Genomic DNA, 55399 nt, shown 5'->3' on the forward strand with positions numbered 1-55399 from the left:
GTTGCACACCTCCAGTGCGTATTGCAGCTCGGTGCCGGTGTACGACTCGGGGGAGTACTGGAAACGCCAATGCGTATCGGGGTATTTGGCCGCTTCCTCAACGCACTTGCGGGCGCCATCGGTGGCGATCTTCTTGATCGTGTCCTTCTCGCCCCGGAACACCACGCGCCGCTGCAGGATCGACGTCGAGTTGTAGAAGTGCACGATCACCTTCGACGCGCCCTCGCAGGCCAGGAACGTCCGCTCAATCAGTTCCGGGCGACACTGTGTCAGCACCTGAACGGTCACATCCTCGGGGATGGCGTTCTCGCTGATCAGCTCGCGGATGAAATCGAAATCGGTCTGGCTCGCCGAGGGAAACCCGACCTCGATCTCCTTGAACCCCATCCGGATCTGCATATCGAACATCCGGCGCTTGCGAGCCGGGCTCATCGGATCAATCAAGGCCTGGTTGCCGTCGCGCAGGTCGACCGCTGCCCACTGCGGTGCGCGGGTGATCACCTTGTCCGGCCAGGTGCGGTTGAAGGGCGCAGTCGGTTCGCCCCCTGCAACTTCCGAGGCGAACGGACGGTATCGATGTACCGGCATCGAGCTGTTCTTCTGGGTGTTCCACGCCGGCTGGTCGGCCGGAATGGGTCCGTTCGGGGTGACGATGCTGCGGGGGGTGTAGTTGAACTCGTCTGAGGAAAAGCTAGTCATGGGAAGGCTCCGGGAGTTTGAGGGGTATCTCGACCGGCACGCCAACAACCCGCGACAGGAAGCCGGTCTGGATCAGACCCTGTCGCGGCGTCGGAGGAGGAGCGCCCGCTGCATAGACGGGACTCTACCAGCCGCGCGAACCCCGATCATCTGGCACGATCGCAGAGCATGTGGCTACGGAGGGGGGCGGCGGCGCTGGCGATTCTGCTGGTGGCCACCGGCTGCACGCGCACCGTTACCGGGCAGGCGCGAGGAGGCGAACCCGCGCCCGGGGCCGACTCATTCTTTCGGGGCGATCAGCCGGACTATGGCCAGAAGCTCACCGCGGGGGAGAAGGCCACGCTTACCTACGCGCGAGCGCTACGGCGCGTGGATCCCTGCGGCTTCGCGGCCAACCTGAAGGATTACGGAGACCCGGGACAGGTCGTCGGCGACTTTCAGATCTGTTATGCCAGCGTGAAGGTCACGGGTGATCCCAGCCTCACCGAGGTGTCCTATGAATACTCCATGCAGGACAAGCGCGATACCTCCGTGGCGTTCCAGGTGGGTTCTGTCCCGGTCTACGACACCGGGTCCGAGTGCGAGTATGAGGTCCCCCTCGGCCTGGAACGGCTCCCGGGAGCGCCCGCGAGTCCCACGCTGCAGGCCGTGTTGACGGTCAGCGCCTACCTCTACGGCTCGGACGAATACTCGGACCCGGACTGTCGAATTGCCAGGCAATTGGTGACAGCGATCGCCAAGGATCTCCCCACGGGGTTGCAGCCGCGTTCTGCGCTCAGTGCATATCCGATCAAACTCGCCGAACGTGATCCCTGCGAGATCCTGGGGGAGTATCCGGGAAAGGCCCGCGAGGTGTCCGTCGACCTGTTGGGGGATCCTTTCGGCTGCGACTTCGCGCTCTCGGATTCCGATATCGACTACTCGGTGGAGCTCACCAGCAGTGTCGACGACTTTCCCGATGAATACGTCGAATCTCATCGTGACGGTGTGACGTACTTCCACAACGAGGACACGAGCACTCCGACGGGATGTCACGCGCTGGCACTGGTTGGAGATCTGTTGTATCCCAAGGACGCCGGTGGCGGTGCGAGAAACACCGACGATTCCGAGGCGTACACCCCGGCGGTCGTCGCGAGTGGCTTCACCCGCAATGGGCGAACGAATTGCGGGCAGATGCGGGAGATCCTGGATAAGGCGGTGCGGCTATTCGCAAACTCCGCCCGGTAGCAGTGCTTCTCGTCACCATGCTGGCGATCGCGGGGTGTACGAATGTTGTGTCCGGTACCGCGACCGGAAGGCTACCGGCGCTCACTGGTCAGACCTTGTTCGCCGGTGATGTGCCGACATACGGCCAAACCTTCACGCAGAATCAGACCACTCTGCTGGCCTACCTACGGGCGCTGCGACGGGTAGATCCATGTGGTCTTTTGTTGATGCTCAAGGATATTGGCGCTCCCGAATATGTTTCGGGAGACATAGATGGCTGCTTCGGTTCGATCAAGGTGACGGGTACGGCGAACCCATCGAGCGTCGGCCTGTCACTGATGTTGGGCGACTATTCCCGTGAGAAGCCCGAATTCACGATCGGTGGAACGCCGGTGTTTCATACCGCGGGCACATGCCTATACGAATTTCCGATCGCATTGGACAAGCTCTCGGACGCTCCGAAGTTGAAGGGGGCCAAGGTGCCGGCGCTGCGCGCCGTGGTCGTCGATGGAATGCGGAGCGCACTGGCGTCGAATTGCAAAATGGCACGACCGGTCATCGGCGTACTGACTAAGCTGAACCCGGCCGACATGCCCGTACGCGATGCGCTGAGTGCGTACCCGATCAAGATCGCCGAACGTGATCCGTGTGAAATTCTCGGTGAGTATCCGGGCAAGGCGGACGACCTGAGGCCATCACTTTTCGGCGATCCGTTCTCTTGCCGATTCTCGTTGCAAGACAGCGACACTCAATTTGAGTTGTCCATCAGGACTGGTATCGATGCGCCGTCGAGGCTGCGGGAAGAAGTCCGCGACGGTATCGAGTACTTTCACGGCCAGGACGGCAGTATGTGCACCAGCATGGTACGTCTGGGCAAGCCGCTCTATGCCCGTGAGGTTCCGGGCGGTGCCATGCAGGAGAACAGCACCCCGGAGCGCATCTTCATCGAGGTGCTCAGCTTCTCGCTGAAGAACGCTGACTGTGCATCTACCCGCGCGATGATCGACAAGGCGGTAAGGATCTTCCGCGGTTCGTTCGACTGACGCGCGAGTCGGGACACAATGGCGATATGGACGGCGATATGGACACCGACGAGATCTGGCAGTTGATCGACACCGAGCGCGGGACGCTTGCCGATCAGTTGGCCCAGATCCCGGCCCAGGATTGGGACCGGCCGTCGTTGTGTGGACAGTGGCGCGTCCGGGACGTGGTCGGCCACATTCTCTTCGCGAGTGAGTACTCGCTGTCGCGCACCCTTGTGGATGTCATCCGGGCGCGCGGCGATCTGAATCGATTCATCGCCGCGACCGGAGTGCGGGAGGGGTCGGTGCCGCCCGCCGACCTGCTGGCGTCGGTGCGCGCCAGCGTGGGGTCCCGGCGAAAGCCGCCGGGCGTGCCGCCGATCGATCGGCTGATGGACCATCTGGTGCACGGTCAGGACATCGCGATACCGCTCGGATGGCAGCGGGGTATGCCTGTGCGGGCCGCCCGATTGGCGGCGGCGCGGGTGTGGGAACGCGACCACTTGTTCGCAGCCCGCAAGCGGTTTGCGGAGCACCGCCTGGTCGCGACCGATACTGACTGGTCGGTGGGGACCGGCGCCGCGGTCATCGAGGGGCCGGTGTCGGCTCTGCTACTCCTGATGGCAGGCCGTGGAGATGCGGTCCGAGATCAACTGAGCGGCGCGGGCGTCTCCTCGCTGCCCCTGAACTAGCCGGCCAAGCCGTTACCCCAGCGCTCGGTGAAGGCGATATCGCTGAGCGTGGGCCGCTGACGGGGGGCGTGATCGCGTTCGACGGTCGATTCGTCGGCGTCGGCGTAATCCTCGAGAACAGGTCCGATCGCGAGGACGGCGATGGGCCGCACATTCTCGGGGATATTGAACACAGCAGACGATTCCTCCACCCGGAAACCCGCCATCGGATGGGTGTGCAGACCGTGGGAACGTGCCTCCACACCCAGCTGGGCGATCGCCAGCCCGGCATCAACTGCCGCATACACGGCGGTGTTGTCGTCATCACCCAGGTCGGTGCTCACCAGGACGAGTGCTGCCGCAACTTTTGCGTAAGAGTTTCCCCGATTGAGCAGCTCAGTCAGCGCTTCGTAGGTGGCATCACCGCGCAGACCCACGATGTATCTGACGGGGAAGCGCTTACCCCAACTGGCGGCCCAGCGACCCGCTTCGAGCAGGGCCGTCAGGGTCTCGGGATCCAGGTTTGCACCAGGATCGAAATGCCGCGGACTCCAGCGCGAGGCGATCAGCGGCTGGATCGGAACCGAGGTGATGGCGGTACGTTCGGTCGGGTTGCCCATACGGGCCAGGTTATCGAGTTGTCGTAACCCCTTATCCTGATGACTGGATCTCCCCCGACCCTGGCCGAACAGCAGGAAGGTATGACGTGGCGCTCGTCGTCCAAAAGTACGGCGGATCGTCGGTCGCAACGGCCGAACGCATCCGCAGGGTGGCCGAACGCATCGTCGAGACGAAAAAGAACGGCAATGACGTCGTCGTAGTCGTCTCGGCCATGGGTGACACCACCGACGAGCTGCTTGACCTGGCCCAACAGGTCTGCCCGTCGCCGCCGCCTCGTGAGCTGGACATGCTGCTCACCGCGGGTGAGCGGATGTCCAACGCCCTCGTCGCGATGGCGATCCATTCGCTTGGTGCCTCGGCACGCTCGTTCACTGGCTCGCAGGCCGGCGTCATCACCACCGGTAGGCACGGCAGCGCCAAGATCATCGATGTCACCCCGGGCCGGTTGCGCTCCGCCCTGGACGAGGGCCAGGTGGTGCTGGTCGCCGGATTCCAGGGTGTGAGTCAGGACAGCAAGGACGTCACCACGCTGGGACGGGGCGGCTCCGACACCACCGCCGTCGCGCTGGCCGCGGCGCTCAAGGCCGATGTGTGCGAGATCTATACCGATGTCGACGGTGTGTTCACCGCCGATCCGCGGATAGTGCCGAATGCGGCCCGGCTCGACAAGGTCAGTTTCGAGGAAATGCTGGAGATGGCGGCGGCCGGAGCCAAGGTGCTCATGCTGCGCTGTGTGGAATACGCCCGGCGATACAACGTTCCGGTTCACGTGCGCTCGTCGTACACCGACAAGCCGGGCACGATCGTCAGCGGATCAATGGAGGACATTCCTGTGGAAGAAGCGATTCTCACCGGTGTCGCACACGATCGTGGTGAGGCCAAGGTCACGGTCGTCGGGATCCCCGACGTTCCGGGATATGCCGCCAAGGTCTTTCGTGCCGTGGCCGATGCCGAGATCAACATCGACATGGTGCTGCAGAACATCTCCAAGGTCGAGGACGGCAAGACCGACATCACCTTCACCTGCCCCAAGGAGAACGGACCCACCGCGGTCGAGAAGCTGGACTCGCTGAAGAACGAGATCGGGTTCTCGCAGGTGCTCTACGACGATCACATTGGCAAGGTGTCGCTGGTTGGTGCGGGTATGCGCAGCCACCCGGGTGTCACGGCCAGCTTCTGCGAGGCGCTGGCCAAGGCCGGGGTCAACATCGAACTCATCTCCACATCGGAGATCCGGATCTCGGTGCTGGTCAAGGACACTGAACTCGATGCCGCCGTGCGGGCCATCCACGACGCCTTCGACCTCGGCGGCGAAGAGGAAGCCACCGTGTACGGAGGTACCGGACGATGAGGCGAGCGCAGCGACGGGAGATGTGGACATGACCGTCATCGGTGTTGTCGGCGCCACCGGCCAGGTCGGAGCCGTCATGCGAAAGCTACTGGAAGAGCGTGACTTCCCGGCTTCATCGGTGCGGTTCTTCGCATCGGCTCGCTCCGAGGGCAAGAAGCTGACCTTCCGCGGCCAGGAGATCGAGGTCGAGAACACCGAGACGGCCGATCCGTCCGGGTTGGACATCGCGCTCTTCTCCGCCGGCGCCACCATGTCGCGGGTGCAGGCGCCGCGGTTTGCCGAGGCGGGTGTCACCGTGATTGACAACTCCTCTGCCTGGCGCAAGGACCCGGATGTGCCGTTGGTGGTTTCGGAGGTCAACTTCGATCGCGATGTGCGCGGGGTGAAGCTGCCGAAGGGCATTATCGCTAACCCGAATTGCACCACCATGGCCGCGATGCCGGTGCTCAAGGTACTTCACGACGAGGCCGGCCTGCAGCGGCTGATTGTGTCGACCTACCAGGCAGTCTCGGGTAGCGGCCTGGCTGGTGTGGAGGAGTTGGCCACCCAGGTGCGCGCCGGTATCGACGCGAGTGAGCAGCTGGTGCATGACGGCTCCGCCGTCACCTTCCCGGACCCGGTGAAATACGTTGCGCCCATTGCCTTCAACGTGATCCCGCTGGCCGGCTCGCTGGTTGACGACGGCTCCGGCGAGACCGACGAGGATCAGAAGCTGCGCCACGAGAGCCGCAAGATCCTGGGCATCCCAGAGCTTTTGGTGAGCGGCACATGCGTACGGGTGCCGGTATTCACCGGACACTCGCTCTCGATCAACGCCGAATTTGAGCGTGAGCTGACTCCGGCACGTGCCACCGAGCTGCTCGGCGCGGCGGCGGGAGTCACCCTGGCCGATGTGCCCACACCGTTGGCTGCTGCCGGCGCCGACGACTCGCTGGTGGGCCGGATCCGTCAGGATCCGGGCGTGCCGGGTCATCGCGGTCTGGCGCTGTTCATTTCTGGAGACAACCTTCGCAAGGGTGCGGCGCTCAACACGATTCAGATCGCCGAATTGCTCGTCGCTAGCTAACGATGAGTGCTCGCGCGAAGAGCGTGGGCAATACACAGGAACTTCACGGGTTTTCCCTGGGCAACGGTCAGTCGGTTCGGCCATGCTCGGGGTATGACAACTCCAGACAATCCCGATACACCGACGAATCCGGTGTCTGTATCGCAGGCACCTACGCCCGCACCGCGTTCGGCGAGCAATACCCTGCTGGTGAAGATCGCCGCTGTCGTCGGCATCGTCGCAGGTGCCTTCGTGATCCTCGGTGTCACGTTCGGTCTCGGTGTGCTGGCCGGCTCGCAATGTGGGCATGGCGGACATGGTGGCCCGGGCGGGCCCGGCGAGCACGGTGGGCGGCACATGATGTTCGACCGCGGCGGGCAGCCGCCGATGTTTCCGCCCGGTGGGCCGGTCATCATCGAGCGCGGCCAGCCCTTCGGGCCGCCGGACGCCCCAGCGCGCCAGGATCGGCCCGGCCAGCCGCAACCGCCCGCACCATCCGCGACAACAGTGCCGCGGCCCTGATCTAAGTCCGTAGCGATCCAAGCCTCCGGCGCCACTGGCTACCCTGTGCAGGGATAGTCGGTGGCGCCGCGGCGTCGGATGGGAGAAGTGGCGTGCGGCGTGTCAGGGGCAGCACAGCCCGGCTGGCTGCGATTGCCCTGGTGATCCTCGAATTGGCTTGCCCCCCGGTCGCATTGGCCGATCCATCGCGACCTGCCCCGCCACCGCTGGATCCGGGCGAGGTGGTCCGGATTGGCCCCGTCGCGGGCACCGGCACTGCGACCTCTGACTACAACCTCGGTGCGACCGACCTGTGCGAGTTCATGGTCTTCACCGGCGGCATGCTGCAGATCTGCGGCGACAGCTTCGCGGGCCAGGGCGTGGGATACGGCGGCTGGTACTCGCCGGTGGCGCTGCGCGTCGACACGGAAACGGTGCCGAACGCATCGGGTGTGCGTCACTCCGGTGTCCTCGGCACCGACCGGCCGCTCCTGGAAGACCCGACACCGCCGGGCTTCTCTCAACTTCCCTCCGGCGTCATCGACATCAACGGGACCAACTGGCTGTTCATCGCCGTCACCAAGAACCTGATCCCGCAGTCGACACGGCTGGTGAAGCCCGATCCCTTCCGTGCCGGTTGGCCGACGGTGCCGGGATCGGTACGACCCGGTGATTACGCGGGCGGACAACAGACGCAGATCAGTGGCTACTACGACCCGCTGTGGACACCCGAGTCGCCGAAGGGCTGGGTGTACATCGTCAGCGATGCCTTCGATCGCTCGCGGCCCGCGGTCCTGTACCGGGCCAAGCCGGACACATTCACCGACCGTGCGACCTGGCAGGGCTGGGGTGCGGATGCGCGGGGGAAGTGGGCCTGGGGTACCGCCGTGACGCCGTTGTTCAACGATCACCTGGGCGAGCTCAGCATGAAGATGGTGGACGGGCAGGCGGTGCTGTCCTACTTCAACCAGACCACGGGCAACGTTGAGGTACGGGTTGCTGATAGCCCGACGCGACTCGGTGCGGTGCCCGCGACCACGGTGGTGAATGCCGGGGCCTGGCCGGCGATGGCGGACGAGCTTCCCGAGTCCTGGGACAACACCTTGGCGCAGCCGTATGGCGGATACATCGGGCCGGACTCCACGCTTGATCGCCTCAGCATCTACGTCAGCCAGTGGAATACCGACTCGCGCGATCACGCCCCCTATCGGGTGATCGAATTCGCGGTGAACCCGCTACTGGCCCCTGTGGGCTAACTAACACTCAGTTGTTACCAGAGTTGTCGACCGGTGCGAGATGGCTGGTTAGGATGGCCAACGATGATTGCTAGCGTGACCTGGATCGATATTGCGGCCGGTGAGTGGATAGCCGGTGGACAGGGTTCGCGTACCTTCGTTTCTGTGGACGCTGAGCAGCTGGCAACCCGCGCAAGCGAGGCTCTGGCGTCCGGAGACGATAGCGAGGCGCTGCGGCTCGCCAACGATGCGCTGGAACTGGAGCACAAGAATTCGTTGTCGTGGCGGATCCTGGCCTACTGCCTTGGCAGCATGGGACGGCATTTCGACGCGATCGATTGCGCGCTTTCCGCGGTGCGATACGGCAGCCATGACGCCATCAATCACTACACCCACGCATGGGCGCTGCATGGTGCCCGCAAACCTAACGAGGCACTCGCGGCGGTCGACGAGGCCCTCGAGATCGATTCCGGGTTCGCCGATGCGCTCGCGCTGCGCGCGGTGATCCGCAACGAGCTGGGCGACCGGACCGGGGCCATCGACGATATGCGCCGGGCGCGCTCCCTCTAGTCCTCCAGGGGATGACGCTTCAGGAACTCGTCGATGAGGGCGTTGACCTCCTCGGGACGTTCCAGGGCGGCCAGATGCCCGGTGTCCTCCATGATCACGAACTCGGCCCCGGGAATCGCCTCGGCCATGAGCTGTGTCTCCGCGACGGGAAAGGTCGGATCCTCCCGGCCCGCCACGACCAGGACGGGTGTGGTGATGCGTCCGAGTAGCTCGCGTTGGTCCGGTCGTGCCGGAACCACGCTGTTGACCGCCCAATAGACCGAGTCGACATTGAGCTCGCGCAATTCCGCTCGGATTGTCTGCTCTACCTGGGGGCGTTCCCGCATGATGGTGGGTCCGACGAAGGCCTTCACCGCGCGGGTGGTGAGAGGTTCGCGGAATCGGCCGAGAATCCGGACTATCTCGGTGAGCAGCCGGAACTCGATCGTCTGGCGTGCGTTGGCGCGCGAAGCGGTGGCGTTCATCAGCACGGACGCTCCCACCCGATGTGGATACAGCGCGGCGAAGGTTCCTCCGATCATTCCGCCCCAGGAGTTGCCGACGACGTGTGTGCGTTCGATGCCGAGAGCGTCGAGGATCTGTTCGACGGCATGCGCGCAGTCCTCGAAACGGAACATGCGGTGCAGGGCCTGGCTGTCACCGTGGCCGGGCGGGTCAACGACGATCACCGTGTACCGGTCGGCGAAGTATTCTGCCTGGTCGGCCCACATGGACCCCGTCATCAGCAGGCTGGGCCACAAGAGGATGGCGGGCCCTTGGCCGCCTACCCGCACGTGCAGTCCGCCGAGGCAGCTTTGGATGTACCGGTCTTGCAATGCGGCGCCGCCCATGCGCAGCAGGCTAGCGTCTGTGGACGGTTGACAGGGAAGATCTACAGAATGTGGACATGATTGCCGCTCGGTTTCTGCCGCCAGTGCTGCTCATCTGCTCGAACATCTTCATGACCTTCGCCTGGTATGGGCATCTCAAATTCAAGGATCACCCGTTGTGGGTGGTCGTACTGGTCAGCTGGTTCATCGCGTTTTTCGAGTATTGCCTGGCAGTTCCCGCGAATCGCCTTGGCAGCGAGGTGTATTCGGGTGCCGAACTCAAGGCGATGCAAGAGGTCATCACCTTGACGGTGTTCCTGGGTTTCGCCGTGTGGTATCTGGGCGAGAAGCTCACGCTGAATCACCTCGTGGGGTTCGTGTTGATCGCGGCCGGGGCCTACTTCGTGTTCAACGGGCCGTTCGGCTAAAAACCATTTCTTGACTCATTCCAGAAAAGGCGCATACTGGTGGGGTGACCGTAGTACAGCCCCCCGCCCCAGTCGCAGCATTGCGCCGGGCGGGACTGCGTGTCACGGCCCCACGCGTCGCGGTTCTGAACGCGGTTGCGGTGCACCCACATTCGACCGCAGACATCATCGCGATGGTGGTGCGGGCCGAGCTTGGGAAGGTGTCCACACAGGCCGTCTATGACGTGCTCAGGGCCTGTGTCAGTGCCGGGCTGGTGCGTCGTATCGAACCGGCCGGTTCCGCGGCGCTTTTTGAGACGCGTATCGGCGATAACCATCACCATCTGGTCTGCCGCCGTTGCGGTGCCGTCACCGATGTGGACTGCACCGTGGGGCATGCACCCTGCCTGGAGCCGTCACATACCGCGGGGTTCGTGGTCGACGAGGCCGAGATCGTCTTCTGGGGCCTTTGCCCGGAATGTCAGCCCAAATTAGTTCAGCCCAGTTAGTCAGGTATCGAGGAGGTTTTCATGTCCATCCGCACAACCACGAATACCGGAATCGCAGTGGAGAGCGACGACGAGTCGTTGACCGCGGGCATCCAGGGCCCGGTTCTGCTGCACGATCACTATCTGATTGAAAAGCTTGCGCAGTTCAACAGGGAACGCGTTCCCGAGCGCATCGTGCATGCCAAGGGTGCCGGCGCGTACGGAGAGCTCGTCGTCACCGCAGACGTCTCGAAGTACACCAAGGCCAAGCTGTTTCAACCGGGCGTGAAAACAGAGTCGCTGGTTCGGTTTTCGACGGTGGCGGGGGAACAGGGGAGCCCCGATACCTGGCGTGACCCGCGTGGATTTGCCATCAAGTTCTACACCGAGGACGGCAACTACGACCTCGTCGGCAACAACACCCCCGTCTTCTTCATTCGTGATGCCATCAAGTTCCCGGACTTCATCCGCTCGCAGAAGCGGTTGCCGGGATCAGGGTTGCGGGACCACAACATGCAGTGGGACTTCTGGACGCTGCGTCCGGAGACGGCGCACCAGGTCACCTGGTTGATGGGTGATCGCGGGATCCCGAAGAACTACCGGCACATGAATGGATACGGTTCGCACACCTATCAGTGGATCAATGCCGAGGGTGAGCGTTTCTGGGTGAAGTACCACTTCCGGACCGATCAGGGTCAGGATTTCCTGACCCAGCAGGAGGCGGATGCACTCGCCGGATCCGACGCCGATGCGCATCGTCGCGATCTGTGGGATGCGATCGAGGAGGGCAATTTTCCGAGCTGGACCCTCCACGTGCAGGTCATGCCGGTGGCCGAGGCGCAGGGATACCGATTCAACCCGTTCGATCTGACCAAGGTCTGGTCCAAGAAGGACTACCCGCTGATCGAGGTCGGTACGTGGACGCTCAATCGCAATCCGGGGAACTATTTCGTCGACATCGAGCAGGCGGCCTTCGAACCGTCGAATATCGTTCCGGGAATTGGCTTCTCGCCCGACAAGATGCTGCTTGGGCGGGTCTTTGCCTACGCCGACGCGCATCGCTACCGGATTGGCACCAACTACGCGCAATTGCCGCCGAACTCGCCGCGGGCCGCGGAAGTGAACTCCTACTCCAAGGAGGGGGCGATGCGGTATCACTTCAACGATCGCGAGGTTCCGGTATACGCCCCCAACTCCTTTGGCGGTCCGCATGCGGATCCGGAAGCCGCGGGTGATGGCGGCGCATGGGATTTCGATGGCACCGCGGTGCGTGCGGGGTACGTCCAGCATGCCGAGGACGACGACTTCGCTCAGGCCGGAACCTTGGTGCGCGAGGTGCTCAACGACGACCAGCGTGCGCGTCTGGCGAGCAACATCGTCGGTCATGTGCTGGCCGGCGTCAGCGAACCCGTGCTGTCCCGGGTGTTCGAGTACTGGAAGAACGTCGACTCCGAGCTGGGTAAGGCCGTCGAAGAGGGCGTTCGCGCCGGTCTCGACGCTCAGTAGGCAGTTCTTGGATGGCGCCGGTTCTCTCCAAGGGAACCGGCGCCTTCCGTATGCTCGTCATATGTCCAATGAGGCCGTCTACACAGCAGAAGCCACGTCGACCGGGGGAGGCCGTGACGGGCATGTTCGCTCGTCGGATGGCCGGATAGATCTAGACACTCGAATCCCAAAGTCGATGGGCGGCAACGGGGAAGGCACCAATCCCGAGCAGTTGTTCGCGGCCGGGTATTCGGCGTGTTTCTTGAGCGCGCTCAATCTGGTTGCCCGGATGGCGAAGGTCCAGCTCGATCCCGCGACATCGATCACGGCGAAGGTGGGAATCTTCAAGACCCCCGAGGGCGGTTTCGATCTGTCCGCCGAGCTGGACGGTTACCTGCCCGGACTGTCTCAGGAAGTCGCCGAGGATCTCTTGGAGCAAGCCCATGAGGTGTGCCCGTACTCGAATGCCACGCGCGGCAACATCGAGGTGACGGTCAAGGCGCGAGTCTGATGCGCGGGTGCGTCGTCGCGGGGGTATCGGCGCTGGCCCTGGTCGTCGCGCCGGCGGCCCAGGCGGCCGGCCCGGACGCGGTCCTGCTCAAGCCCAAGGTGGTGAATTCGATCGTCGGTACCGAACTTCCCGTGACCAGGACTCTCGAGTCTCCGACGGCCGGTTATCAGGTGAGCGGACCGAGTTGTCTCAGTTTCGTCGATGTGGGGCTGGACGAGGTGTTCAACGGAAATGGCGAGTTGGCCGAGTATCGCGCGCAGACGTCTCAGAAAACAGATTCGGACACAACGTATTCCGTGAAGCAGGCGGTGGGGGTCTTTCAGCGCCCGATTGCCGCGGTGGATCCGGTTGTCGCGCTGCTGTTCATGGACAACTGTTACGGCGTACCTCTGGACGTGACCGACGGCCAGGGTGCGCGGGAAACGTGGACCATCACCAAGGGCAAGTCGGTGGACACCACGGCCACCTGGTCGATGACCAGCGCCACCGGCACTAGCTGCTACGTGCAGATGCGCGCCAAGCGTGAGGTGTTATTGCAGGTGAAGGCGTGTGTGCCGAAGAATGGCGAGAAGATCGCCGCGGCCCTCGCCGATGCCATGGAGGGACGAGCATGACCATCAAGATCACCTCGGCCGTGACTACTGCGACGGTGGTCGCGCTCGCGCTGGCCCCCGTGGCTGGCGCTCGTCCGTCCGATCCGGGGGTCGTCAACTACGCGGTGCTCGCGCGCGGATCGGTGAGCAATGTCCTTGGCGCGCAACTAGGGTCGCATAGCGAGTTCACGCAGCCGTTCCAGGCGTTCTCGGTGGATGTTCCGGAATGCAACAACTGGTCGGATATCGGGCTTGACGAGGTGTACGCCGATCCGGATCTGGCCTCGTTCCGGGGCGCAACGACGCAAGACTCCGCAACGGATACAACGCATTTGGTGAAGCAGTCGATCGGTGTGTTCGCCAACAACGACGCGGCGGACCGGGCATTCCATCGGGTGGTGGACCGCACCCGGGGATGTTCCGGGCAGACGGCCACCCTGATCCTGAATGACGGTCGACGCGAGGTGTGGACATTCACCGGACCGGCGGCCAGCGCCGCCGATGCCGCGTGGATGAAGGAGGAGGCGGGCGTTGACCGTCGCTGCTTCAACCAGACCCGCAGGCGCGAGAATGTGCTGCTGCAGGCCAAGGTCTGCCAGCCGGGAAACGGCAGCCTTGCGGTGAACGTGCTGGCCAACACGATGCAAAACGGCCTGGGCCAGTAAAGGACTGACCCAGGCCGCTCTCTGCTACACCGACGCGGCGGCCTCGTTGAGCTCGTTGAGTGTGTTGGTGGCCTCCAGGTACTCCTGCACCCAGCGCTCGATGACCGCGGCCGACTTCTCCACCTTGGTGAACTGGCCGACAACCTGGCCGATCGGGTTGAAGGCGACATCGATGCTCTGATCCGGGTACTTGTTGGTCGCCGCGACGGCCATCCCGGAAACCATGTACTGCAACGGCATTCCGAGCGGTTCCGGGTTACCTTCGGTCTCCCACGCCACGGTCCAGTCGTTGCGCAGCATGCGCGCGGGCTTACCCGTGAACGAGCGGCTGCGCACGGTATCGCGGCTGCCCGCCTTTGCGTACGTCTCCTGCTGGACCGACGTAGTGTGTGCCTCCTCGACCATCAGCCACTGCGAACCGGTCCACGCTCCCTGCGCGCCCAACGCCAGCGCCGCCGCGACCTGGGCGCCACTGCCGATTCCGCCAGCGGCCAGCACGGGTACGGGGGCGACGGCCTTGACGACCTCCGGCCACAGCACGATAGAGCCCACATCACCGCAGTGGCCGCCGGCTTCGCCGCCCTGGGCGATGATGATGTCCACTCCGGCGTCGGCATGCTTGCGGGCTTGCTTGGCCGAGCCGCACAAGGCCGCGACCTTGCGACCGGCGTCGTGAATCTGCCGGATCATGTCGGGCGGAGGAGTGCCGAGTGCATTGGCGATGAGCGTCATCTTGGGGTGCTTGAGCGCGATCTCCACCTGCGGGGTAGCGGTGGCCTCGGTCCAGCCCAGCAGCTGCAGGGCGTTGTCATTGCCCTCCTCCATCGGCACGCCGTGGTCGGCGAGGAGCTTGCGGCCGAAGTCCAGGTGCTCCTGCGGCACCATCGACTGGAGCATCTTGGTGAGCTCCTCGGCCGGCATGTTCGCGTCCATGCCCTCGTATTTGTTGGGTATGACGATGTCGACGCCATACGAGTGGTCACCGATGTGCTCGTCGATCCACTTGAGCTCGATCTCGAGCTGCTCGGGGGTGAACCCGACGGCGCCCAGCACGCCGAAGCCACCGGCCTTGCTCACCGCGACGACGACGTCGCGACAGTGCGTGAAGGCGAAAATCGGGAACTCGATGCCGAGCTCGTCGCAGATGGGGGTATGCATGGCCATTCCTTGGGTGGGTGGTGGGAATCGATCGGTCGGGCAGGGATGAGAAGGAAATCGTACGTCAGAAAACTGGAACGTGTTCTAGTTTAGATCAGGTCGTGCGCGCACGGGCGGCGGCTTCCCTACACTCACGCTGACCTAATCGCACGATCCGGGAGTAGCCAGCACATGTTTCCGCATATGGGAGTGCCCGACGCGGCCAATACCGCCTGGGTGCTGACGAGTGCCGCACTGGTGCTCCTGATGACCCCGGCATTGGCCTTCTTCTACGGCGGCATGGTGCGCGCCAAGAGCGTCCTCAACATGATGATGATGTGCTTCTCGGCCGTCGCCGTGGTGTGGGTGCTCTGGGTGGCCTATGGGTACTCGATGGCGTTCGGCACCGACATGGGTGGCGGGTTGCTTGGCGATCCGTTCCAATTCGCCGGATTGCAGCACTTGTTCGAAGGCGATTACAAGGCGTCCTCGGTTCCGCTGTGGGGGCCGACCAAGATCCCGGCATTGGTGTTCGTCATGTTCCAGGCCGGGTTCGCCATGGTGACGGTGGCGCTGATCGCGGGTGCGGTCGCCGATCGCATGCGCTTCCTCCCCTGGATCGCTTTCACGGCGCTATGGGCAACCCTGGTCTACTTCCCGGTGGCGCACTGGGTGTTCGCGGTCAAGGGCACCACTGCCGAGAAGGGCGGATGGCTCGCGAACCTGGGCGTCATCGACTTCGCCGGCGGCACCGCGGTGGAGATCAACTCGGGCGCCGCCGGTCTGGCGCTGGCGATCATCCTCGGCAAGCGGCACGGCTGGCCGCGCGAGGCGATGCGTCCGCATAACCTGCCCGCGGTGATGCTCGGAGCGGGGCTGCTGTGGTTCGGTTGGTTCGGGTTCAACGCGGGGTCGGCATTGGCCGCCGACGGCACCGCGGCGCTTGTCATCGCCAACACCCTTGGCGCGGGGGCAATGTCGATGGCGGCCTGGTTGCTGGTCGAGAAGATCCGGCACGGCAAGCCGACCTCCTTCGGTGCCGCCTCGGGTGTGGTGGCGGGGCTCGTGGCTATCACGCCCTCCTGTTCGTCGGTCACCCCGATTGGCGCCCTGGTCATCGGCGCGGTAGCGGGCGCCTTCAGCTCGCTGGCCATCGAGCTGAAATACCGTTGGGGATATGACGACTCGCTCGACGTCGTGGGCGTGCACCTGGTCGGTGGCATCGTCGGCACGCTGATGATCGGTGTCGTCGGCAGTGCCGCGGCCCCCGCCGGTGTCAACGGGCTGCTGTACGGCGGTGGGTTGCATCAGTTCTGGTTGCAGCTCGTGGCGGTGGCCGCGGTGCTCACCTACTCGGTCGCGGTTACCGGGCTTATCGGGCTGGGCCTGCGGCATTCCATGGGTATTAGGTCGCATCCGCAGCACGAGTCCGATGGTCTCGACGATGCCGAGCATGCGGAGTCGGCCTACGAGCTGGCCACCACTCGCGGTGGCGGGCTCATTAACCCTGGGCGCTGAACCTGCCGATTCCTGGCAGGAATCGTCCGACCCGGGCTGCGTAGTCGCGGTAGGTCCTGCCGTGTGCCGCCAGGAGATAGGGCTCCTCAACCACGCGCACCTGCAGTTCGATGGACGTGACGAGTAGCACGAAACCACTGAGGGCCAACGGGTTCGGGGTCATGAGGGCGGACCCGGCGGCGAACGTCAGCATTGCCGTGAAGATCGGGTTGCGGACCCATCCGAAAACGCCGGTGCTCACCAACGTGGTGGTCTCCCGGGTGTCGACGCCTACCCGCCAGGATTCGCCCATGGTGTGTTGCGCCCAGACAGTCGCGGCGATTCCCGCCGTGGCCAGTGCGATTCCCGTGATCTGCAGAGGCCGGCTATCCAGCAGCGTAAGGGGAGTGATGAGCCCCCTGAGCTGCAGAATCGGTGCGAGCACGGCGATCGCTATCGCGGCGATGAAGCCCACCCCCGCGAGCCATTCGCGTGAGCCGGGGCGCCCATGGAATCCGTGGATCCCGGTGGAGCCGGTTGCGCGCCACTGTCGGTAGCTCTTCCAGCCGAGCCCAGCAGCGATGAAGATCAGATACAGGACGAGCGCCGCCGTGGCCATGGGCCTCCCTCTATTGATGCATACATTCGCATGTAACAATACTTGAGTGCGAGTGTCAACACCGTGAAGGGTCTCGAGGTGACTAGCCGGCTACCGTTGCCACAGCTGCCACGTGCTGGTCGCGGAGTCGTATCCGCGTGCTCGCTCTGCTGCTTCGGCCACGGTTCGGCCCACGGTCAGCTCGTAGAAGAACAGCACCGTGACAAGAAATGCGGCATGCCCGTCGGGTGCTTCTTGTGGCGCGAAGTAGCCGGCCGCGCCCGCGTCCAGGAATGCGTCCGCGAGTTCTGCGCTCCCCGTTTCGCACCCGATGGACACCACGAAACTTCCGGTAAGCCGCAGGTGCCGGCGCACCTCGTCGGCACCCATCAGCCCGGTAAACGGTTGTTCGGAAGCTATCGGCTCGCCGAGCTCGGGGAGCAAGATCCGGCCGTCGTCTCCGTGGCAGCCCAGGATCACAAAGGGCGCGACCGGCCGGTCACTGCCGAGCGCCGCGACAATATGGCGGGATTGTCCGATGGGGTGATAGTGCACTCTGATTCCGAACTCTTCCAACGCGTCTCGCAGCGGCCGCGCCGAGGAATCATCGATATCGATGAGGTCGACTTCCGTCCAAGCCAGCGCTCCGGCGACAACATCATCAATACGCGACTGTGGCACGCGTGGCAGCTTAGGCGCCGATCCCGGAGTCGGCCACCGAGATTTGTCCGCAATGTTGCTGAAAGGTACTGCAGTAATGCCTGTCTGGATTGTCCACTCGGCGGTGACACCTCTGCTCTAGGCTCCTGCAGATATGAGGACTGTTCTGGGGGTGGCGTCTTTCCTTTGTGTGCTGGCGACGGCAGTGGCGCCGGTCGGTACCGCCTCGGCGAATCCCGACGAGCTTCCCGTTCTGGTGGACGCGTTGCCCGGCCTGATGCTTGAGCCCGGGGACGTGGGTCCTGTGATGGGAGCCGGCATGCATGTGTCCGGAGATTGGGCTGGGCTGGTGTCGGATCGGACCGACAGACCCGAATGCGGCAGTGTGGTTTTCGCATCGACGGCAAGCTATGAATCGTCCAATTACTTGTCCGGGCGGTACCGCTCCTTGGTGGACAGTCCGAGTTGGACGCGCCTGGTGGACCAGAGCATGGTGATCTTTCCCGAGTGGTCGGATGCGACGGACTTCGCGCTTAGTGAGGCGGATCGCTGGCGCGCCTGTGAGAACCAGCGGGTCACTTCGCTTCTGGCGCAGCCGGACGGAAGCACGCGTCGTGAATGGGTGCAGCTTCGCAAGATCGTCCAGGTGCAGGAGGTTCTGGTGGTCGGCTACGCGTGGCCGACAGATTTCGGTGGAGTTATGTACTGCCAGCACGCGCTGGCGCCGCTGCGGAACGTGGCTATCGACGTGCGGGCGTGCGCGGAACGGGACGGTAGCCGAGCCCTCGACCTCATTCTGGGTCTTCTGCCTCGAGTGGCCCGGGCATAGGAGAAGTGAAAGGCGCTGCGAGAAAACTGGTCCCGGGTAGCCTCGGGAACGTGCCCGACAGAGATGGCCTCATCGTCTGCGGCGAGACACTGGTGGACGTGGTGCCCGCGTCCGATGGGCTGTGGCGATCGATACCCGGAGGGGGCCCGTACAACACCGCTGTCGCGGCTGCCAAGCTCGGCATGCGGACCGCGCTGCTCACGCACGTGTCCCGCGATGCGTTCGGGCGCCAGTGCATCGACAACCTGGCCGAGGCTGGTGTCGACGAGTCGTTGGTGATGCGGCACGAGGTCCCGACGACATTGGCCATTGCGGAATTCGACGAGCGCGGCGTCGCGCGGTATCGGTTCTATTGGCAGGGAACCACCAATGATGTTGATCCGCTGTTACTTCCAGATCCAGCGCCAGCCCCGGTGGCGATCTGGGCGGGTTCGATCGCCAGCGTCCTCTGGCCGGGCCGCGAGGCGCTACGGGCCTGGATTGTCGAGCATTATTCGGACACCCCGCTCACCTTCGATGTGAACGTGCGCCCGACGCTTCTCGGTGACAGAGAAACGTACGCCGCGCGCATCGCCCCGTGGTTGTCCATTGCGGAGGTGGCGCGGGCCAGCACCGAAGACCTCGAATTCCTGTACCCGGGTGCTTCGGTCGAGGACGTGGTTGGCCGCTGGTTCGACGAGCACTCGCGCATGGGAATCGCGTTGGTCACCTGCGGGCCGGCGGGATCGCTGGCCTTCCGGCGGGGCGAGTCACGGCCGCTGCCCATTCCGGCTCATGAGGTCATCGTCGTCGATACCGTCGGGGCCGGCGACACCTACACCGGCGCCTTCCTCGACGGGTTCTATCGGCGGCGGCTCGCGTTGCCCGAGGCATTGCGCCGCGCGGCAGTGGCGTCGGCGCTGACCTGCACCCGGCCCGGGGCGCAGCCACCGGATGCGGCCGAGCTGGCCAAGGAGCTGCGTCGCGTCGCGTCCTAGAGTTCAATACACAGCAATCGAGGGCTAGGGAGGGGGAAGCGCATGCGATCGGTGGTGGGTGCGCTGATGGTGGCGCTGGGCGCCGTCTACCCGGCCGTCGCACGCGCCGAACCTTCGCCACACGTGCCGCCCGCGGCGATCGACCGCCTCATGTTCACCCAGCGGGAGGCCGAACAGGTCATGGGCGTCGGTCTACCCAACATCCACCGGCAGAGTGCGACCTTCGCATCGGATACCGATCGGCCGGATTGTGGAAGCGTTGTGTTGGCTTCTGTGTCGAGCTACGACCGATCCTCCTACGTGGCGGCGCACTCCCAAGCACTATGGGATCACTCCGGCTGGTTCACCTTGGTCGATCAAAGTGTCGCGGTGTTCAGCACGGATGAGGAGGCCCGAGACTTCGCGCGGACCGAGGCCGATCGCTGGCGCAAGTGTGAACAGCAGACGATCAATGTCTCCGAGCAGTCGATCGACGGCACCACTCTGGCGGCGACCGTGGACATCCGCGGCGTCACGCAGGTCGACAACGTCTTGGCCGTCGGCTACGGAAGGAACGATGCCGCGTACGCGGCATGCCAGCACGTGCTTCTCGGAGAACGCAATGTCGCCATCGATATTCGTACCTGCTCAACGGTGTCGAAAAGTGGTGGTGAGCGCGCCTTCGAATTGATGAAGATCGTCGGCCCGCGGGTGTGGGAGGTCTGAGCCATGAGGACATCGGCAATGACGGTCGTGCTGATGGCGGCCGGGGTGTTTATGGCGCCACCCGCTCACACCGAACCGGGATCGATCGTGCCGCCCGCAGCGATCGATGATCTGATGGTGACGCCACAAGAGGCGTCTTCGGTTATGGGAGCGGCTTTTCCGATCGTCGATCGACTTAACGCCCTCTCCGATCTGACGACGGACAGACCGGACTGCGGCAGCGTGGTCCGCCCGTCGGTGGCCACCTACGACCGCGGCCCGTACATGGCCGCGCACGAGCAGTACTTGCAGGACAGCTCACCGTGGAACGTGCAGCTTGCACAAAGTATCGCTGTCTTCCCCACGGATGCTGAGGCACGGGACTTCGCCTTCAGCGAGATGAACATGTGGTTGAGGTGTGCGAAGCAAACCGTGCACGACTCCGCGCAGTGGAGGTACGTGATCGGCTCGTTGCACCGAGATGATGACGCGGTAGTTGGTTCCTACGTGATGATTACGAACGACGGAGCGCGCATGTCCTGCTCGCGTCTGCTGGCCAGGGTTCGCAACACCGCGACCGATCTACGCGGATGCTCGGCGGGCCCGGAAAGTTACCAACGGCTGCTGGGGATCGCGAAGATCATCGGACCCCGTTACGACGCCGCCTGAACACGCACCGCACGTAGGGGATTGACCGAGGTTTGTAGGGTGGCCACCGCGGGGTCGGCCTGGGTCACCGCGAACCGGTACAGGTCGGCCATGCTCGCGGTGCTCCCCGCGATCGTGCCATCGGGCAGCCGCGCCTCGCCGCAGGCCACGGTGACCGGCAATTGTCCCAATTGATAAGCACCGTCCGGCATTCCGGCCGCACACATCGCATCGGTGACAAGCGCGATCCGGTCGGGGCCCACCGTGGCCAGCACCATTCGGTAGATCGCGGGGTGGACGTGGACACCGTCGGCGATCAACTCGATGGTCACCTCGGGGCTTTCCAGGAGCGCCGGGATGGGGCCGGGCTCGCGGTGGTGGATCGGGCGCATCGCGTTGAAGAGATGGGTGGCAACCGTCGCGCCAGACGAAATGGCCTGCAATGTCTGTTCGTACGTGGCATCGGTATGTCCCACCGCGGCCACCACGCCCCGCGCGACGAGTAACTCGATGGCCGGGATCGCGCCCGGTAGCTCGGGCGCAATGGTGACCATCCGAATGTGCCCGGCCCCCGCGTCCAGCAGCAGCTCCAGCTCGGCGAGGTCCGGTGTGCGCAGCAGACGTGGATCGTGAGCACCGGCGTACCGCGGTGACAGCCAGGGGCCTTCGAGGTGTATCCCGGCGATGCCATCGCCGCCCGCCATCCCGGCAAGCACACGCACGGCGCCGAGCATCTCATCGGGCGCCAGGGTCACCAGGCTGGCCAGCATGCCGACGGTGCCATGTGACCGATGCCATTCTGCAGCAACACGATTGGCTTCAGGATTGTCTCCAAATGACGCACCGCCACCGCCGTGCACGTGCATATCGAAGAACCCGGGCATGGTCACTGTCGCTTCACAGCGTTTCGGTCACCTTGGATAAACCTCTTGGTACATCGGGGTTTTCGCCGCGCCCGATCGCCAACTGCATCGCGAGGAGCTGCAGCGGAAGAATGGCCAACATGGGCGAAAGCTCCTCGAGCGTCGGTTCCAGGGTCACACCCAAGCCGGTGGCCGCTACCGCATCGGCAGACCCCACGCAGCACACATCCGCGCCGCGTCCGGCCAGCCGATGCAGCACATCGTTCATGGCGCGGCCCCCAACTCCGTCGGGCACGATCGCGATCACCGGAACCTGGGGGTCGATCATGGCCAGTGGGCCGTGTAACAGATCGGCTCCTGAGAATGCCTGCGCAGAAAGATAACTCGTCTCCATCAGCTTGAGGGCCGCCTCGCGCGCCGTCGGGTATGAGTAACCGCGACCGGTGGTGACCAAGCGTGATGCGAAGCGGTAGCGGGTAGCCAGCTGCTGCACGACGGCGCTGTGCAGGATCTCCTCGCCGCGCTCCGGGAGCAGGTTGACCGCCGTATTGTCGCGGCCCCCCACATCGGTGAGCAATAGGTACAGCGCCAGCAGTTGCGCGGTGTACGACTTGGTGGCGGCGACGGCGAGTTCGGGCCCGGCCAACACGTCTACGTGGTATTCCGCGGCGGTCGCCAGCGCGGATTTCGGGGCGTTGGTCACCGCCACGGTCAGTGCGCCCTGCTCACGTGCCACCGACAGCGTCTGCACCAGGTCGGGGGAACCGCCCGATTGACTGACACCGATCACCAGCACACCCGAAAGGTCGGGTCGCGCACCGTAGGTCGTCATGGTCGACGGCGAGGCCAGCCCCGCGGGGATCTGCAGGATGATCTCGGTCAGGTACTTGCCGTACAGCGCGGCATGGTCACTGGTCCCGCGCGCGACAAAGAGCACGAAGCGGGGCCTGTATTCGACGATCTTCGCGGCCACCTCCGCAATAGCGCCCCGGCCGTCGGAAAGCAGCTGCCCCCATACGGTCGGCTGCTGGCGGATCTCGTCAGCCATATGCGTCCCCGCGGTCATGCCTTCTCCAATCCGTCGACGTCGGCCCCGGCTAGGGCCAATGCTCCAAACACCGGTTCCCGTTGCAGCACAGCAATATCCGAAACACCTGTGGTGCGTGTGCGTTCGATGATATCGGCCACCAAGCCCGGCTGGTTGACCAGCAGCCCTCCGCCGAGTACCACGGGCAGTCCAGGGCCCAATCGTATGCAGACACCCTCGATCAACGCGGCCAAGTCGATAGCTGTTTGTCTAGTGATCACCTCCGCGGCCTCGTCACCGGCCGCGGCGAGGTCGAAAACGAGCCCTGCCATCTTGGCCCAGTACCGCCGTTCGGGGTGGGCATAGAAATGGTCGAGCAGCTGGGCGGGTTCGCTCACACCGCACTCGGAGGTGAACTTCCGCGAGAGCGCATCAGGCGGGTCACCTCTGTCGGACAGAGAGAGCGCGTGCCGCACAGCAGCTCTCGACACTCCGTAGCCGCTGCCCTCGTCCCCGAGTAGGTATCCCCAACCGCCTACTCGCGCCGTGGCGCCGTCGGCGCGCTTTCCCCACGCCACCGATCCGGTACCGGATATCACCGCGATACCTGCCCTCAAACCGCCGGCCGCCAGGATCAACTGCGTGTCGTGCACCGCGGTGATGGTGGCATGGGGTGCATACGGTCGCAGCAGCCGAATCAGGGTCTGTGCACCTTCTTCGGTGTCCACACCGGCCGATCCGGCACTCACGCGGGAGATGTCGTCGCGGTTCAGCTGGGAAAAGATATCGGCGAATACGGTTTTCGCTTGTTCTTCGGTGACCGATTGCAGATTCGCGCTCCCGGCCAGCGCCTCGCCGATCACCGTGCCATCCGAGACGGCCAGTGCGCGGGTCTTGGATCCGCCGATGTCGATCCCGACTATCACGCCGCCTGCTACGTCTCGGGCCACTTGCCCCCGCTTTCCCAGAAGTGCCGGATCTCCTCGAGGTCGCGGCCCTTGGTCTCCGGTGCCAGCAGATAAACGAACACGAGGGCGACTAGGGCGAGGGCGCCGAAGACACCGAACGCCACCACACCGCCGAGCGCGGTCAACAACGTCAGGAAGTACATGGAGACAATGGCGTTCGCCACCAGATCTGATGTCAACATGGCGCTGGCCCCGTACGAGCGCAGCCGCGCCGGGAAGCTCTCGCCCGCATACACCCACACCAGCGAGCCGAATCCGAAGGTGAAGCCCACCGCGATGAGCACGATGCCGAGGAATCCGAGAACGGTCAGCACGCCGCCGAATGACGATCCGCCGATTGCGAACACGCCCACCAGTAGCGCGTCGGCGATGATCATGATGGTGATGCCGATCATGAGGATGGGCCGGCGCCCCATTCGGTCGATGGTCGACATGGACACGAACACCGCCACGAGCGCCGCCACCTGGACGAGCGCGGGGAGCCCGAGTTTGGCGAAGTATCCCGACATGCCCATCGCCTCGAAGATGCGGGGTCCGTAGTAGACGACGGCGTTGATGCCGGTGATCTGGATGAAAAAGCCAAGGCCGACAACGAAAAAAGTCGCTCTGTTGTAGGGCGGAGTGACCATCTCTCGTAACCGCGCCAGCACTGAACCGCCGCCCTCGGCCCGCAGTGCCTCGGTGATCTCGTCGAGCTCGTGGTCGATATCGATATCCGGATCTACCGCGGCGAGGATCTCACGCGCACGTGCGCGGTCACCACGCATCATGTACCAGCGTGCGGTGTCGGGGAGCTTGCGCAAGGCGATCAGCACCAGCGCGGCCGGGATGGCTGCCAGGCCCAGCATCAGTCGCCAACTGCCGGTGGACGACAACGCCCAGGCAATGAGGTACCCGGCGATGATCCCTGTTACGCAGGCCAGTTGATAGAGCACCAGCATGGAGCCGCGGATCTTGGTGGGAGAGGACTCGGCGACGAACACCGGAACCACCACCACCGAGATTCCCACCGTCACCCCAAGCAGCGTTCGGGCCGCGACCAGGGTTGTCAGGTCGACGGCCAGTGCGGACAGCAGGGAGAAGATTCCAAACGTTGCCGCCACCAAGACCATTGACCGCTTCCGGCCAATCCGGTTGGACAGTGGCCCACCGATGAGTGCGCCGACGATTTCGCCGATCACCACAGCGGTGGCGGCTACCTGCTGGTCGTGGGTGGAAAGGTGTAGGTCATCGGTGAGGAACAGCAGCGCTCCCGCGATGTTGGAGGAGTCGTATCCGTAGATAACGCCCACCGCTGCGGCGGTCACGGCCACCATGATGCCCAGACGCGACGTCGCGCGGAGGTCGGTGATCAGGCTCATCTCACGTATTAGACACTGAGGATGCGGCGGGCACGGGTTAATGGAGGTGGCGGTGAAGATCGGTGTTGTTGCTCCGGTGGAGCTCGGGATTACCGCGGAACCAGACAAGATCCTTGAATTCGCGCGTGCCGCAGAGCGGCTGGGATTCAGCGAGATCTCCGTGGTGGAGCATGCCGTCGTCATCGGAAATACGCAGAGCACCTATCCCTATTCGCCGACCGGGCAGTCGCACCTGCCCGATGACGTCGATATCCCCGACCCGCTGGAGCTGTTGTCCTTCATCGCGGGTGCCACCACGACCCTGGGGCTGTCCACCGGCGTGCTGGTGCTACCGGACCACCATCCCGTGGTGCTGGCCAAGCGCCTGGCCACCCTGGACCGGCTGAGCCGGGGGCGGCTACGAATCTGCCTGGGTGTGGGGTGGATGCGTGAGGAGATCGAGGCGTGCGGCGGCGATTTCGATCGTCGGGGCCGGGCCACCGATGAGGCCATCGCGGTTATGCGTGCGCTGTGGTCCACCGACGGTCCCGCCGAATACGACGGTGAGTTCTATCGGTTCCGGAACGCCTATTCGTATCCCAAACCCACACAGCCCCAGGGCGTCCCGCTGTACGTCGGCGGGCACAGCAAGGCCGCGGCGCGCAGAGCGGGGCGACTGGGCAACGGCTTTCAACCGCTGGGTCTGGTCGGTGAGGACCTGTCGGCCGCGGTGGGCGTCATGCGCGCGGCGGCAGCCGACAGGGGTCGAGATCCCGCGGAGATCGATCTCGTGCTCGGCCATGGTCTGCATCGCGTGGATCAGGCGGCGCTGGACCAGGCTCAACAGGCCGGGGCGGGGCGCATGCTGCTCTCGGCCTCGCGGCGCGCCACCACCATGGAGGCGGTGCTCGACGAGATGGCCGAGTGCGCTAGCCGACTCGAACTGGCCGGTCCTCGCTGAACACCACGACCGGCTCACGGCGGGTGAAGACCCAACCGGTGGGTCCGCGCTCGTAAGTATCGAGATAGCGCACGGCCAGCACGTTATCGCGATGCTCATCGCCGCGGAGATAGATGTGGTGCGCCATGCAGTAGACCTCGCCCGTCGCGGTATCGCCGTTGACTATCGCCGACTGCTGGCCAAGGAGGTGGTAGGTCGCATGGAGCGGCGCAAGCGCCGCGACAATCGAATCCGCGATGGCCTGGCGGCCCTGCAGGGCCGCCGAATCACCCCGTCGGAGCAGGGCGGGAGGGCGCACCAGCTCGGCGTCGGTGGAGAACAATCCGACGAGTGTGTCGACGTCGCGGCGGTCTGCCGCACTGGCGTACCGGGCGACGAGATCTTGGATGGCGAGTCGGTCATCGGTCACGAATACAAAGCCTATGGGGCCTCGATCTCCCAACCAACCAATCGGTTAGGGTGCGGCTCATGGATATCAATGGTGTGTCTGCAATCGTCACGGGTGGCGCCTCGGGTCTTGGCGCCGCAACTGCTCGCCTGCTCGCTGAGCAGGGCGCCAAGGTCGTCATCGCCGACGTTCAGGACGAAAAGGGTGAGGCTCTGGCCAAGGAACTCGGTGGGGCCTTCGTGCACACCGATGTCACCAGCGAGGCCGACGGTATCGCCGCTGTCGACGCCGCCAAGGAACTCGGCCCGGTGCGCGTCCTCATCAACTGCGCGGGCGTCGGATGGCCCGGACGTACCATCGGCAAGGACGGCCAGTACGCCTCGGCCCACTCCCTGGACATCTTCTCCAAGGTCATCGGCATCAACCTGATTGGTTCGTTCAACCTGATCCGTCTCGCCGCCACCGCGATCAGCCAGGAAGAGCCGGTTGACGAGTTCGGTGAGCGCGGCGCCATCGTCAACACCGCCTCCGTTGCGGCGTTCGACGGACAGATAGGTCAGGCCGCGTACTCGGCGTCCAAGGGCGGCATCGTCGGCATGACCCTCCCGATCGCGCGCGATCTGTCGGTTGTCGGCATTCGCGTCAACACCATCGCACCCGGCCTCATCGACACCCCGATCTACGGTGAGGGTGAGTCCGCGCAACAGTTCAAGGACCGCCTCGCGCCGAACGTGTTGTACCCGCAGCGCCTGGGTAACCCCGAAGAATTCGCATCGTTGGCGCTCGAACTCGTCACCAACAGCTACATGAACGCCGAGACGATTCGCATCGACGGCGGAGCCCGCCTCCAGCCGAAGTAGCGCTACTTGTCGGTGGCCTATGGAACATTGGAGAGATGGCCACCACGGCGACAGTGGAGACACTGTCGAACGCGGACGAGGCTGCCGAGCACATCGCTCGGCAGTCTTTCGCCGACGCACATGTCGGCACGGTCGGGCTGGAGCTGGAATCTCATACCGTCGAGCTGACGGCTCCGCACCGCCGAGTCACCTGGCGCCGCCTCCATGACGTCGCTGACTCGGTTCCCGACCTGCCCGGATCCAGCGCGATTACGTTCGAACCGGGCGGTGCCGTCGAACTCTCCGGCCCTCCGCGTGCCGACGTGTGGTCCGCAATCTCCTCGATGCGGGCCGATCACGAGATCCTGACCTCGACGTATCGTGACGCCGGGATTGCACTCGCCAGCCTGGGCACCGACCCGTTGCGCGCACCCGAGCGCGTCAATCCCGGGGCCCGATATGCGGCGATGGCCAGCCATTTCGGCGCCGGTGGGTACGGCGAAACTGCGCTGCAGATGATGACCTGTACGGCGTCATTGCAGGTCAATCTGCAATCCGGGACACCACGTCAGTGGCGGGACAGGTTCGCGCTGGCGCAACGGATCGGTCCTACGATGGCGGCGCTGTCGGCATCCTCGCCGATGCTCGCGGGTCGTCGTACCGGTCGGCAGAACACTCGACAGTGGATCTGGGAGAAGCTGGATCCGCGGCGTTGCGCCCCGGTCGAGATCGGTGCCGACCCGACCGAATCCTGGGCCAGATATGCCCTGCGCGCGCCCGTCATGCTGGTGCGAAACAAGGACGGCGCCGAAGCGGTTGTCACCCATGTGCCGTTTGAATCCTGGGTCGACGGGTCCGTGCAGCTAGCGGGGCGTGCTCCCACCACCGAAGACCTCGACTATCACCTGACCACGCTGTTCCCGCCGGTGCGACCGCGGCGCTGGCTGGAGCTGCGGTATCTGGATGCCGCGCCGGATTGGTGGTGGCCCGCGCTGGCCTTCACCGTGGTGGCGGCGCTCGATCATCCGCAGGTCGCCGATATCGCCGCGGAGGCGGTGGAACCGCTTGGTGACGCCTGGGAGGTGGCGGCGCGGGTCGGCCTGGCGGATCCGGCCCTGCATGCGGCCGGGCGCCGGCTGGTGTCGGCGGCGAGCGCGGTGGCGCCGCCCGAATTGGCCGCAGATATGGCATTCCTTGTGGAGCGTGTCGAGCAAGGGCGTTGCCCTGCAGACGATTTCATCGACAACGTCACCGAATACGGGGTGGAGCGAGCCTTCTCGGGAGCCACCCAATGATCCGGGAGGACCTGGCGCGGGATCTTGAAGCGGCACGCGCACGCACGCTGACGATCACCGACCATGACGATGCCGAGCTGCATCGTCAGTACGACCCGTTGATGAGTCCGTTGGTGTGGGATCTCGCGCATATCGGCCAGCAGGAAGAGCTATGGCTGCTGCGCGGCGGAGATCCGCGCACGCCGGGGATGCTGCCCGGTGACATCGAGTCCCTCTACGACGCCTTCCAGCACCCACGAGCCAGCAGGGTGCAGCTGCCGCTGCTCTCACCGGCCCAGGCACGGTCCTTCTGTCACGAGGTGCGGGGCCGGGTTTTGGACCGACTGGACGCGCTACCCCTGGACGGTTCGGCGCTTTCGGACGAATTCACCTACGCCATGGTGCTCAGCCACGAGCATCAACATGACGAAACCATGTTGCAGGCCTTGTCGATTCGTCGCGGTGCCGCACTGTTGGAGCGTGTTGACCCGTTGCCGCCGGGACGCCCCGGTGTGGCGGGAACCTCGGTGCTGGTGCCGGAGGGTCCGTTTGTGCTGGGCGTCGATGCGAGCGACGAGCCGTTCTCGCTCGATAACGAGCGGCCGGCACATACGGTGGACCTCAAGAGCTTCCGGATCGGCAGGTTTCCGGTGACCAACGCCGAGTGGTCGGCATTCATCGCCGACGGCGGATACCGGCGCCGGGAATTCTGGACCGAGGCCGGGTGGACACACCGATGCGCGGAAGATCTTACGGCGCCCAGGTTTTGGAACCGGGGCGGAACACTCACACGGTTCGGTCGTGAGCTGGAGATCGTGCCCGACGAGCCCGTGCAGCATGTCAGCTTTCACGAGGCGCAGGCCTACGCCGTCTGGGCGGGTGCGCGATTACCCACCGAGGCCGAATGGGAAAAGGCCTGCGTCTGGGATCCGGAAGCCTCTGCACGACGGCGGTTTCCGTGGGGCGAGGATCCGCCGAGCCATGACCGAGCCAATCTCGGCGGAGGTGCGCTGGGTCCCGCACCGGTCGGGGCCTACCCGGCGTCGGCATCGGCATATGGCGCTGAGCAGATGCTCGGTGATGTGTGGGAGTGGACGACATCCCCGCTGCGGCCGTGGCCCGGTTTCACGCCGATGATCTACCAGCAGTACAGCGAGCCGTTCTTCGAAGGTTCGGGTGCCGGTGACTATCGCGTGCTACGCGGAGGTTCGTGGGCGGTGGCACCGTCGATCATGCGGCCCAGCTTCCGGAACTGGGATCATCCGATCCGTCGGCAAATCTTCAGCGGCGTTCGTCTGGCCTGGGACGTTTAGCATGTGTCGTCATCTGGGCTGGCTGGGCGAGCCGCGTAACCTGGCCTCGCTGATACTCGTACCACCACATGGCCTTCTGGTGCAGTCGTATGCGCCACGGCGCCAAAATCACGGCCTGGTGAATGCCGACGGGTGGGGGGCCGGATTTTTCGCCGACGGAAAACCGCGCAGATGGCGTAGCGCGCGGCCGCTGTGGGGTGATGCTTCCTTCGCCTCGGTGGCCCCGGTGCTGCGTAGCCGATGCGTGGTGGCGGCGGTCCGTTCCGCCAGTGCCGGAATGCCCATCGACGAGTCTGCGGTCGCGCCGTTCACGGACGGAACATGGCTGTTGTCGCACAACGGGATAGTCGATCGCGGTGCGGTGGGCGAGGTCTCCGGGGCTGAATCGGTGGTGGACAGTGCGGTGCTGGCGGCGCGCATATTCGCGTCGGGACTGGAGAACCTGGGGGAGGTGGTTCGCCAGGTTGGGGCCGCTGATCCGGGTGCTCGGCTGAACATACTGGCGGCCAACGGAAATGAGTTGATCGCCACGACCTGGGGTGACACCCTGTCGATTTTGGAGGCCGCCCACGGTGTGGTGGTGGCCAGTGAACCGTACGACGACGACCCGTCCTGGGTCGACATCCCGGACCGGCAAGTGGTGCGGGTACGCGATGGGAAGGTAGAGGTGGCGCCGCTATGACCATGACCCTGGAGAATCACTTAGCCTCTGGTGCGGCGGCAGAGGCGCTACGACGTGATGTCCGGCAGGGCCTGACTGCAGACGCGAAATCGATTCCCCCTAAATGGTTTTACGACGAGGTCGGTAGCGACCTGTTCGACGAGATCACCAGGCTGCCGGAGTACTACCCGACGCGGACCGAGGCTGGGTTGTTGCGGGCCCATGCGGCCGATATCGCGGCGGCCTCCGGCGCTGACACCCTGGTGGAGTTGGGCAGCGGCACCTCCGAGAAGACGCGGATGCTGCTCGATGCGTTGGCTCCCGGCACCTTCATCCCTTTCGATGTGGATTCCGGGGTGCTGCGCGCGGCGGGGGATGCGCTCGTCGATGAGTATCCGGGGATGCGTGTCCGCGCCGTCTGTGGAGACTTCGAGAACGACCTCGGGCGGATTCCCCGGGAGGGCCGCCGTCTGGTGGCATTCCTGGGATCCACGATCGGGAATCTGACCACGCAGCCGCGGGCGCGGTTCCTGGCCGATGTCGCAGCCACGCTGCAATCCGGCGAAATGCTGTTACTGGGCACTGATTTGGTCAAGGATACCGAGCGTCTGGTGCGGGCCTATGACGACAGCGCCGGCGTGACCGCTGCCTTCAACCGCAATGTGCTGGCGGTGATCAATCGTGAACTCGACGCGGATTTCTCTCTCGAGGCTTTTGAACACGTCGCCTTGTGGAACAGCGAGCAGGAGCGCATGGAGATGTGGCTGCGGTCGGTGCGCGACCAGCGGGTAAGGATCGACGCTCTGGATCTCGCCGTCGAATTCGGGGTGGGCGAGATGATGCTGACCGAGGTGTCCTGCAAGTTCCGGCGGGAGGGTGTCGCGCGCGAGTTGGCCGCCGCGGGCCTGGATCAGACGCACTGGTGGACCGACGATTCCCATGACTTCGGACTATCGCTGGCAGTGAAGCGGTGAGCCTGGGCGAGCAGTGGAGGCATGATAGGCCGCCGGTTCTCGGTGTGCATCTGGACTCGGCCGCCTGCTCACGGCAGAGCATCGAGACTATTCGTGCGGTGGCTCAGCACGCCGAACATGAGGCGCAGATCGGCGGTTACGTGGCGCAGGAGGCCGCGACACCGGTTCTCGACGCCGGTCGGGTTGCGGTGCGCCATTTGACGGGTATGCCCATGGCTCAGGTGCATTTCACCACGGGCGCCTCCGATGCGTTGCGCACGCTTCTGCAGGCGTGGCCCGCCGATGCGGGTCGGGTAATCGCTTGTTTGCCAGGAGAATTCGGACCCAATCTGATGATCATGAACCACTTCGGATTCACTCGGGTGTGGCTGCCGGCCGACGGGGATGGCCGAGCCGATCTTGACGGGATCGAGGCGTTTCTGCGCCGTGAGAAGGTGGACTTGGTGCATGTCACTGCCATCGGCAGCCACCGCGGTACGGTGCAGCCCGCGGCGGAGGTGGTCGCATGCGCGCGGGCGGCCGGGGTTCCCGTCGTGGTTGATGCCGCTCAGGCCCTTGGCCATGTCGAGTGCACCTACGGTGCGGACGCCATGTACGCACCGTCACGCAAGTGGTTGGCCGGGCCCCGCGGGGTGGGTGTGCTTGCCGTCAATCCGTCTCTTGCGCATCTGGTTCCGCAGTGGGCGGGCCACACCGAGGCGCATGTCGCGGGCTGGGTGGGGCTGTCGGTTGCCCTGGGGCAGCATCTGGTGGCCGGTGCCGCGGAGGTTCAAGGTGCCCTGGCCGAGCGCGGAAGATCGGCACGAAAGATCCTGGGGGAACTCAAGGATTGGCGGGTTGTCGAATCCGTGGACGAGCCCAGTGCCATCACCACCCTGGAGCCCGTCGGCGACATGGACGTCGTCGCGGTGCGGGCGCGCCTCATCGCGGAACACGCGATCGTGACGACCGCTGCCGAGACCGTGCGCGCGCCGTTCGAGATGACCAGGCCGGTGTTGCGGATCAGCCCGCACGTCGACGGCACCGACGATGAGTTGGAGCAGCTGCGAGCCGTGTTGGAGGCGGTCTAGGGCACCATCTCATTAACAGGCAGGCTTGCCTGTCTGTGACATTCGGGCTACCGTGACCTCATGTCGGGGACGCGTGGCAGAAGGCGACACTCGGACGACTATATCCGGGTCTCCCGTGTGGAGCGGGTCGAGGCGATGCGGCTGCGGCTCCTGGACGCCACGCTGTGGTGCATTGCCGATAAGGGCTACGCGGCGACTTCCACTAACGACGTAGTGCGGCGGGCCGGAGTGTCGCGTGGCGCTCTGGCCCACCACTTTCCGACCAAGGCGGCGTTGGTCAACGCGGCGGCCAGCCAGCTCGTAGCAAATCGAGCTGTCTACTTCCAGGAACGTCTCGCGTCGCTAACCCCTGAGGAACGCACCCCGGCTGCTGCCCTGGAAATTTTGTGGTCGCTGTATGAGGAACCGGAGTGCCGAGCTCTCACCGAGCTATCGATTGCGGCCAGGCACGATGCCGAGCTCCGTGCGTTGATGAGGTCCTGGGACGACACCTACCTCGAGGTGTTGCTGACTGCCTCGACTGAATTCTTCCCGGAGCTAGCGGCCAAGCCTGATGCCGCGCTGTTGTTGCGATCCGTCACGGCGCTCTATGACGGTCTTGGTCTGTATGACCTGACTCGTGAGGACGCCAGGAAGAAGGCCGCCGAGGTGCGCGGCTTCTTCGCCGAATTACTGACCCGGATAGAACCCGCGATAGGAGAACACCCATGACTGGTATCCAGGCGCGGCCGGTTCGTGCTCGCCGTATTCGTTTCAGCTATCCCGAAGGTGGCCTGCAGCACCATTATGTCCAGGGTGATCTCGTGATGAGTCACGTCATTGCGTACCTGTCCGCTACCTTTCCAGAGGGGGAGGACTTCTTTGTCCGCTCGGTCCGCAATCACACGGATGAGGTGGTCGATCCCGAGCTCAAAGAACAAGTCAGGGGCTTCATCGGGCAGGAAGTGACGCACAGCCGCGAGCATGTCGCGCTCAATGAACGCCTGCAGGACATGGGTTATCCCACGCGGTTCGCCGATCGCCGCACGCGTGCGGTGCTGCGCCTGTACGAAAAATTTCTGTCCCCGCTGACATGTCTGGCCATCACCGCAGCGCTCGAGCATTACACCGCCGTGCTCGCCGAGACTTTGCTGGGCGATGAGGACGCGCGGGCGTTGCTCGGCTCCACCGAGGTGCGCAAGATGCTGCTGTGGCATGCGTACGAGGAGTCGGAACACCGTGCCGTCGCCTTCGACGTGTACCGGACCGTGGGCGGCAGCGAACGCCGCCGCATCTGGACCATGCGTCTGGTCACCCTCGCCTTCATCGGTAGCACGGTGGCGTTCACGACCTTGTCTTTGCTGCGGGACCGCGCGACGTACAACCCGATCAGGCTGGTCCGTAGCCTGCTAGCCCTGCGTCATTCGCCGTTTGTGAAAATCTCTGTCCGCCAACGCCTCCGGGAATACAACAAGCCCGGATTCCACCCGAATGACACCGATAACACCGCGCTTCTGGAGCATTGGCATCCGGAGCTGTTTGGCGCGGCTGGGCAGCTCGCCGATAACCTGGCCCGGTAGGAGTTCCTGGATCTCTCTTGCGGTACTGCCCGGTGCTCAGTTTCTAAATCAGCTTCCAGGTGTGCACGGGCTCGTTGGAATGCATGTGCTCGCAATACATTCGGAGCATTTCGGTGAGTGCCGCCCGGCGGCTCGACCCGCGCTCCTCCAGTGCGCCGACGGTGTGTGTCTGCCAGGCCGATCCGTTGATGCCTGATGTCGCACGTGCCTCGATGACGCCGAGATAGCGTTCGCGCACCTCGGTAGCCACACCCCACCGTTGCAACCCTTCATGGGCCATAGGCAGCAGGTGTCGCAACGTCAATTCATCGGCGGTGATCTCACCGACGCCGGGCCAGTACATCCGTGCGTCTACGCCGCGCCGCGCACCTTCGAGGAAATTGTCATGGGCCGCAGCGAAAGTCATCTTGGTCCACACCGGGCGGTCATCCTCGGCCAGCGTTCGCAGCGCACCGTAGTAGAACGCGGCGTTGGCCATCACGTCGATGACCGTCGGCCCGGCGGGCAGCACCCGATTCTCCACGCGCAGATGCGGGGTGCCGTTGACGACGTCGTAGATCGGCCGGTTCCAGCGATAGATGGTGCCGTTGTGCAACCGCAGTTCCTGAAGCCGTGGTGCCCTGCCGGCGGCGAGCTCGGCGATGGGGTCCTCGTCGGAGATCTCCGGCAGCAGCGACGGGAAGTAGAGGACGTTTTCTTCGAATAGGTCGAAGATCGAGGTGATCCAGCGCTCGCCGAACCACACCCTGGGGCGCACCCCCTGCACCTTGAGTTCCTGCGGGCGGGTGTCGGTGGACTGGGTGAAGAGCTCGATGCGCGTCTCCGCCCACAAGGACTTGCCGAAGAAGAACGGTGAGTTGGCGGCCAGCGCCAGCTGCGGACCCGCCAGCAGCTGGGCGGCATTCCAGTTGGCGGCGAAGTCATCGGGTGCCACCTGCAGATGCAGCTGCATGCTGGTGCATGCCGATTCGGGGGCGATCGTGGGCGACCTGACGCTGAGCCGCTCCACGCCGGCAATGTCGATCTGCATGTCCTCACCGCGGGCGGTGAACACCGCATCGTTCAATGCCCGGTACCGCGTGGACGGGCTCATCCACGCGCCGTCCAGATGTTCGGGCATCACGGTCGGCAGGATGCCGATCATCACGATGTGCGCGCCGCGCTCGCCGGCGCGCTGCTCGGCGGCATTCAGGCTGGCTCGCACATCGCATTCGAGTTCCAGGGCGGCCGACCCCGACAGCGCGCGGGGCGGCACATTCAACTCGATGTTGTAGGCGCCCAGTTCTGTCTGAAAGGCCGGATCGGCGATCGAGGCGAGGACTTCGGTGTTCGTCATCGCCGGCTGATAGTTGCCGTCGACCAGGTTGAATTCGATCTCCATGCCGGTCAGCGGTCGTTCGAAGTCGAATCTGGACTCCGACAGCATGGTCTCGAACACGTCCAGGCAGTTCTGCACCTTGGTGCGATAGGCCCGGCGGTGCTCACCGGTGAACTGGGTGCGCGCGACCTCGTCGCCCATGGGTCGTATTGTTCCTCACCCGGGGCCGTGGACCTGGCGATTTGCCCGCACGCGGCCCGGGGCGATTCGGCGAAAAAAGGTGGAAAAACATGGAACCGAATCAGTACCAGGCCCGTCGTATCTGATCAGAGGCACAATCTGGCGACGAACCGCGCCGTTCCGTGCGCGCAGGACTGGTTCCTTGGGGAGGTAACTATGAGCGACATCATGAAGGCCAACGGTGCCGAGATGTCACGGTTGGCGAGTCGCGTGGCGGGGCGTGCGAAGGATGCGTTTCCGGACGTTGATTTCGAGGCGGCGGCCAACTCGGTCGCCGGCACCGAGTTCGCGGAGGTGCTGCGCGCGGTCAGCGCGGCGCTCAAGCGCGCCGGGGGTGGTGCCTCCGAACGCATCGAGAGCATCTCGAACTTTGTGCAGAACAGCTCGGGGGCGTTGACGGGCCAGGACGCCGTCAACCGCCGCCAGGTGTCCAGGGTTGCGGAGGTCAACCTGTGAGGCCGACGATTTCGCAGCTGCGAGGGTGGAATGTCGCCAACCTCGACGCCGCCGCCAAGGCCATTGAGGACGCCAGCAAGAATCTGGACCTGTCCATCGACGGAGTGGTCCGCGATCTGGACTCGGCTGAGTCGTTCTGGAAGGGCAAGTCCTTCAAGTCCGCGTACGACCAGGCGTCGAGCGAGCAGTCTTCGACCAACCGGCTTTCGTATGCCATCGGCAATGTCGCCGAGGCGGTCCGCGGCGGACACTCGGCACTCACCGCGGCGCGGGACAAGGTGATGGCGCTGGTGGACGAGGCCAACGCGAAGGGCCTGCAGGTTGCCGATGACGGCACCGTCACGGCTCCCGAAGGCAATAGGGATCTACAGGCGGAGGCCCGGCGGCTGACCGACGCGATTCGCCAGGCGCTGAAGTCACTGGAAGAGGCCGATCGTGCCTCGTCGAACGATCTGCGTAAGGCATCGGAGACGGTGGACGCCGAGCACAATACGGCCAGCACCCAGCCCGCAGCCTTCATGCCGGCCAGCAGTGGCGGTGCGGCAAGTGGCTCGATGAGGGCCGGCAGCGGTGGATTCGGTGGCGGCAGCGGAGGTGGCGGTTTCGGTGGCGGCAGCGGTGGGGGCCACGGCGGTGGCAGTGGTGGCGGCGGGGGCCACAGTGTGCCCGACGGGAGCTACTCCAACACCGGTGCTCCGTCGCTGCGCCCCTCGGGTCCGTCGGTTTTCATGAATCTCGACGCCGGTCAGATGGACGTCGCCCGCAAGATCATCGAGGAAGGTCTGCGTCGTGGGCTTTCGCCCGAGGCGATTCAGATTGCCTTGGCGACCGCACTCACCGAGTCCGGCCTGCGCAGCCTCGCCAACTCCTCGGTGCCCGACTCGATGATGCTGGCCAATGACGGTGTGGGACATGACCACGACTCGGTAGGGCCATTCCAGCAGCGTCAAAGCTGGGGTGCGACAGCCGATTTGATGGATCCGTCGAGGTCGGCGGGCAAGTTTTACGACCAGTTGGTGAAGGTGTCGGGCTGGCAGGATATGAGCGTTGCTCAAGCCGCACAGGCGGTTCAGCGCTCGGCATTCCCCGACGCATACGCGAAGTACGAGGCGCAGGCCGCGCAGATTTTCCACCAGGTCAGCGGCCGATAGTCGCGCTTCGCATTGACTGACTGTGATGCAATGTGGGCATGCCCACGCCGCGACGCACTCAGGAGGAACGTTCGGCGGCGATGCGGTCCCGGTTGCTTGAGGCGACCATCGACTGCCTTGTCGAGTTCGGGTATTCCGACACCACGACCTCGCGCATCGCGAGCCGCGCCGGTGCCACGCGCGGTGCACTGATCCATCACTTCCAGTCCAAGTCGGAACTGATGGCCGAATCGGTGCGCCACCTCGCGTTCATGCGCACCCAGGCGGTGCTCGAAGAGCTGATGTCGATGGATCAGTCCGCAGACCCGGTCGAGCGGTATCTCGACATGCTCTGGCGGATTCACCAGGGGCCGCTGTTCATCGCGATGGTGGAGCTGCTCATCGCGGCGCGCACCGAGCCCGATCTGCGCGTGCACCTGGATCAGTTCGAAAAGATGGTGCTGCACAATCTGTCGGCGCTTCACGTGCTTGACGACGATGATCCGACCTCGCCCAAGGACCGTCGCGACTTCGGACTGCTCGCCATGGACATCATCCGCGGCGTCCTGGTCAGCAGCTTGACCGCCTCGCAGGAAACCCGCGATCGTCGGTGGTCCCGGGCCAAGCAGATGCTGGAGCTGCGACTTCGTGCACCGTTACCGGGCGCCCAGAAACAAACTGCACTGTAGGTAAATATCCCGGGTATTCCGGCCAAGTGTGGCGCGCGTTCACCAAGCACTTCGTTCGATGGGTCGGATGTTCTGTGGGCTGGCAATACATCTGTACCGGGCCCTTACATTCAGGATAGAACGTATGTTACGTTGACGACGCCCCCATCGAAGTGCGCGCAAAAGGAGCTTGGAACGATGCCCCCTAAGGCCCCCGAAAAGGTATTTGTCATCGGCGTCGGGATGACGAAATTCGAGAAACCCGGACGACGTGAGGGTTGGGATTACCCGGCCATGGCCAAGGAGTCCGGCACCAATGCGCTGACGGATGCCGGTATTGACTACGACAAGGTGGAAGCCGCCTATGTCGGGTACTGCGCCGGCGAGTCCACCTCCGGCCAGCGCGCGGTCTACGAGCTTGGCATGACCGGCATCCCGGTCACCAACGTCAACAACAACTGTTCGACCGGATCGACCGCCTTGTTCAATGCGGCGCAGACCATCCGCGGCGGGCTCGCCGATGTCACGCTGGCGCTGGGATTCGAGAAGATGCAGCCCGGTTCGTTGGGCGCGACCTTCACCGATCGTGAGCAGCCGATGCAGCGGCACATCGAAGCCCTCGCCGGGCTGTTCGATTTCGCCTTCCCGCCCGCACCCTGGATGTTCGGCGCCGCCGGTCGTGAGCACATGCAGAAGTACGGCACCACCGCCGAGCACTTCGCCAAGATCGGTTACAAGAATCACAAGCATTCGGTAAACAACCCCTATGCGCAGTTCCAAGAGGAATACACGCTGCAGGACATCTTGGATGCCAAGGAGATCTACGCACCGCTGACCAAGCTGCAGTGCTCGCCGACCTCCGATGGATCGGGTGCGGCCATCCTGGCCTCCGAGCGGTTCGTCGAGGAGAACGGGCTCGGCGACCGTGCCGTGGAGATCGTCGGCCAGGCGATGACCACCGACACTCCGGGGACCCTGGAGTCCAAGTCGGCGATCACGCTCGTCGGGTTTGACATGGCCAAGCTCGCGGCGCAGAAAGTGTATGAGCAGGCCCAGATTTCGGCCGACGATGTGGACGTCATCGAACTGCACGACTGCTTCTCGGCCAACGAGCTGATCACCTACGAGGCGCTGGGACTGTGCGCCGAGGGTGAGGGCGGAAAGCTGATCGACAACGGCGACACCACCTACGGTGGCCGCTGGGTGGTCAACCCGTCGGGTGGCCTGATCTCCAAGGGGCATCCACTCGGTGCCACCGGCCTGGCGCAGTGCGCCGAACTCACCTGGCAGCTGCGCGGCGATGCCGACAAGCGCCAGGTGGCATCTGCATCGCAGAAGACCGGTGTCGCGCTGCAACACAACCTCGGCCTCGGTGGCGCCTGCGTCATCACCGCCTACAAGCCGGCTAACCGCTGAAAGGGGTTGGCAAGCAATGGCTGACACCAAGTATCCGTTCAATAACGACGGCCTTGATCAGTGGGGCGCCGAGGAGACCATCGAGGTCGACAAGGACCGCCTGATCGCTTACGCCGAGGCCACCAATGACCCGATCGAGGAGCATCGGAAGGGAGAGGTGGCGCCGCCGGTTTTCGCGGTGGTGCCCATCTTCCAGTCGCTGGTCGGAACAACGATGAGTGTCGTTCCCTACCAGCTGATTCCGCGCGTCGTGCACGGCGAGCAGTTCTTCAGGTTCCACCGGCCCATCAAGCCCGGTGACACACTGGTCGCCAAGTCGAAGATGACCGGCTACGAGGGCATGGAGAACGGTACTCGCGGCACGGTGTATGCCGAAACACGCGATGCTTCCGGCGATCTGGTCAACGAACAGTACGTGACGTTCTTCTTCCGCAAGTACGACGTGGGTGAGACGCGCGGTGTTCTCGGCCCGAACGTTGTGCTGGATGAGGCGATCAAGGCCAACGGGCCGGCGGCCTCCCTGGTGCAGCATGTCGATGACGACCAGACGTTCCGGTACAGCCCGGCGTCGGGTGATCCGATGCCGATCCACCTGGACAACGATGCCGCGGTGGCGGCCGGACTGCCCGGCATCATCGCGCATGGCTTGTGCACCATGGCATTTACGTCATGGGCTGCTTTGACCGAGCTCGCCGACTCTCGCACCGAGCGTCTCAAGGAGCTGGCGGTGCGGTTCGCCAAGCCGGTGCTGCCCGGACAGGACATCACCACCAGCTTCTGGAAGAACGGTGCCGCCGGCACCTATTCGTACGAAACCAGCGTCGGCGACGACCTCGTCATCAAAAACGGCCACGCCGTTATCGCCTAAGTCATCGCAGAACGAGAGGGAATCAACATGGGACAACTTGACGGACGGGTGGCGGTCATCACCGGTGCCGGACGTGGCATCGGCCGTGAGCATGCGCTGCTCTTCGCCAGGGAAGGCGCATCGGTGGTCGTCAACGACCTCGGCGGCGCCAACGACGGCTCCGGGTCGGATGCCGGGCCCGCGCAGGAAGTGGTCGACGAGATCGTTGCGGCCGGAGGCAAAGCCGTGGCGAACACTGACAACATCTCCACCTGGGCCGGTGCCTCGAATCTGGTGAATCAGGCCGTCGAAACCTTCGGACAGCTGGACGCCGTCGTGAACAACGCGGGCATCCTGCGGGACGGCTTCGTCGCCGGCCTGGAGGAGGACCAGTGGGATTCGGTCATCCAGGTGCATCTCAAGGGGCATTTCGCGGTGCTGCGTCACGCAGCCGAGTACTGGAAGGCGCAGTCCAAGGCCGGGGCCGATGTCAAGGCTACTGTGGTGAACACCGCATCGGATTCCGGTGTGACACTGCCGAACCCGGGCCAGGGTAACTACGGTGCGGCCAAGGCCGGTATCGCCGCGCTGTCGTGCGTCGCGGCCGCCGAGCTCGAGCGGTACGGCGTCAAGGTGAACGCGATCGCGCCGGTGGCGCGCACACGCCTGACGCTGGCCACCCCGGGCATGGGTGCGATCTTCGCGGCCCCGGTGGACGAGGGACAGTTCGACATGTTCAGCCCCGCCAACATCTCTCCGCTGGTGGCGTACCTGAGCACCGAGAAGAACCCGTGGACCGGCCAGGTGTTCAAGGTGACCGGTGGATCGATTCAGCGGCTCAAGGGTTGGTCGGTGACCGATACTGCCGAGACCGATGGACCGTGGAGCATCGACCTGGTGCGCGAGCAGGTCGAGCCCTGGAAGTAGGAAGCTCCTCACGCGAACGGTCCTCCGGAAACGGGGGACCGTTCGGCGTTTTCAGGTGTGCCCGCGGCAACCCACCCCTAGATTCGATGGTATGAGGCAGACGGGTCAACTCGCCGCAGAGTTCGTTGGCACGATGATCTTGATTTTGTTCGGCGTGGGTGTGGTCGCGCAGGTGGTGACGGCCGGGAACGAGGACTACGGCAATCACAACTCCATCGCCTGGGCCTGGGGCATGGGAGTCACCTTCGGTATCTTCGCCGCCGGACGGATATCCGGTGCGCACCTCAACCCGGCGGTCACGCTGGCGTTGGCGGCGTTTCGTGGATTCCCCTGGAAACAGGTGATTCCGTTCATCGTGGCGCAGACCGCCGGCGCGTTCGTGGCGGCGCTGCTGGTTCGGTGGAACTACGGGAGCGTGCTGTCCGCCGTCGATCCCGGGCACACCATGGCGACGCAGGGGGTCTTCTCGACACTCCCGGGTAACGGCGCGCTCGACGTCAGTCTGTGGGGCGGCCTGCGCGACCAGATCATCGGCACCGCGATTCTGCTGTTCCTGATCTTCGCCATCACGGACCGGCGCAATATCCGCATGCCCGAGAGTCTGTCGCCGTTCGCGATCGGTGCGGTGGTCGTCGCTCTGGGCATGGCGTGGGGGTCCATCGCGGGGTATGCGATCAACCCGGCCCGCGACTTCGGACCGCGGCTGGCGTCCTATCTCACCGGCTTCGATACGGCCTTCCTAGACCAGCACGGTGCCCAGTACTGGTGGGTGCCGATCATCGGACCACTTGTCGGGGGCCTGCTGGGGGCCGCGCTGTATCGCTATCTCGTGGAAGCATTCCTATACGCAGACGATCCTGAAACCCAATCACCTTCGCACACCGAGGAGTTCGCCAATGGCTGATTTCGTGGCATCGATCGACCAGGGCACGACCAGCACGCGTGCCATGATCTTCAACCACCGGGGCGAGGAGGTCGGCCGCCACCAGTTGGAGCATCAGCAGCTCTTGCCGCAGCCAGGCTGGGTGGAGCACAACCCGGTGGAGATCTGGGAACGCACCTGGTCGGTGCTGGCCACATCGCTCAACGTGACCGGATTGTCGGCCGGGGACCTCGCTGCTGTGGGGGTGACCAATCAGCGCGAGACCACCCTGGTGTGGAACCGTCACACCGGCAGGCCGTATTGCAATGCCATCGTGTGGCAGGACACTCGCACCGACAAGATCGCGACAGCACTGGATCGGGACGGGCGCGGTGACATTATTCGTGAGAAGGCCGGCTTGCCGCCTGCCACATACTTTTCCGGCGGGAAGCTGCAGTGGATTCTGGAGAATATCGATGGTGTGCGCCGCGATGCGGAGAACGGTGATGCGCTCTTCGGTACTCCCGACAGCTGGGTGATCTGGAACCTGACCGGCGGCATTCGCGGTGGGGTGCACGTCACCGACGTGACCAATGCCAGCCGCACGATGCTGATGAACCTGGAGACCCTGGATTGGGACGACGAGCTGCTGTCGTTCTTTTCCATTCCACGCCAGATGCTTCCGCCGATCAAGGCGTCGTCGCCGGTCGAGCCGTTTGGCTTCACGACCCATATGGGACCCCTTGGCGGCGAGGTACCCATTGCCGGCGACCTGGGGGATCAGCAGGCGGCGATGGTGGGGCAGGTGTGCCTGAGCCCCGGCGAGGCCAAGAACACCTATGGCACCGGGAACTTCTTGCTACTCAACACCGGTGAAGAATTGGTCCGCTCGCGCAACGGGCTCTTGACCACCGTGTGTTACCAGTTCGGGAACAACAAGCCGGTGTACGCGTTGGAGGGTTCCATCGCGGTGACCGGTTCGGCGGTCCAGTGGCTGCGTGACCAGCTCGGCATCATCAGCGGTGCCTCACAAAGCGAGGACTTGGCTCGTCAGGTTGAGGACAACGGCGGTGTCTACTTCGTACCGGCCTTTTCGGGTCTGTTCGCGCCGTATTGGCGTTCGGACGCCCGTGGCGCGATTGTGGGCCTTTCCCGGTTCAACACCAACGCGCATTTGGCGCGCGCGACCCTCGAGGCGATCTGTTATCAGAGTCGCGAAGTGGTTGAGGCCATGGAGGCGGACTCGGGTGTGCACCTGGAGGTACTCAAGGTGGATGGAGGCATCACCGCCAACAAGCTCTGCATGCAGATCCAGGCCGATACGTTGGGCGTCGATGTCGTCAAACCCGTTGTCGCCGAGACGACCGCACTCGGCGCGGCATATGCGGCGGGATTGGCCGTCGGCTTCTGGAAGGACCCCGACGACCTTCGGCGGAACTGGCAGGAAGACGAACGCTGGAGCCCGTCGATCAGTGAACAGCAGCGGGCCGACGGATTCGCCGGCTGGAAGAAGGCCGTGCAGCGCACGTTGGACTGGGTCGACGTGAGCTAGGCCCCCCGCCTGTCATAGCGGGGGGCCTAGGCTCATTCAGTCGGTCTCACCCAAGATGCCGTAGATCTGCTTGCGGGCAGAGTTGACGATCTCGATGATCCGCTGCTGCTGCTCGGCTGAGGCGGCGTGGGCCGACTGCGCGACCGCACCCATCAGCTGGCCGAGTGCCGAACGAAGATCGAGCACCGAGGGGTCGGCGCCTTCGTTGATCTTGTCCCAGGGCGGGGTGTCGAGTTTCTCGGCCGCCTCGCGGCCCTCGGCAGTCAGGTCGAACTGCTTGCGACTGCCGCTGCCCTCGGCCTCAACGATGAGGCCCTCGTCGACGAGCAGTTGCAGTGTCGGATACACCGAACCGGGGCTCGGCCGCCAGATGTTGTTACTGCGTTCGGCGATCTCGCGGATCATCTCGTAGCCGTGCATCGGGCGTTCGGCGAGCAGCGCCAGGATGGCGGCCCGGACGTCGCCGCGCTGGCCACGTCCCCGTCCGCGTCCACGCTGCGGATCACCTAAACCGAATCCGAAAGGACCGAAGCCGGGACCGAATCCACGTCCGAACCCGGGTCCGAACCCGCGGTCCATGAACGCGCCGGGTCCGCGACGACCGGCCCAGGCTTGCTCCTGGAACTCGCCGCGCGGGTCGCAGTCGTGCTGACGACCGCCGTGGCGCCGACCTGGTCCGCGACGTGTGGGGTCGAAACCGAATCCGAAACCAAAGGGTGTGTCGGGCCGGAACTGATCGGCCCTTTCCTCATGGGAAGTCATGTGTTGCTCCTTAGTACTTGGGGGAGGCGGTATCGCCTCTCGATAGTTAACGATATATCGGAATCGATCGTGATGCAACGAAAACTTTCGGCGACGATTTTCCGAGCTGCTGCCAGCTATGCGCCGTAGGGTGACCGCCATGACGGTGAAGTGGCTGGAACAACCCGAGGACCATGACTATGCGGCGGCCGTGGATTACCTGACGCTCGTCGGTGAAGCCGATGTGGTGAAGCGGACCGTGAAGGCGCTGCGCAATGCGACGCTGGAGTACCGCAAGGCCAAGGACATCCTGCGGGCGGCTCACCTGGACATGCTGCCCAAGACCAATGCCCACGTGGCCCGCGACCTCGCGAAGATCGCCAAGGACAAGGCGCTGTCCCCCATCTTGCTGGTGCGGGGCGACGCGCGTGCCGGGGCGCGGCTGGAGATCGCGGACGGTTACCACCGGGTCTGCGCGAGCTACATATCCGACGAAAACACCGACATTCCCTGCCATCTGGTCTCTTGGCAGTAACTCCATGAATGGCTTCGGTTTCCCAACCTTGGCGATAGTCGTCGTCGTCGGCATGGTGGGGCCGCTGTTGGCGCTCAATACGCGGCTGCGGATCCCTGTGGTCATCGGCGAACTTCTTGCCGGAATCGTCATCGGCCGCACCGGATTTGGCTGGATCGATGCCTTCGACCCCACATTCAAGATGTTCGCCGACGTCGGATTCGCGTTGGTCATGTTCGTGGCAGGCACGCATGTGCCGATTCGCGATAAGACCATGGTGGCGGCCCTGCCCAGGGCGGCGCTGCGCGCCGTGGTGGTGGGCGTGGTCGGCGCGGTGCTGGGTGTGCTGCTGGCCAACGCGTTCCACACGGGGCATGCACCGCTGTACGCGGTGCTCATCGCCTCCTCGTCGGCGGCGCTGGTACTGCCCGTCATTGACTCGCTGAGCCTTGACGGCCCCAAGGTGCTGAGCACCACCGCGCAGGTGGCCATCGCCGATACGGCCTCGATTATCCTGCTGCCCTTGGTCATCGATCTCAAGCACGCTCCCCGCGCGGCGGTCGGTGCGGTGGCGGTCGCGGCGTGCGCGGGCATTGTGTTCGTGATCCTGCGTGCGCTCGATCAAGCCGGAACGCTCGATCGGTTCCACCACTATTCGAAGCAGCGCCGGGTCGCCATGGAGCTGCGGATCAGCCTGGCCATCGTCTTTGGGCTCGCGGCGCTGGCCGTGGAGACCCACGTGTCGATCATGTTGGCCGGGTTCGCCCTGGGCCTCGTCGTCTCGGGTATCGGGGAGCCACGCCGTCTTGCCAAGCAGCTCTTCGGATTCACCGAGGGCTTCTTCTCGCCGCTGTTCTTCGTCTGGCTCGGGGCGTCGCTGCACGTGCGTGAGCTCGGTGAGAACCCCAAGCTCATGCTGCTCGGGCTGGGTCTGGGTGGCGCGGCAGTGTTGGCGCACGCGGTCGGCCGGCTCTTCGGACAGCCGTTGTCGCTGGGTGCGTTGGCCGCGGCTCAGCTCGGCGTGCCCATCGCCGCGGCCGCGATCGGCGAGCAGCAGCAGTCACTGATACACGGTGAGGCGGCGGCACTCATCCTGGGAGCGCTCGTCACGATCGTCGCGGCGACCCTGGGCGGCTCGCTCTATGCGAAGACGTCCGCCCGAAATCAGCCCGGTGTGGCGAAACCCGAAGGCCCTCTGGGCGACTCGGAAGGTTCCGGCGCTGCCGATGCTACGGGCGGCGGGGCGGGTGGTCCGGCCCAGTCCACTGGCGGTACTGGCAACGGCTCCGCGGGATAGGCAGGCTGCATCTGCTCCAGAGCGCGCAGGTGACGTTCGGCCAGCACCGCGGCGAGCATGAACTGCGGGGGAGTGCCCGGCGGCGGGGGCGGTGCGATGCTGGCGAGCACATCGGTGGAGATCTGATAGAGCATCTGGTCCCGGGTTTGTGGTGCCAATTGCCCTGCGCGGTTGAGGAATTGGCGGACCAGGTTGGCCTGATCCGTGGTGAGCCCGGACAGTTGCAGCGTCTGCGCCCACGCCGCCAGCTGCGGTGGCATGACCGGGGGCGGAGGGAGTTTGGGTCCGCGTTCGCTGATCACCATCGTGCCCGCGAAGATGTCACCGAGGCGCTTGCCCTGGGACGACACCAGGCTGGTGATCACGGCCGGGGCGCCCATGAACAGGTAGATCTCCACCACGGCAGCGAGTGCGCGGATGACGGCCTGCCGCAGGCGTTCCGGGCCGCCGTCATCGGATACCACGCGCAATCCCATGGCCATCTTGCCCAGGGAGCGTCCCCGGGTGGACATCTCCCAGATGACGGGATAGCCCACGAGTGCCAGCACCGAATAGGCGATGCTGAGCGCCCCCGCCAGTGCCTCGTCGAGCTGCGAGAGCGAGAACGCGACGACGAAGATGCCGGCGTATAGCACGATTACCTGGACGAAGATGTCGATGAACGCGGATACGACCCGCACCGGAAGCTGGGCAACCTTGACGTCCAAGACAACCGCGTCGCCCGTCACCAACTCCGACATCACTCGAGACTACTAGTATTTGCCAGATGGACGTGGACGCATTCGTCGCCACCCACCGGGGGACATGGGACCGACTGGAGTTGCTGCTCAAGCGCAGGCGGACCCTGAGTGGGCTAGAGATCGATGAGCTGGTCGACCTGTACCAGACGGTGTCGACACATCTGTCGACCGTGCGGTCGTCCTCGGGGGATCCGGCTTTGGTCGGACGGCTGTCGACATTGGTTGCTCGAGCGCGTTCTGCCGTCACGGGAGAGCATGCCCCGCTGTGGCGTCACTTCATCCGTTTCTGGACGGTGTCCTTTCCGGTCGTCGCCTACCGAAGCTGGCGTTGGTGGCTCGGCGCGGCGGTCGGGTCGATGGCGGTGGCGGTCGCCGTGGGCATCTGGGTGATGCATTCGCCCGAACTGCAATCGGTGATCGGGACACCCGATGAGATCGCGCACCTGGTGAACGAGGACTTCGAAAACTATTACAGCGAGCATCCCGCGGCGGCCTTCGCGCTGCACGTGTGGATCAACAACTCGTGGGTGGCGGCACAGTGCATCATCTTCGCCGTGCTGCTGGGCATACCCATCCCGTTCGTGTTGTTCCTCAACGCGGCGAATCTGGGCCTGGCCGGCGGGTTGATGATCGCGGCGGGCCGCGCAGACGTGTTCTTCGGCCTGATCCTCCCGCACGGCCTGTTGGAGCTGACGGCGGTGTTCCTGGCCGCGGGCGCTGGTATGCGTCTGGGATGGAAGGTGATTGACCCCGGCGACCGGCCCCGTGGACAGGTGCTCGCCGAACAGGGGCGTGCCGTCATGTCGGTGGCCGGCGGGCTGGTCGGGGTGCTGCTGGTGAGCGGTCTCATCGAGGCGCTGGTCACCCCGTCGCCACTACCGACGTTCGCCCGCATCGGAATCGGTGTGATCGCCGAGGTGTTGTTCCTGGCCTATGTGGTGATTCTCGGGCGGCGTGGGGTCGCCGCCAATGAATCCGGCGATATCGAAAACGCTCCCGACTACGCGCCGGCATCCTGAGCGCTACAGGCGTCCTGACGCCTTCAACGACAGATACCGGTCGGCAAGCGCCGGAGCGATCTCGTCGGGCGGGGCATCGACAACCTCGACACCCTGCCGGCGCAGCAGTGTGACGATGCGCCGGCGCCCTCCTCGGGTACGTTCGGCCGCGGCCGCGTCATAGACCTGCTCGGCATCGAGTGACCTGATGTTTCCTGGCGCCGTGGCATTTTCGGGCATCACCATGTCGTCGACCCGCGGATCGCTGACCGCGGCCACCAGCAGGTGGTGATGGCTGGTCAGCTGGGGAAGCAGCGGTAACAGGCCCTCCTCCAGCGCCGCCGGGTTCAGGTCGGTGAGGAGCACGATGAACGAGCGATGACGGGATCTGCGGCGGATGGTCGCGACGAGATCGCGGGCATCGGACTCGACGAGCGAGGGCTCCAGGGGCGCCATCGCATTGACCACCAGTGGAAGCAGCTCGTTGCGTGAGGCTCCCGATACCTGCGAACGGACCGTGCGGTCGTGTGCCAGGAAGTCCACGCGGTCACCGGCGCGCGATGCCAAGGCCACCAACAGCAATGCGGCATCCATCGCCCAGTCCAAACGGGGCCAGCCGGAGGGATCGCCCGATGTCGGGTCGACGCCGATGCGCCCCGCCGAGGTGCGGCCGGTGTCCAGGATTACGAGGATGCGGCGGTCTCGTTCCGGTCGCCAGGTGCGCACCACCACGTCGTTGCGCCGGGCGGAGGCGCGCCAGTCGATGGACCGGACATCGTCGCCGACGACATATTCACGCAGCGAGTCGAATTCGGTGCCTTGGCCACGGATCAGGACCGGGATGGCGCCCTCGAGCTCGCGCAGTCTGGCCAGCCGGGACGGCAGATGCTTGCGGCTCAGGAACGGGGGCAGCACCCGCAGCTGCCACGGCACGTCGTGACGCCCTTGCCGCCCGGCCAGCCCGAGCGGGCCGACCGTGCGCGCGGTGACGGTCGCCGGCTTGTGATCGCCACGGCGTAAGGGGCGCAGGGAGGTAACGACCAGGGCGCGTTCGCCGGTGCGCAGATCCAGCCGGTGCGCTCGCGGTGTGGCACGCATACTCGGTGCCCAACTGTCGCGGAGCCATCCGCGGGCCCGACGGCCCGGGTTCTGGACTTGCAGGGCGATATCCGCGGATTCACCAAGTCGGATGGAATCGGGCCCTGACCGGACAAAGGTCAGTCGGCGTGGGCTGGCGGCGGCGACGATGTCGACGACAATCAGCACCGCGAGCGTCAGGAGCAGTAGCCAGAACAGCCGAACCGGCCATGGCGACACCAGAATCAGCAGCGCGCCGAGCAGCGCCGCCAATCCCGCGCGTCCGGTGAGAATCACTAGCGCGGCACCGGAACCGTGACCAGGATGCCGTCCAGAACCCGGTCCGAGGTCGCGCCCTCCAACTCGGCCTCGGGGCGCAGGCCGATGCGGTGGCGCAGGGTCGGGCGCGCCATGGCCTTGACGTCGTCGGGGGTGACGTAGTTGCGGCCGGAAAGCCAGGCCCACGCGCGGGATGTCGCCAGCAGCGCCGTCGCCGCGCGGGGGGAGGCGCCGAGCTGCAGCGAGGGTGACTGACGGGTGGCGCGGATGACGTCGACCACGTAGGCGAGTACCTCGGGAGCCACCAGCACCCGGCCCACCGCCGCGCGGCCCGCCTCCAAGTCGGCGGCCGAGGCCACCGGGGTGACATGCGACAGGTTGCGGGGGTCGAAGCCCTGAGCGTGCCGCTCCAGGATGGCGATCTCTTGATCACGTTCCGGTAGAGAGACATTGAGCTTCATCAGGAAGCGATCCAGCTGAGCCTCCGGCAGCTGGTAGGTGCCCTCGTACTCGATGGGGTTCTGGGTCGCGGCGACGATGAACGGATCGGGCAGCGGGCGGGGGGTGCCGTCGACCGTCACCTGACGTTCCTCCATGGCCTCCAGGAGCGCCGCTTGAGTCTTGGGAGGGGTGCGGTTGATCTCGTCGGCCAATAGCAGATTGGTGAACACCGGCCCGGCGCGGAATTCGAATGCCGCGGTGCGCGCGTCGTAGACCAGGGACCCGGTGACATCGCCGGGCATCAAGTCGGGGGTGAACTGCACCCGCTTGAACTCCAGGGAAAGTGCCGCCGAGAGTGTGCGCACCAAAAGGGTTTTCGCGACGCCCGGTACGCCTTCTAGCAGGACGTGTCCGCGGCAGAGCAGCGCGACGACCAGGCCGCTGACCACCGAGTCCTGTCCGACGACCACGGTGGCGATTTGTTCGCGTAACGCGGCGAGGGCGTTGCGTGCGGCGTCCTCACTGGAAGTTGCCTGTGTCACGAGTCGCGGACCTGCCTTTCGATGATGTCAAGCTGCTGAGTCAGATTGGTGAGCTGCTGGTCGTCCGTCGGGACGGGGCCGAACAGAACATGATGAATCTCCGTGGGATTACGGTCGATTCGCTGCGCCACCGTGGCGGTGATGACCTGTGGCGTCTCGTCGACAGGGAGGCCGAGCCGGCGCACGATCCGGTACCGCGCCGCCTCGCGTAGTGAGTCGGAGGCGAGGTCGCGGGCGCGGCGCGACCGGTACAGCCGTCCACGCCCCTCGGTGGTTTCCGAGGCGCGCACGATCACCGGAAGTTTCTCGGCGACAACGGGTCCCAAGCGGCGACCGCGCCAGATGGCGAGTAGCAGCACGACGATGCAGAGCTGCCAGATGGCCATGCTCACCTGGTCGGGGATCAGGTCGGCCATCGATTTCGGTTGGGCGCTGGTGCCGATCTTCGGCCGTTCGGGTACGTACCACACCAGGTGAGAGGAGCGGCCGGCGAGATTCATGGCAAGCGCCGCGTTGCCCTGCTTGGCCAGTTGCACGTTGGTCAGCGGGGTGTCATCACCGAGCACGGTGATGGTGTGGTTGCCGTCCCGATAGCGCACCAGCGTGCCCGCATAGCAGCTGATGTGGCCCGGGCCCGGGTTGGTAAATGTGTAGGTGGGGCCGATGTGTGTCTGAATTGCTCCGGCGTGCTGTGCTTCTCGCAGATCACAGCGCGGTTCGGCGATCTCCTTTCCTTGATACGAGGTGATGCGTACCTGTGGGGCCAACCGTTCTCGGGTAGCGGAAAAGGGCGACAGCAGCAGGCGATCTCCCGGTAGCTCGACGAGGACGTTCAGTATCTCGTCGGAGATGTTTCCGTTGTCCAGCACCATGAGTTGGCTGCCGGGGCGCATCGCTTCGCGGACCTCGGAGATGGTGGTGGCGCGGGTGACGGTGACACCTTGGTCGCGTAGCAGTTGAGCGAGCGCGTGCCCGCCACGCTGGGTGACGGCGTCCGGATCGAGATAACCCTCGGGCCGAGGCGCTTTGGTGACGAGTAGGGCGGTGACGACGATGCCAACCAAGGCGGCGAGTATCCACGCCCAGGTGCGCCAGCGGTCCCGCAGGCGTGGTGATGTCGCGGTGCTGGTGGTCACCGCACGGTCTCCCAACCCGTCGTCACGACCACATCTGCGGAGGTGACGAGCACCGGGGCATCGCGGATGTGGTCGTCCAACTCGGCGATCTTGCGGTACGACTTCTCGGTGCCCGGGCGTTCGCCGTAGCTCACGTCGTTGAAGATCTCCGCGCTAGACCGGAATTCCTCTGCCAACGAGGGCAATTCGCGCCCGGCGTCGGCGGCCAGCTCGTTGGCGGTACGGCCCGGCACCGGAGTCAGAATCGTGCGTTCCTCGAGCTGACGTGCCACGGCGCGCAGTCGGTGCCGGATGGCCGATGCCCAATCGCCCTGGGCTGCGGCACGTTCGGCGGCCGCCCGGTGTTCTGCCGCGGTCAGCTCGCCGGATTCGAACAGTCCGAAGTCGCCGCCGCCCTTGGTTCGGACCGCGCGGCGGGCAAGGCGGATCAACAGCACCACGGCGGCAATGACGATGAGCGTGGTCACCAGGATGGTGAACCAGCCGCCGGGGAGCTCACTGGCCCGGAACTCCAGGTAGTCCAGGTGCTCGATGATCCAATTGATCAGACGGTCGAACGGCGAGGGGTGCTCGTAGATCGGTTTGGCGAGTTCGCGTTGGGCTGCCTCGGCCGCGGATTCGCGGTCGATGTCTATGGCTGGCATTACACCTGAACCGGGGGATACGCGGGCAGCCACAACGCATCAGGGTCGATGCCCGGCTGGCCGAGGCGTTCTCGCGTTCTGGTCTCGGTCTGCAGCACCAGATCGAATGCCTCGGTGCGCATCCGCTGATCGGTGTAGAGCAGCACATTCACCGCGGCGTTGAAGGGCAGCGTGATGATCTGGGCGATGATCACACCGACAGTCGTGAGCGCCAGACCCAGGATCATCGCCGTACTGCTGGTGTTCGAGGTGCCCATGCCCATGGAGATCTGCCCGCCGATGCTGAAGGGCATTCCCAGGATGCCCGCCACGAAGCCGACGATGATCGAGGTGAGCAACAGGATGCCCAGCAGGCGCCAGTAGCTCTTGCGCACCAACGACATCGATCGGCTCAGCGCCCCGAAGACGGTCCGGCGCTCCAGGATCAGCACCGGTGAGGCGAGGGCGAACACGGGGATCAGGTAGAAGTAGAGCGCCAAGAAGCCGAACCCGAGTGCGAAACCTGCCGGTACCGCGCCCCAGGGGCCGACGGTGAGAGCTAGCGCGACTACGCCGGCGATACCGATCGCGAGGGGCAGGGCGAGCAGTAGGCCCGAGGCGAATGCCAGCCCGATGAGGGCCCATATGCGTGGTTTGGCGCGCTGCCACGCGGCCGCGGGGGTCGTGTGTTCGCCGAACACCGAGCGGCCAACGGTGACCGTCAGCATGCCGCTGAGAACGATGGTGACCAGCATGGTGATCACGTACCCGATGACTGCCCCGCCGAAGTATCCGATCCCGAATGCGGCGGCAAATGCGTCGTCACTGTGCGCGTCGAAGCCGGCGGCACCGCCCAGGAGCCCGACGATGGGGCCCGCCTGCAATGCGAAGGTCAGCAGCTGGCTGATGACCACGACGACGGCCGTGATTCCGATGGTTGCTTTGGGATTAGCGCGGATGGCGGCGACGGCCCCGTTGTAGAGGGCGGACAGATCCAACGGCCGCAACGGGATGACTCCGGGTTTCAGCGCGGGCGGCACCGGCGTCACCCAGTAGGGAGCCGGTGGCGGGCTCGGGTACCCAGGTGGAGGCGGTTGATACCCAGCCGGCGGGCTCGGGTATCCGGTTGGCGGTTGATACCCAGCTGGCGGGCTCGGGTACCCGGGTGGAGGCGGTTGATACCCAGCTGGCGGGCTCGGGTATCCGGTTGGCGGTGGATACCCAGAACCCGGGGGCGGGTATCCATATGTCGGCGCAGCGGCATAGCCAGGGGCAGGAGGAGGGTAGGCGGGTGGCGGTCCCGGGGGTAGCGGAGACGGAGTGACGCCCCCCTCGTCGTTGCTCATTACTCCATTTTGGCGGCTGAGGACGTTCCTGGCAATTGCCTCCCGATTCTCATGTCAATACCCTTGACATATGTCAGGTGGATTGACATTCTGAATGTATGACTGAGAAGATCGCCACAGAGGAATTTGATCTCGCGTTTGACGCCGCCTACCGCGGCGAGCGTCCCGATGGTCTGGGTGTTAGGCCGCCGTGGAGCATTGGTGAGCCACAGCCCGAGATTGCGACGCTGATCGCCGAGGGCAAGGTGCGTGGAGAGGTGTTGGACGCAGGCTGCGGCGAGGCGGCGACCTCGCTGTATCTGGCCGAGTTGGGACACACCACCGTTGGGCTCGACTCCGCGCCCAAGGCCATTGCGCTGGCGAAAGGCTATGCGGCCGAGCGCGGTCTGACGAATGCCAGCTTCGCGGTCGCCGACATCTCGGCCTTCACCGGGTATGACGGGCGCTTTGACACCATCATCGATTCGACGCTGTTCCACTCGATGCCGGTCGAACTGCGCGAGGGTTATCAGCGTTCGATCGTCCGGGCCGCCGCACCAGGGGCGCGCTACTACGTCCTGGTCTTCGATCGGGCCGCGTTCCCGGCGGAATCATCCGTCAAGGCGGTTACCGAAAACGAACTGCGGGATGTGGTTTCGAAGTACTGGTCCATCGATGAGATCCGCCCGGCGAAGATCTACGCGAACTTCAATGGATTCGAATCGGGTGTGGCGCGGGGCTTCGCCCGGCACCAGGTCGAGCCCGACGGCCGGTCATCGGTTGCGGCATGGTTGCTCTCGGCGCACCTGGCAGGCTAGCTGTCCAGGATGAACCGCTCGGGGTGGTGGTAGTCATTGGTGCGGGACTGGCCGGTGTCGAGGTGCGGCGGCGGAATCCATTCGGTGATTCCGTCGCTACGACGTTTTCGGGTGTTCCAGCCCTGTTGGAGCAGCCGATGATGCGGGCCGCAGGCGAAGGTCAGATTGTCGATGTCGGTGGGCCCATCGTCGCGCCAGTCGTCGACGTGATGTACCTGGCAGAGATAACCGGGCACCGTACATCCGGGCGCCGAACAACCGCGATCCTTGGCGTGTAAGACAATTCGTTGATCGGGAGTGGCGATCCGTTTGGAACGCCCGAGGTAGAGGGGACGGCCGCCGTCGTCGAATATCGCGAGGTAATGCAGGGCGTGGGCCGCCATCCGGATCAGATCGGGGATGGGCACCAGGTTGCCGCTACCCGATATCGCCCGCCCGGCCGCACTCCGCAGCTCGCTCAGCGTCGTCGAGACCACCACCGTGACGGGTAATCCGTGGTGTGAGCCCAGCTTGCCCGAGGTCAAGATGCTGCGTAGGCACGCCCGGAGCCCATCGTGGTTTCGCTGGGCGCAAGTTCGCGTGTCTCGCTCGGCGGCCGCTGAGTCGGGTTCACCTTCGGTCGTGGGAGATTCATCGCGAGGATCGCACATGCCTGGCGCCGCGAGCTTGCTCAGTACTGCGTCGAGATAGGCCCGGGTCTCCGGATCCAGCAGTCCGCTGACGGTGCTCATCCCGTCGGCTCCCTGGCGTCCGATCGATATGCCCCGCCTGCGGGCGCGGTCGATGTCGGAGAACCGGCCGTCGGGATTGATCAGAGCCGCGATCCGATCGGCGCCGGCGCGGAGTTGTTCCGGGCCGAACTCGGTTCCCATTGATGCCAGCCGCTCTTCGGCGGCGTCGCGGGTATCGGCGTCGACCGCGTCGGGTAAGACGTCGAAGAACCTGCGGATGATCCGCACGTGCTCGTCGCCCAGGCGGCCCTGTCGCAATGCGTGGGCGGCATGCGGAAGTAGGGGTTGTAGCGGCTCGCCGGTGAATGCACGCCGCGGGCCGAGATGTGCGGTGTCTGCGAGGCGGCGCCGGGCGGTTGCGGTACTTATCGAGAGGTGCCGTGCCAGCACCTCCGCGAATGATGTACCGCCCAGCTCGACCGGGGACCCGCGCTCCACCAGCCGGGCGGTCAGCGTGTGTGAGGCCGCGGCGATCTTGCGCTGCGCGACTTCCAGTTGCCTTAGTGCCGAGAGCAATTCGGGATTATTGAGCTCGTCGAACGACGACTCGACGACAGCCGTGGCCGTCGTCAGTA

Annotated in this window: 60 protein-coding genes and 1 pseudogene (2 of these 61 only partly in view); 41 read left to right on the plus strand and 20 right to left on the minus strand. The window is 64.8% G+C overall.

All coding sequences use genetic code 11. From position 1 onward, the window contains the following. On the minus strand, positions 1-699 hold the 5' end (the start) of the coding sequence (leuA, locus tag DSM43276_RS01410; protein ID WP_078330551.1) for a 2-isopropylmalate synthase. Its footprint begins 1134 nt before the window's first position; the window shows 699 of its 1833 coding nt (coding positions 1-699); the start codon lies at positions 697-699; the stop codon falls past the left edge of the window. A gap of 168 nt (positions 700-867) precedes the next feature. Between leuA and DSM43276_RS01420 the strand changes: the two genes are divergently transcribed. The 3 genes from DSM43276_RS01420 to DSM43276_RS01430 all read left to right on the plus strand — a co-directional run bounded on the left by DSM43276_RS01420 (position 868) and on the right by DSM43276_RS01430 (position 3619). Continuing rightward, a complete protein-coding gene (locus DSM43276_RS01420) occupies positions 868-1926 on the plus strand; it encodes a hypothetical protein (RefSeq protein ID WP_078330550.1) in 1059 nt (352 codons plus the stop codon). 110 nt (positions 1927-2036) lie between these two features. Further along, positions 2037-2948, plus strand: coding sequence for a hypothetical protein (locus DSM43276_RS01425; protein WP_078330569.1), 912 nt, complete (start codon positions 2037-2039; stop codon positions 2946-2948). Positions 2949-2974: 26 nt separating this feature from the next. Beyond that, on the plus strand, positions 2975-3619 hold the full coding sequence (locus tag DSM43276_RS01430; protein WP_078330549.1) for a maleylpyruvate isomerase family mycothiol-dependent enzyme: 645 nt from the start codon (positions 2975-2977) through the stop codon (positions 3617-3619). Here the strand turns inward: DSM43276_RS01430 and DSM43276_RS01435 are convergent. Continuing rightward, on the minus strand, positions 3616-4218 hold the full coding sequence (locus tag DSM43276_RS01435; protein ID WP_078330548.1) for a nitroreductase family protein: 603 nt from the start codon (positions 4216-4218) through the stop codon (positions 3616-3618). The genes DSM43276_RS01430 and DSM43276_RS01435 overlap by 4 nt on opposite strands. 86 nt (positions 4219-4304) lie before the next feature. Here DSM43276_RS01435 and DSM43276_RS01440 point away from each other — a divergent pair, with 86 nt between their 5' ends. The 5 genes from DSM43276_RS01440 (at position 4305) to DSM43276_RS01460 (ending at position 8921) form a co-directional block, all read left to right on the plus strand. Continuing rightward, a complete protein-coding gene (locus tag DSM43276_RS01440; RefSeq protein ID WP_078330547.1) occupies positions 4305-5570 on the plus strand; it encodes an aspartate kinase in 1266 nt (421 codons plus the stop codon). A gap of 28 nt (positions 5571-5598) precedes the next feature. Then, the gene (locus DSM43276_RS01445) at positions 5599-6636 is read left to right on the plus strand and encodes an aspartate-semialdehyde dehydrogenase (protein WP_078330546.1); all 1038 of its coding nucleotides are present in this window, start codon (positions 5599-5601) and stop codon (positions 6634-6636) included. Between the two features lie 93 nt (positions 6637-6729). Then, the gene (locus tag DSM43276_RS01450) at positions 6730-7137 is read left to right on the plus strand and encodes a hypothetical protein (RefSeq protein WP_078330545.1); all 408 of its coding nucleotides are present in this window, start codon (positions 6730-6732) and stop codon (positions 7135-7137) included. Between the two features lie 221 nt (positions 7138-7358). Beyond that, on the plus strand, positions 7359-8372 hold the full coding sequence (locus DSM43276_RS01455; RefSeq protein ID WP_078330544.1) for a DUF4185 domain-containing protein: 1014 nt from the start codon (positions 7359-7361) through the stop codon (positions 8370-8372). A gap of 63 nt (positions 8373-8435) precedes the next feature. Beyond that, positions 8436-8921, plus strand: coding sequence for a tetratricopeptide repeat protein (locus DSM43276_RS01460; protein WP_136628967.1), 486 nt, complete (start codon positions 8436-8438; stop codon positions 8919-8921). On the opposite strand, the gene DSM43276_RS01465 is transcribed toward DSM43276_RS01460, so the two are convergent. After that, positions 8918-9751, minus strand: coding sequence for an alpha/beta fold hydrolase (locus DSM43276_RS01465; RefSeq protein WP_078330530.1), 834 nt, complete (start codon positions 9749-9751; stop codon positions 8918-8920). The genes DSM43276_RS01460 and DSM43276_RS01465 overlap by 4 nt on opposite strands. 56 nt (positions 9752-9807) lie before the next feature. On the opposite strand from DSM43276_RS01465, the gene DSM43276_RS01470 reads away from it, so the two are divergent. From DSM43276_RS01470 to DSM43276_RS01495, 6 genes are all read left to right on the plus strand, one after another. Continuing rightward, positions 9808-10158, plus strand: a complete 351-nt coding sequence (locus tag DSM43276_RS01470) for a DMT family protein (protein ID WP_030095976.1) — start codon at positions 9808-9810, stop codon at positions 10156-10158. Between the two features lie 44 nt (positions 10159-10202). Beyond that, positions 10203-10646, plus strand: coding sequence for a Fur family transcriptional regulator (locus DSM43276_RS01475; RefSeq protein WP_078330529.1), 444 nt, complete (start codon positions 10203-10205; stop codon positions 10644-10646). 21 nt (positions 10647-10667) lie between these two features. Beyond that, the gene (locus DSM43276_RS01480) at positions 10668-12131 is read left to right on the plus strand and encodes a catalase (protein ID WP_078330528.1); all 1464 of its coding nucleotides are present in this window, start codon (positions 10668-10670) and stop codon (positions 12129-12131) included. A gap of 61 nt (positions 12132-12192) precedes the next feature. Next, positions 12193-12621 carry an organic hydroperoxide resistance protein gene (locus tag DSM43276_RS01485; RefSeq protein ID WP_078330527.1) on the plus strand — a complete coding sequence of 143 codons (429 nt, stop codon included), beginning with the start codon at positions 12193-12195 and terminating at the stop codon, positions 12619-12621. Beyond that, on the plus strand, positions 12621-13235 hold the full coding sequence (locus DSM43276_RS01490; protein WP_078330526.1) for a sensor domain-containing protein: 615 nt from the start codon (positions 12621-12623) through the stop codon (positions 13233-13235). The genes DSM43276_RS01485 and DSM43276_RS01490 overlap by 1 nt, the downstream gene beginning before the upstream one ends. Next, positions 13232-13879: a sensor domain-containing protein gene (locus tag DSM43276_RS01495; protein WP_078330525.1), complete on the plus strand. Its 648-nt coding sequence runs from the start codon at positions 13232-13234 to the stop codon at positions 13877-13879. The genes DSM43276_RS01490 and DSM43276_RS01495 overlap by 4 nt, the downstream gene beginning before the upstream one ends. A 24-nt stretch (positions 13880-13903) precedes the next feature. Here DSM43276_RS01495 and DSM43276_RS01500 read toward each other — a convergent pair whose 3' ends face one another. Next, positions 13904-15037, minus strand: coding sequence for a nitronate monooxygenase (locus DSM43276_RS01500; RefSeq protein ID WP_078330543.1), 1134 nt, complete (start codon positions 15035-15037; stop codon positions 13904-13906). Positions 15038-15208: 171 nt separating this feature from the next. Here DSM43276_RS01500 and DSM43276_RS01505 point away from each other — a divergent pair, with 171 nt between their 5' ends. Further along, positions 15209-16534, plus strand: coding sequence for an ammonium transporter (locus tag DSM43276_RS01505; protein ID WP_136628968.1), 1326 nt, complete (start codon positions 15209-15211; stop codon positions 16532-16534). Here DSM43276_RS01505 and DSM43276_RS01510 read toward each other — a convergent pair. Next, positions 16518-17132 carry a methyltransferase family protein gene (locus tag DSM43276_RS01510; RefSeq protein WP_078330524.1) on the minus strand — a complete coding sequence of 205 codons (615 nt, stop codon included), beginning with the start codon at positions 17130-17132 and terminating at the stop codon, positions 16518-16520. The two genes, DSM43276_RS01505 and DSM43276_RS01510, sit on opposite strands and share 17 nt — an antisense overlap. 90 nt (positions 17133-17222) lie before the next feature. Further along, a complete protein-coding gene (locus tag DSM43276_RS01515) occupies positions 17223-17792 on the minus strand; it encodes a hypothetical protein (RefSeq protein ID WP_078330523.1) in 570 nt (189 codons plus the stop codon). Between the two features lie 151 nt (positions 17793-17943). Here DSM43276_RS01515 and DSM43276_RS01520 point away from each other — a divergent pair, with 151 nt between their 5' ends. The 4 genes from DSM43276_RS01520 to DSM43276_RS01535 are packed head-to-tail and all read left to right on the plus strand — an operon-like array spanning position 17944 to position 20930. Further along, positions 17944-18600, plus strand: coding sequence for a sensor domain-containing protein (locus DSM43276_RS01520; RefSeq protein WP_078330522.1), 657 nt, complete (start codon positions 17944-17946; stop codon positions 18598-18600). Positions 18601-18650: 50 nt separating this feature from the next. Further along, a complete protein-coding gene (locus tag DSM43276_RS01525) occupies positions 18651-19577 on the plus strand; it encodes a PfkB family carbohydrate kinase (RefSeq protein WP_078330521.1) in 927 nt (308 codons plus the stop codon). A gap of 42 nt (positions 19578-19619) precedes the next feature. Then, the gene (locus DSM43276_RS01530) at positions 19620-20282 is read left to right on the plus strand and encodes a sensor domain-containing protein (RefSeq protein WP_078330520.1); all 663 of its coding nucleotides are present in this window, start codon (positions 19620-19622) and stop codon (positions 20280-20282) included. Between the two features lie 18 nt (positions 20283-20300). Beyond that, positions 20301-20930 carry a sensor domain-containing protein gene (locus DSM43276_RS01535; RefSeq protein WP_078330519.1) on the plus strand — a complete coding sequence of 210 codons (630 nt, stop codon included), beginning with the start codon at positions 20301-20303 and terminating at the stop codon, positions 20928-20930. Here DSM43276_RS01535 and DSM43276_RS01540 read toward each other — a convergent pair. The 4 genes from DSM43276_RS01540 to DSM43276_RS01555 are packed head-to-tail and all read right to left on the minus strand — an operon-like array spanning position 20915 to position 25128. Continuing rightward, positions 20915-21799, minus strand: coding sequence for an N-acetylglucosamine-6-phosphate deacetylase (locus DSM43276_RS01540; RefSeq protein WP_234803067.1), 885 nt, complete (start codon positions 21797-21799; stop codon positions 20915-20917). The genes DSM43276_RS01535 and DSM43276_RS01540 overlap by 16 nt on opposite strands. 7 nt (positions 21800-21806) lie before the next feature. Then, positions 21807-22820: an SIS domain-containing protein gene (locus tag DSM43276_RS01545; protein ID WP_078330518.1), complete on the minus strand. Its 1014-nt coding sequence runs from the start codon at positions 22818-22820 to the stop codon at positions 21807-21809. Positions 22821-22834: 14 nt separating this feature from the next. Beyond that, complete coding sequence (locus DSM43276_RS01550) at positions 22835-23749, minus strand: N-acetylglucosamine kinase (protein ID WP_078330517.1); 915 nt, start codon at positions 23747-23749, stop codon at positions 22835-22837. Beyond that, entirely contained in the window at positions 23734-25128 is a 1395-nt protein-coding gene (locus DSM43276_RS01555) for a sugar porter family MFS transporter (RefSeq protein ID WP_078330516.1), read from the minus strand. Before DSM43276_RS01555 ends, DSM43276_RS01550 begins: the two co-directional genes overlap by 16 nt. 52 nt (positions 25129-25180) lie before the next feature. Here DSM43276_RS01555 and DSM43276_RS01560 point away from each other — a divergent pair, with 52 nt between their 5' ends. Beyond that, positions 25181-26068 carry an LLM class F420-dependent oxidoreductase gene (locus DSM43276_RS01560; RefSeq protein ID WP_078330541.1) on the plus strand — a complete coding sequence of 296 codons (888 nt, stop codon included), beginning with the start codon at positions 25181-25183 and terminating at the stop codon, positions 26066-26068. On the opposite strand, the gene DSM43276_RS01565 is transcribed toward DSM43276_RS01560, so the two are convergent. Next, the gene (locus DSM43276_RS01565) at positions 26037-26477 is read right to left on the minus strand and encodes a nuclear transport factor 2 family protein (RefSeq protein ID WP_078330515.1); all 441 of its coding nucleotides are present in this window, start codon (positions 26475-26477) and stop codon (positions 26037-26039) included. The two genes, DSM43276_RS01560 and DSM43276_RS01565, sit on opposite strands and share 32 nt — an antisense overlap. Before the next feature lie 59 nt (positions 26478-26536). Between DSM43276_RS01565 and DSM43276_RS01570 the strand changes: the two genes are divergently transcribed. From DSM43276_RS01570 to DSM43276_RS01605, 8 genes are read left to right on the plus strand one after another with little or no spacing between them, the layout of a single operon-like run. Continuing rightward, positions 26537-27316 carry an SDR family NAD(P)-dependent oxidoreductase gene (locus DSM43276_RS01570; protein WP_078324369.1) on the plus strand — a complete coding sequence of 260 codons (780 nt, stop codon included), beginning with the start codon at positions 26537-26539 and terminating at the stop codon, positions 27314-27316. A 35-nt stretch (positions 27317-27351) separates the two neighbouring features. Next, positions 27352-28590 carry an ergothioneine biosynthesis glutamate--cysteine ligase EgtA gene (gene egtA / locus DSM43276_RS01575; RefSeq protein ID WP_078330514.1) on the plus strand — a complete coding sequence of 413 codons (1239 nt, stop codon included), beginning with the start codon at positions 27352-27354 and terminating at the stop codon, positions 28588-28590. Further along, on the plus strand, positions 28587-29882 hold the full coding sequence (egtB, locus tag DSM43276_RS01580) for an ergothioneine biosynthesis protein EgtB (protein WP_078330513.1): 1296 nt from the start codon (positions 28587-28589) through the stop codon (positions 29880-29882). The genes egtA and egtB overlap by 4 nt, the downstream gene beginning before the upstream one ends. Before the next feature lies 1 nt (position 29883). Then, a complete protein-coding gene (gene egtC / locus DSM43276_RS01585) occupies positions 29884-30564 on the plus strand; it encodes an ergothioneine biosynthesis protein EgtC (protein WP_078330512.1) in 681 nt (226 codons plus the stop codon). 2 nt (positions 30565-30566) lie between these two features. Continuing rightward, positions 30567-31517, plus strand: coding sequence for an L-histidine N(alpha)-methyltransferase (gene egtD, locus DSM43276_RS01590; protein WP_211196746.1), 951 nt, complete (start codon positions 30567-30569; stop codon positions 31515-31517). After that, positions 31514-32587: an ergothioneine biosynthesis PLP-dependent enzyme EgtE gene (egtE, locus tag DSM43276_RS01595; protein WP_078330510.1), complete on the plus strand. Its 1074-nt coding sequence runs from the start codon at positions 31514-31516 to the stop codon at positions 32585-32587. Before egtD ends, egtE begins: the two co-directional genes overlap by 4 nt. 60 nt (positions 32588-32647) lie before the next feature. Beyond that, positions 32648-33298, plus strand: coding sequence for a TetR/AcrR family transcriptional regulator (locus tag DSM43276_RS01600; protein ID WP_078330509.1), 651 nt, complete (start codon positions 32648-32650; stop codon positions 33296-33298). Next, entirely contained in the window at positions 33295-34146 is an 852-nt protein-coding gene (locus DSM43276_RS01605; protein ID WP_078330508.1) for a metal-dependent hydrolase, read from the plus strand. Before DSM43276_RS01600 ends, DSM43276_RS01605 begins: the two co-directional genes overlap by 4 nt. A gap of 43 nt (positions 34147-34189) precedes the next feature. Here the strand turns inward: DSM43276_RS01605 and DSM43276_RS01610 are convergent, their stop codons facing one another. Then, on the minus strand, positions 34190-35665 hold the full coding sequence (locus DSM43276_RS01610) for a glutamate-cysteine ligase family protein (RefSeq protein WP_078330507.1): 1476 nt from the start codon (positions 35663-35665) through the stop codon (positions 34190-34192). A gap of 195 nt (positions 35666-35860) precedes the next feature. Between DSM43276_RS01610 and DSM43276_RS01615 the strand changes: the two genes are divergently transcribed. From DSM43276_RS01615 to glpK, 8 genes are all read left to right on the plus strand, one after another. Continuing rightward, a complete protein-coding gene (locus DSM43276_RS01615; RefSeq protein ID WP_078290093.1) occupies positions 35861-36160 on the plus strand; it encodes a hypothetical protein in 300 nt (99 codons plus the stop codon). Beyond that, on the plus strand, positions 36157-37311 hold the full coding sequence (locus DSM43276_RS01620; protein ID WP_078330506.1) for a hypothetical protein: 1155 nt from the start codon (positions 36157-36159) through the stop codon (positions 37309-37311). The genes DSM43276_RS01615 and DSM43276_RS01620 overlap by 4 nt, the downstream gene beginning before the upstream one ends. Before the next feature lie 38 nt (positions 37312-37349). Then, on the plus strand, positions 37350-37979 hold the full coding sequence (locus DSM43276_RS01625; protein ID WP_078324379.1) for a TetR/AcrR family transcriptional regulator: 630 nt from the start codon (positions 37350-37352) through the stop codon (positions 37977-37979). 177 nt (positions 37980-38156) lie between these two features. Further along, the gene (locus DSM43276_RS01630) at positions 38157-39374 is read left to right on the plus strand and encodes a lipid-transfer protein (protein ID WP_078330505.1); all 1218 of its coding nucleotides are present in this window, start codon (positions 38157-38159) and stop codon (positions 39372-39374) included. A 16-nt stretch (positions 39375-39390) separates the two neighbouring features. Then, the gene (locus DSM43276_RS01635) at positions 39391-40242 is read left to right on the plus strand and encodes a MaoC/PaaZ C-terminal domain-containing protein (RefSeq protein WP_046252289.1); all 852 of its coding nucleotides are present in this window, start codon (positions 39391-39393) and stop codon (positions 40240-40242) included. A 27-nt stretch (positions 40243-40269) separates the two neighbouring features. Further along, a complete protein-coding gene (locus DSM43276_RS01640; RefSeq protein WP_078290098.1) occupies positions 40270-41148 on the plus strand; it encodes an SDR family oxidoreductase in 879 nt (292 codons plus the stop codon). A gap of 91 nt (positions 41149-41239) precedes the next feature. Further along, positions 41240-42052: an MIP/aquaporin family protein gene (locus DSM43276_RS01645; protein ID WP_078330504.1), complete on the plus strand. Its 813-nt coding sequence runs from the start codon at positions 41240-41242 to the stop codon at positions 42050-42052. Further along, entirely contained in the window at positions 42045-43562 is a 1518-nt protein-coding gene (glpK, locus tag DSM43276_RS01650; protein ID WP_078330503.1) for a glycerol kinase GlpK, read from the plus strand. The genes DSM43276_RS01645 and glpK overlap by 8 nt, the downstream gene beginning before the upstream one ends. A 36-nt stretch (positions 43563-43598) precedes the next feature. Here the strand turns inward: glpK and DSM43276_RS01655 are convergent, their stop codons facing one another. Further along, positions 43599-44324, minus strand: a complete 726-nt coding sequence (locus tag DSM43276_RS01655) for a PadR family transcriptional regulator (RefSeq protein ID WP_078330502.1) — start codon at positions 44322-44324, stop codon at positions 43599-43601. 139 nt (positions 44325-44463) lie between these two features. Between DSM43276_RS01655 and DSM43276_RS01660 the strand changes: the two genes are divergently transcribed. Together DSM43276_RS01660 and DSM43276_RS01665 are read left to right on the plus strand one after the other, a co-directional pair. Next, a complete protein-coding gene (locus DSM43276_RS01660) occupies positions 44464-44838 on the plus strand; it encodes a hypothetical protein (RefSeq protein WP_078299536.1) in 375 nt (124 codons plus the stop codon). 4 nt (positions 44839-44842) lie between these two features. Beyond that, on the plus strand, positions 44843-46114 hold the full coding sequence (locus DSM43276_RS01665; protein WP_078330501.1) for a cation:proton antiporter: 1272 nt from the start codon (positions 44843-44845) through the stop codon (positions 46112-46114). Positions 46115-46482: 368 nt separating this feature from the next. Here DSM43276_RS01665 and DSM43276_RS23735 read toward each other — a convergent pair. After that, positions 46483-46794, minus strand: a pseudogene (locus tag DSM43276_RS23735) (RDD family protein); the annotation flags it as partial. An 86-nt stretch (positions 46795-46880) separates the two neighbouring features. On the opposite strand from DSM43276_RS23735, the gene DSM43276_RS01675 reads away from it, so the two are divergent. After that, complete coding sequence (locus DSM43276_RS01675) at positions 46881-47873, plus strand: stage II sporulation protein M (protein ID WP_078330500.1); 993 nt, start codon at positions 46881-46883, stop codon at positions 47871-47873. Positions 47874-47876: 3 nt separating this feature from the next. Here the strand turns inward: DSM43276_RS01675 and DSM43276_RS01680 are convergent, their stop codons facing one another. The 5 genes from DSM43276_RS01680 to DSM43276_RS01700 are packed head-to-tail and all read right to left on the minus strand — an operon-like array spanning position 47877 to position 52999. After that, positions 47877-49226, minus strand: a complete 1350-nt coding sequence (locus tag DSM43276_RS01680) for a DUF58 domain-containing protein (RefSeq protein WP_078330499.1) — start codon at positions 49224-49226, stop codon at positions 47877-47879. Further along, a complete protein-coding gene (locus DSM43276_RS01685; protein ID WP_078330498.1) occupies positions 49226-50191 on the minus strand; it encodes an AAA family ATPase in 966 nt (321 codons plus the stop codon). Before DSM43276_RS01685 ends, DSM43276_RS01680 begins: the two co-directional genes overlap by 1 nt. After that, complete coding sequence (locus tag DSM43276_RS01690; protein ID WP_078330497.1) at positions 50188-51327, minus strand: DUF4350 domain-containing protein; 1140 nt, start codon at positions 51325-51327, stop codon at positions 50188-50190. Before DSM43276_RS01690 ends, DSM43276_RS01685 begins: the two co-directional genes overlap by 4 nt. Then, the gene (locus DSM43276_RS01695; RefSeq protein WP_078330496.1) at positions 51324-51971 is read right to left on the minus strand and encodes a DUF4129 domain-containing protein; all 648 of its coding nucleotides are present in this window, start codon (positions 51969-51971) and stop codon (positions 51324-51326) included. The genes DSM43276_RS01690 and DSM43276_RS01695 overlap by 4 nt, the downstream gene beginning before the upstream one ends. Then, positions 51971-52999 (minus strand): glycerophosphoryl diester phosphodiesterase membrane domain-containing protein, encoded by a 1029-nt coding sequence (locus DSM43276_RS01700; protein ID WP_078330495.1) that lies wholly within the window; start codon positions 52997-52999, stop codon positions 51971-51973. The genes DSM43276_RS01695 and DSM43276_RS01700 overlap by 1 nt, the downstream gene beginning before the upstream one ends. A 14-nt stretch (positions 53000-53013) precedes the next feature. On the opposite strand from DSM43276_RS01700, the gene DSM43276_RS01705 reads away from it, so the two are divergent. Both DSM43276_RS01705 and DSM43276_RS01710 read left to right on the plus strand, forming a co-directional pair. Continuing rightward, positions 53014-53274, plus strand: coding sequence for a hypothetical protein (locus DSM43276_RS01705; protein WP_078330494.1), 261 nt, complete (start codon positions 53014-53016; stop codon positions 53272-53274). A gap of 120 nt (positions 53275-53394) precedes the next feature. After that, positions 53395-54093: a class I SAM-dependent methyltransferase gene (locus DSM43276_RS01710; protein ID WP_078330493.1), complete on the plus strand. Its 699-nt coding sequence runs from the start codon at positions 53395-53397 to the stop codon at positions 54091-54093. Here DSM43276_RS01710 and DSM43276_RS01715 read toward each other — a convergent pair. Continuing rightward, positions 54090-55399, minus strand: the 3' portion of a protein-coding gene (locus DSM43276_RS01715) for an HNH endonuclease signature motif containing protein (protein ID WP_078330492.1). 19 nt of this gene lie beyond the right edge of the window; the window shows 1310 of its 1329 coding nt (coding positions 20-1329); its start codon lies beyond the right edge, outside the window — the gene reads right to left on this strand; its stop codon occupies positions 54090-54092. The two genes, DSM43276_RS01710 and DSM43276_RS01715, sit on opposite strands and share 4 nt — an antisense overlap.

It is taken from the genome of Mycobacteroides salmoniphilum, assembly GCF_004924335.1.
Classification (GTDB): Bacteria; Actinomycetota; Actinomycetes; order Mycobacteriales; family Mycobacteriaceae; genus Mycobacterium; species Mycobacterium salmoniphilum.

What these genes read in the sequence shown, in the direction of transcription:
- DSM43276_RS01420 (WP_078330550.1), top strand. Translation starts at nt 868, where the DNA reads ATGTGGCTACGGAGGGGGGCGGCGGCGCTGGCGATTCTGCTGGTGGCC.
- DSM43276_RS01430 (WP_078330549.1), top strand. Translation starts at nt 2,975, where the DNA reads ATGGACGGCGATATGGACACCGACGAGATCTGGCAGTTGATCGACACC.
- DSM43276_RS01435 (WP_078330548.1), bottom strand. Translation starts at nt 4,218, where the DNA reads ATGGGCAACCCGACCGAACGTACCGCCATCACCTCGGTTCCGATCCAG.
- DSM43276_RS01445 (WP_078330546.1), top strand. Translation starts at nt 5,599, where the DNA reads ATGACCGTCATCGGTGTTGTCGGCGCCACCGGCCAGGTCGGAGCCGTC.
- DSM43276_RS01450 (WP_078330545.1), top strand. Translation starts at nt 6,730, where the DNA reads ATGACAACTCCAGACAATCCCGATACACCGACGAATCCGGTGTCTGTA.
- DSM43276_RS01460 (WP_136628967.1), top strand. Translation starts at nt 8,436, where the DNA reads ATGATTGCTAGCGTGACCTGGATCGATATTGCGGCCGGTGAGTGGATA.
- DSM43276_RS01465 (WP_078330530.1), bottom strand. Translation starts at nt 9,751, where the DNA reads ATGGGCGGCGCCGCATTGCAAGACCGGTACATCCAAAGCTGCCTCGGC.
- DSM43276_RS01470 (WP_030095976.1), top strand. Translation starts at nt 9,808, where the DNA reads ATGATTGCCGCTCGGTTTCTGCCGCCAGTGCTGCTCATCTGCTCGAAC.
- DSM43276_RS01480 (WP_078330528.1), top strand. Translation starts at nt 10,668, where the DNA reads ATGTCCATCCGCACAACCACGAATACCGGAATCGCAGTGGAGAGCGAC.
- DSM43276_RS01485 (WP_078330527.1), top strand. Translation starts at nt 12,193, where the DNA reads ATGTCCAATGAGGCCGTCTACACAGCAGAAGCCACGTCGACCGGGGGA.
- DSM43276_RS01490 (WP_078330526.1), top strand. Translation starts at nt 12,621, where the DNA reads ATGCGCGGGTGCGTCGTCGCGGGGGTATCGGCGCTGGCCCTGGTCGTC.
- DSM43276_RS01495 (WP_078330525.1), top strand. Translation starts at nt 13,232, where the DNA reads ATGACCATCAAGATCACCTCGGCCGTGACTACTGCGACGGTGGTCGCG.
- DSM43276_RS01500 (WP_078330543.1), bottom strand. Translation starts at nt 15,037, where the DNA reads ATGCATACCCCCATCTGCGACGAGCTCGGCATCGAGTTCCCGATTTTC.
- DSM43276_RS01505 (WP_136628968.1), top strand. Translation starts at nt 15,209, where the DNA reads ATGTTTCCGCATATGGGAGTGCCCGACGCGGCCAATACCGCCTGGGTG.
- DSM43276_RS01510 (WP_078330524.1), bottom strand. Translation starts at nt 17,132, where the DNA reads ATGGCCACGGCGGCGCTCGTCCTGTATCTGATCTTCATCGCTGCTGGG.
- DSM43276_RS01530 (WP_078330520.1), top strand. Translation starts at nt 19,620, where the DNA reads ATGCGATCGGTGGTGGGTGCGCTGATGGTGGCGCTGGGCGCCGTCTAC.
- DSM43276_RS01535 (WP_078330519.1), top strand. Translation starts at nt 20,301, where the DNA reads ATGACGGTCGTGCTGATGGCGGCCGGGGTGTTTATGGCGCCACCCGCT.
- DSM43276_RS01545 (WP_078330518.1), bottom strand. Translation starts at nt 22,820, where the DNA reads ATGGCTGACGAGATCCGCCAGCAGCCGACCGTATGGGGGCAGCTGCTT.
- DSM43276_RS01555 (WP_078330516.1), bottom strand. Translation starts at nt 25,128, where the DNA reads ATGAGCCTGATCACCGACCTCCGCGCGACGTCGCGTCTGGGCATCATG.
- DSM43276_RS01570 (WP_078324369.1), top strand. Translation starts at nt 26,537, where the DNA reads ATGGATATCAATGGTGTGTCTGCAATCGTCACGGGTGGCGCCTCGGGT.
- egtA (WP_078330514.1), top strand. Translation starts at nt 27,352, where the DNA reads ATGGCCACCACGGCGACAGTGGAGACACTGTCGAACGCGGACGAGGCT.
- egtB (WP_078330513.1), top strand. Translation starts at nt 28,587, where the DNA reads ATGATCCGGGAGGACCTGGCGCGGGATCTTGAAGCGGCACGCGCACGC.
- egtC (WP_078330512.1), top strand. Translation starts at nt 29,884, where the DNA reads ATGTGTCGTCATCTGGGCTGGCTGGGCGAGCCGCGTAACCTGGCCTCG.
- egtD (WP_211196746.1), top strand. Translation starts at nt 30,567, where the DNA reads ATGACCCTGGAGAATCACTTAGCCTCTGGTGCGGCGGCAGAGGCGCTA.
- DSM43276_RS01600 (WP_078330509.1), top strand. Translation starts at nt 32,648, where the DNA reads ATGTCGGGGACGCGTGGCAGAAGGCGACACTCGGACGACTATATCCGG.
- DSM43276_RS01605 (WP_078330508.1), top strand. Translation starts at nt 33,295, where the DNA reads ATGACTGGTATCCAGGCGCGGCCGGTTCGTGCTCGCCGTATTCGTTTC.
- DSM43276_RS01610 (WP_078330507.1), bottom strand. Translation starts at nt 35,665, where the DNA reads ATGGGCGACGAGGTCGCGCGCACCCAGTTCACCGGTGAGCACCGCCGG.
- DSM43276_RS01615 (WP_078290093.1), top strand. Translation starts at nt 35,861, where the DNA reads ATGAGCGACATCATGAAGGCCAACGGTGCCGAGATGTCACGGTTGGCG.
- DSM43276_RS01625 (WP_078324379.1), top strand. Translation starts at nt 37,350, where the DNA reads ATGCCCACGCCGCGACGCACTCAGGAGGAACGTTCGGCGGCGATGCGG.
- DSM43276_RS01630 (WP_078330505.1), top strand. Translation starts at nt 38,157, where the DNA reads ATGCCCCCTAAGGCCCCCGAAAAGGTATTTGTCATCGGCGTCGGGATG.
- DSM43276_RS01635 (WP_046252289.1), top strand. Translation starts at nt 39,391, where the DNA reads ATGGCTGACACCAAGTATCCGTTCAATAACGACGGCCTTGATCAGTGG.
- DSM43276_RS01640 (WP_078290098.1), top strand. Translation starts at nt 40,270, where the DNA reads ATGGGACAACTTGACGGACGGGTGGCGGTCATCACCGGTGCCGGACGT.
- DSM43276_RS01645 (WP_078330504.1), top strand. Translation starts at nt 41,240, where the DNA reads ATGAGGCAGACGGGTCAACTCGCCGCAGAGTTCGTTGGCACGATGATC.
- glpK (WP_078330503.1), top strand. Translation starts at nt 42,045, where the DNA reads ATGGCTGATTTCGTGGCATCGATCGACCAGGGCACGACCAGCACGCGT.
- DSM43276_RS01655 (WP_078330502.1), bottom strand. Translation starts at nt 44,324, where the DNA reads ATGACTTCCCATGAGGAAAGGGCCGATCAGTTCCGGCCCGACACACCC.
- DSM43276_RS01660 (WP_078299536.1), top strand. Translation starts at nt 44,464, where the DNA reads ATGACGGTGAAGTGGCTGGAACAACCCGAGGACCATGACTATGCGGCG.
- DSM43276_RS01665 (WP_078330501.1), top strand. Translation starts at nt 44,843, where the DNA reads ATGAATGGCTTCGGTTTCCCAACCTTGGCGATAGTCGTCGTCGTCGGC.
- DSM43276_RS01675 (WP_078330500.1), top strand. Translation starts at nt 46,881, where the DNA reads ATGGACGTGGACGCATTCGTCGCCACCCACCGGGGGACATGGGACCGA.
- DSM43276_RS01695 (WP_078330496.1), bottom strand. Translation starts at nt 51,971, where the DNA reads ATGCCAGCCATAGACATCGACCGCGAATCCGCGGCCGAGGCAGCCCAA.
- DSM43276_RS01710 (WP_078330493.1), top strand. Translation starts at nt 53,395, where the DNA reads ATGACTGAGAAGATCGCCACAGAGGAATTTGATCTCGCGTTTGACGCC.